The organism is Demequina maris (genome assembly GCF_000971155.1).
GTDB lineage: Bacteria > Actinomycetota > Actinomycetes > Actinomycetales > Demequinaceae > Demequina > Demequina maris.
Genome location: NZ_BBLX01000005.1, coordinates 55,689 through 109,831, shown reverse-complemented (window position 1 = coordinate 109,831; position 54,143 = coordinate 55,689). Strand labels below are relative to the sequence as shown.

General features: G+C 70.5%; 65 protein-coding genes and 1 pseudogene (2 of these 66 cut by a window edge). 7 read left to right on the top strand and 59 right to left on the bottom strand.

Going from position 1 to position 54,143, the window contains the following annotated elements; translation table 11 throughout:
- Positions 1-119, bottom strand: the start of a protein-coding gene (locus tag AOM02_RS07570; RefSeq protein WP_062298380.1) for a TSUP family transporter. The gene continues 631 nt to the left of window position 1, outside the view; only the first 119 of its 750 coding nucleotides appear in the window; it begins with the start codon at positions 117-119; its stop codon lies beyond the left edge, outside the window.
- A gap of 18 nt (positions 120-137) precedes the next feature.
- On the bottom strand, positions 138-1,649 hold the full coding sequence (gene guaB, locus AOM02_RS07565; RefSeq protein ID WP_062298378.1) for an IMP dehydrogenase: 1,512 nt from the start codon (positions 1,647-1,649) through the stop codon (positions 138-140).
- A 210-nt stretch (positions 1,650-1,859) separates the two neighbouring features.
- On the opposite strand from guaB, the gene AOM02_RS07560 reads away from it, so the two are divergent.
- Entirely contained in the window at positions 1,860-2,150 is a 291-nt protein-coding gene (locus tag AOM02_RS07560) for a WhiB family transcriptional regulator (protein ID WP_062298375.1), read from the top strand.
- A gap of 140 nt (positions 2,151-2,290) precedes the next feature.
- Here AOM02_RS07560 and groES read toward each other — a convergent pair whose 3' ends face one another.
- Positions 2,291-2,584, bottom strand: a complete 294-nt coding sequence (groES, locus tag AOM02_RS07555) for a co-chaperone GroES (protein ID WP_062298372.1) — start codon at positions 2,582-2,584, stop codon at positions 2,291-2,293.
- Between the two features lie 171 nt (positions 2,585-2,755).
- Here groES and AOM02_RS07550 point away from each other — a divergent pair, with 171 nt between their 5' ends.
- Positions 2,756-3,928: a THUMP-like domain-containing protein gene (locus AOM02_RS07550; RefSeq protein WP_062298370.1), complete on the top strand. Its 1,173-nt coding sequence runs from the start codon at positions 2,756-2,758 to the stop codon at positions 3,926-3,928.
- Here AOM02_RS07550 and AOM02_RS07545 read toward each other — a convergent pair.
- The gene (locus tag AOM02_RS07545; protein ID WP_062298368.1) at positions 3,925-4,221 is read right to left on the bottom strand and encodes a hypothetical protein; all 297 of its coding nucleotides are present in this window, start codon (positions 4,219-4,221) and stop codon (positions 3,925-3,927) included. The genes AOM02_RS07550 and AOM02_RS07545 overlap by 4 nt on opposite strands.
- 278 nt (positions 4,222-4,499) lie before the next feature.
- Between AOM02_RS07545 and AOM02_RS07540 the strand changes: the two genes are divergently transcribed.
- The gene (locus AOM02_RS07540; protein WP_062298367.1) at positions 4,500-6,059 is read left to right on the top strand and encodes a sulfatase family protein; all 1,560 of its coding nucleotides are present in this window, start codon (positions 4,500-4,502) and stop codon (positions 6,057-6,059) included.
- A gap of 110 nt (positions 6,060-6,169) precedes the next feature.
- Complete coding sequence (locus tag AOM02_RS07535) at positions 6,170-7,441, top strand: anaerobic sulfatase maturase (protein WP_228373797.1); 1,272 nt, start codon at positions 6,170-6,172, stop codon at positions 7,439-7,441.
- A 12-nt stretch (positions 7,442-7,453) separates the two neighbouring features.
- On the opposite strand, the gene AOM02_RS07530 is transcribed toward AOM02_RS07535, so the two are convergent.
- The gene (locus AOM02_RS07530) at positions 7,454-8,092 is read right to left on the bottom strand and encodes a LysE/ArgO family amino acid transporter (RefSeq protein WP_062298365.1); all 639 of its coding nucleotides are present in this window, start codon (positions 8,090-8,092) and stop codon (positions 7,454-7,456) included.
- Between the two features lie 70 nt (positions 8,093-8,162).
- Between AOM02_RS07530 and AOM02_RS07525 the strand changes: the two genes are divergently transcribed.
- Entirely contained in the window at positions 8,163-9,038 is an 876-nt protein-coding gene (locus AOM02_RS07525) for an ArgP/LysG family DNA-binding transcriptional regulator (protein ID WP_062298362.1), read from the top strand.
- A gap of 110 nt (positions 9,039-9,148) precedes the next feature.
- Here AOM02_RS07525 and AOM02_RS07520 read toward each other — a convergent pair whose 3' ends face one another.
- Both AOM02_RS07520 and tsaD read right to left on the bottom strand, forming a co-directional pair.
- A complete protein-coding gene (locus AOM02_RS07520; protein WP_062298360.1) occupies positions 9,149-10,777 on the bottom strand; it encodes a glycoside hydrolase family 3 N-terminal domain-containing protein in 1,629 nt (542 codons plus the stop codon).
- On the bottom strand, positions 10,777-11,814 hold the full coding sequence (gene tsaD, locus AOM02_RS07515; protein WP_062298356.1) for a tRNA (adenosine(37)-N6)-threonylcarbamoyltransferase complex transferase subunit TsaD: 1,038 nt from the start codon (positions 11,812-11,814) through the stop codon (positions 10,777-10,779). The genes AOM02_RS07520 and tsaD overlap by 1 nt, the downstream gene beginning before the upstream one ends.
- A 91-nt stretch (positions 11,815-11,905) precedes the next feature.
- Here tsaD and AOM02_RS07510 point away from each other — a divergent pair, with 91 nt between their 5' ends.
- Positions 11,906-12,535, top strand: coding sequence for a malonic semialdehyde reductase (locus tag AOM02_RS07510; RefSeq protein WP_062298354.1), 630 nt, complete (start codon positions 11,906-11,908; stop codon positions 12,533-12,535).
- Between the two features lie 26 nt (positions 12,536-12,561).
- Here AOM02_RS07510 and AOM02_RS07505 read toward each other — a convergent pair whose 3' ends face one another.
- From AOM02_RS07505 to glmS, 7 genes are all read right to left on the bottom strand, one after another.
- Positions 12,562-14,841: a family 65 glycosyl hydrolase domain-containing protein gene (locus AOM02_RS07505; protein WP_062298350.1), complete on the bottom strand. Its 2,280-nt coding sequence runs from the start codon at positions 14,839-14,841 to the stop codon at positions 12,562-12,564.
- A 71-nt stretch (positions 14,842-14,912) separates the two neighbouring features.
- Entirely contained in the window at positions 14,913-15,413 is a 501-nt protein-coding gene (rimI, locus tag AOM02_RS07500; protein WP_062298347.1) for a ribosomal protein S18-alanine N-acetyltransferase, read from the bottom strand.
- On the bottom strand, positions 15,410-16,018 hold the full coding sequence (gene tsaB / locus AOM02_RS07495; RefSeq protein ID WP_062298345.1) for a tRNA (adenosine(37)-N6)-threonylcarbamoyltransferase complex dimerization subunit type 1 TsaB: 609 nt from the start codon (positions 16,016-16,018) through the stop codon (positions 15,410-15,412). Before tsaB ends, rimI begins: the two co-directional genes overlap by 4 nt.
- 4 nt (positions 16,019-16,022) lie before the next feature.
- The gene (tsaE, locus tag AOM02_RS07490) at positions 16,023-16,526 is read right to left on the bottom strand and encodes a tRNA (adenosine(37)-N6)-threonylcarbamoyltransferase complex ATPase subunit type 1 TsaE (RefSeq protein ID WP_062298342.1); all 504 of its coding nucleotides are present in this window, start codon (positions 16,524-16,526) and stop codon (positions 16,023-16,025) included.
- Positions 16,523-17,629, bottom strand: coding sequence for an alanine racemase (alr, locus tag AOM02_RS07485; protein WP_062298340.1), 1,107 nt, complete (start codon positions 17,627-17,629; stop codon positions 16,523-16,525). Before alr ends, tsaE begins: the two co-directional genes overlap by 4 nt.
- Entirely contained in the window at positions 17,630-17,983 is a 354-nt protein-coding gene (locus AOM02_RS07480) for a holo-ACP synthase (RefSeq protein ID WP_062298338.1), read from the bottom strand.
- 2 nt (positions 17,984-17,985) lie between these two features.
- Positions 17,986-19,851 carry a glutamine--fructose-6-phosphate transaminase (isomerizing) gene (gene glmS / locus AOM02_RS07475; RefSeq protein ID WP_062298335.1) on the bottom strand — a complete coding sequence of 622 codons (1,866 nt, stop codon included), beginning with the start codon at positions 19,849-19,851 and terminating at the stop codon, positions 17,986-17,988.
- A 73-nt stretch (positions 19,852-19,924) separates the two neighbouring features.
- Between glmS and coaA the strand changes: the two genes are divergently transcribed.
- Positions 19,925-20,899: a type I pantothenate kinase gene (coaA, locus tag AOM02_RS07470; protein ID WP_062298332.1), complete on the top strand. Its 975-nt coding sequence runs from the start codon at positions 19,925-19,927 to the stop codon at positions 20,897-20,899.
- A 6-nt stretch (positions 20,900-20,905) separates the two neighbouring features.
- Here coaA and AOM02_RS07465 read toward each other — a convergent pair whose 3' ends face one another.
- The 45 genes and pseudogenes from AOM02_RS07465 to rpoB all read right to left on the bottom strand — a co-directional run.
- Entirely contained in the window at positions 20,906-21,784 is an 879-nt protein-coding gene (locus AOM02_RS07465) for a class I SAM-dependent methyltransferase (protein ID WP_062298330.1), read from the bottom strand.
- A complete protein-coding gene (locus tag AOM02_RS07460; protein WP_062298327.1) occupies positions 21,774-22,517 on the bottom strand; it encodes a DedA family protein in 744 nt (247 codons plus the stop codon). Before AOM02_RS07460 ends, AOM02_RS07465 begins: the two co-directional genes overlap by 11 nt.
- A gap of 196 nt (positions 22,518-22,713) precedes the next feature.
- Complete coding sequence (glmM, locus tag AOM02_RS07455) at positions 22,714-24,075, bottom strand: phosphoglucosamine mutase (RefSeq protein WP_062298325.1); 1,362 nt, start codon at positions 24,073-24,075, stop codon at positions 22,714-22,716.
- A gap of 10 nt (positions 24,076-24,085) precedes the next feature.
- A complete protein-coding gene (gene rpsI, locus AOM02_RS07450; protein ID WP_062298323.1) occupies positions 24,086-24,571 on the bottom strand; it encodes a 30S ribosomal protein S9 in 486 nt (161 codons plus the stop codon).
- 22 nt (positions 24,572-24,593) lie between these two features.
- A complete protein-coding gene (gene rplM, locus AOM02_RS07445) occupies positions 24,594-25,037 on the bottom strand; it encodes a 50S ribosomal protein L13 (RefSeq protein ID WP_062298320.1) in 444 nt (147 codons plus the stop codon).
- 183 nt (positions 25,038-25,220) lie between these two features.
- Positions 25,221-26,075: a tRNA pseudouridine(38-40) synthase TruA gene (truA, locus tag AOM02_RS07440; protein WP_062298318.1), complete on the bottom strand. Its 855-nt coding sequence runs from the start codon at positions 26,073-26,075 to the stop codon at positions 25,221-25,223.
- A gap of 40 nt (positions 26,076-26,115) precedes the next feature.
- Positions 26,116-26,649: a 50S ribosomal protein L17 gene (rplQ, locus tag AOM02_RS07435; RefSeq protein WP_062298314.1), complete on the bottom strand. Its 534-nt coding sequence runs from the start codon at positions 26,647-26,649 to the stop codon at positions 26,116-26,118.
- 18 nt (positions 26,650-26,667) lie between these two features.
- The gene (locus AOM02_RS07430) at positions 26,668-27,654 is read right to left on the bottom strand and encodes a DNA-directed RNA polymerase subunit alpha (protein ID WP_062298312.1); all 987 of its coding nucleotides are present in this window, start codon (positions 27,652-27,654) and stop codon (positions 26,668-26,670) included.
- Between the two features lie 156 nt (positions 27,655-27,810).
- Positions 27,811-28,200, bottom strand: coding sequence for a 30S ribosomal protein S11 (rpsK, locus tag AOM02_RS07425; protein WP_061963598.1), 390 nt, complete (start codon positions 28,198-28,200; stop codon positions 27,811-27,813).
- A 3-nt stretch (positions 28,201-28,203) separates the two neighbouring features.
- A complete protein-coding gene (gene rpsM, locus AOM02_RS07420; protein ID WP_062298309.1) occupies positions 28,204-28,572 on the bottom strand; it encodes a 30S ribosomal protein S13 in 369 nt (122 codons plus the stop codon).
- A gap of 127 nt (positions 28,573-28,699) precedes the next feature.
- Entirely contained in the window at positions 28,700-28,813 is a 114-nt protein-coding gene (gene rpmJ / locus AOM02_RS14080; RefSeq protein WP_062069916.1) for a 50S ribosomal protein L36, read from the bottom strand.
- Positions 28,814-28,861: 48 nt separating this feature from the next.
- Positions 28,862-29,083 (bottom strand): translation initiation factor IF-1, encoded by a 222-nt coding sequence (gene infA, locus AOM02_RS07415; RefSeq protein ID WP_042213122.1) that lies wholly within the window; start codon positions 29,081-29,083, stop codon positions 28,862-28,864.
- A gap of 136 nt (positions 29,084-29,219) precedes the next feature.
- Positions 29,220-29,522, bottom strand: a complete 303-nt coding sequence (locus AOM02_RS07410) for a hypothetical protein (RefSeq protein ID WP_169746610.1) — start codon at positions 29,520-29,522, stop codon at positions 29,220-29,222.
- Positions 29,523-29,664: 142 nt separating this feature from the next.
- Positions 29,665-30,258: a hypothetical protein gene (locus AOM02_RS07405; RefSeq protein WP_156156138.1), complete on the bottom strand. Its 594-nt coding sequence runs from the start codon at positions 30,256-30,258 to the stop codon at positions 29,665-29,667.
- Positions 30,259-30,368: 110 nt separating this feature from the next.
- Positions 30,369-30,986, bottom strand: a complete 618-nt coding sequence (locus AOM02_RS07400) for a hypothetical protein (protein WP_062298303.1) — start codon at positions 30,984-30,986, stop codon at positions 30,369-30,371.
- 143 nt (positions 30,987-31,129) lie between these two features.
- A complete protein-coding gene (map, locus tag AOM02_RS07395) occupies positions 31,130-31,939 on the bottom strand; it encodes a type I methionyl aminopeptidase (RefSeq protein ID WP_062298300.1) in 810 nt (269 codons plus the stop codon).
- Between the two features lie 5 nt (positions 31,940-31,944).
- Positions 31,945-32,508 carry an adenylate kinase gene (locus tag AOM02_RS07390; protein ID WP_062298298.1) on the bottom strand — a complete coding sequence of 188 codons (564 nt, stop codon included), beginning with the start codon at positions 32,506-32,508 and terminating at the stop codon, positions 31,945-31,947.
- The gene (secY, locus tag AOM02_RS07385) at positions 32,508-33,806 is read right to left on the bottom strand and encodes a preprotein translocase subunit SecY (RefSeq protein ID WP_062298296.1); all 1,299 of its coding nucleotides are present in this window, start codon (positions 33,804-33,806) and stop codon (positions 32,508-32,510) included. The genes AOM02_RS07390 and secY overlap by 1 nt, the downstream gene beginning before the upstream one ends.
- Positions 33,807-33,886: 80 nt before the next feature.
- Complete coding sequence (gene rplO / locus AOM02_RS07380) at positions 33,887-34,552, bottom strand: 50S ribosomal protein L15 (RefSeq protein ID WP_082104946.1); 666 nt, start codon at positions 34,550-34,552, stop codon at positions 33,887-33,889.
- Positions 34,552-34,734: a 50S ribosomal protein L30 gene (gene rpmD, locus AOM02_RS07375; RefSeq protein WP_062293932.1), complete on the bottom strand. Its 183-nt coding sequence runs from the start codon at positions 34,732-34,734 to the stop codon at positions 34,552-34,554. The genes rplO and rpmD overlap by 1 nt, the downstream gene beginning before the upstream one ends.
- 2 nt (positions 34,735-34,736) lie before the next feature.
- Positions 34,737-35,306: a 30S ribosomal protein S5 gene (rpsE, locus tag AOM02_RS07370; protein ID WP_042213137.1), complete on the bottom strand. Its 570-nt coding sequence runs from the start codon at positions 35,304-35,306 to the stop codon at positions 34,737-34,739.
- Positions 35,307-35,329: 23 nt separating this feature from the next.
- Complete coding sequence (gene rplR / locus AOM02_RS07365) at positions 35,330-35,701, bottom strand: 50S ribosomal protein L18 (RefSeq protein WP_062298293.1); 372 nt, start codon at positions 35,699-35,701, stop codon at positions 35,330-35,332.
- A 3-nt stretch (positions 35,702-35,704) separates the two neighbouring features.
- A complete protein-coding gene (rplF, locus tag AOM02_RS07360; RefSeq protein ID WP_062298291.1) occupies positions 35,705-36,241 on the bottom strand; it encodes a 50S ribosomal protein L6 in 537 nt (178 codons plus the stop codon).
- Between the two features lie 21 nt (positions 36,242-36,262).
- Entirely contained in the window at positions 36,263-36,661 is a 399-nt protein-coding gene (gene rpsH, locus AOM02_RS07355; protein ID WP_062298289.1) for a 30S ribosomal protein S8, read from the bottom strand.
- Between the two features lie 55 nt (positions 36,662-36,716).
- A complete protein-coding gene (locus tag AOM02_RS07350) occupies positions 36,717-36,902 on the bottom strand; it encodes a type Z 30S ribosomal protein S14 (RefSeq protein WP_042213145.1) in 186 nt (61 codons plus the stop codon).
- 3 nt (positions 36,903-36,905) lie between these two features.
- A complete protein-coding gene (rplE, locus tag AOM02_RS07345) occupies positions 36,906-37,466 on the bottom strand; it encodes a 50S ribosomal protein L5 (RefSeq protein WP_062298287.1) in 561 nt (186 codons plus the stop codon).
- On the bottom strand, positions 37,466-37,804 hold the full coding sequence (rplX, locus tag AOM02_RS07340; protein WP_062298284.1) for a 50S ribosomal protein L24: 339 nt from the start codon (positions 37,802-37,804) through the stop codon (positions 37,466-37,468). Before rplX ends, rplE begins: the two co-directional genes overlap by 1 nt.
- Complete coding sequence (rplN, locus tag AOM02_RS07335) at positions 37,804-38,175, bottom strand: 50S ribosomal protein L14 (protein ID WP_062293953.1); 372 nt, start codon at positions 38,173-38,175, stop codon at positions 37,804-37,806. The genes rplX and rplN overlap by 1 nt, the downstream gene beginning before the upstream one ends.
- A 58-nt stretch (positions 38,176-38,233) precedes the next feature.
- Entirely contained in the window at positions 38,234-38,521 is a 288-nt protein-coding gene (rpsQ, locus tag AOM02_RS07330) for a 30S ribosomal protein S17 (protein WP_042213157.1), read from the bottom strand.
- 18 nt (positions 38,522-38,539) lie between these two features.
- Positions 38,540-38,770: pseudogene (gene rpmC / locus AOM02_RS07325) on the bottom strand (50S ribosomal protein L29); the annotation flags it as partial.
- Positions 38,770-39,189, bottom strand: a complete 420-nt coding sequence (gene rplP / locus AOM02_RS07320; protein WP_042213163.1) for a 50S ribosomal protein L16 — start codon at positions 39,187-39,189, stop codon at positions 38,770-38,772. The pseudogene rpmC and the gene rplP, both read right to left, overlap by 1 nt.
- 2 nt (positions 39,190-39,191) lie before the next feature.
- A complete protein-coding gene (gene rpsC / locus AOM02_RS07315) occupies positions 39,192-40,007 on the bottom strand; it encodes a 30S ribosomal protein S3 (RefSeq protein ID WP_062298281.1) in 816 nt (271 codons plus the stop codon).
- An 11-nt stretch (positions 40,008-40,018) separates the two neighbouring features.
- Positions 40,019-40,378, bottom strand: a complete 360-nt coding sequence (gene rplV, locus AOM02_RS07310) for a 50S ribosomal protein L22 (protein ID WP_062298279.1) — start codon at positions 40,376-40,378, stop codon at positions 40,019-40,021.
- A gap of 31 nt (positions 40,379-40,409) precedes the next feature.
- On the bottom strand, positions 40,410-40,688 hold the full coding sequence (gene rpsS, locus AOM02_RS07305; protein WP_062293970.1) for a 30S ribosomal protein S19: 279 nt from the start codon (positions 40,686-40,688) through the stop codon (positions 40,410-40,412).
- A 12-nt stretch (positions 40,689-40,700) separates the two neighbouring features.
- Complete coding sequence (gene rplB, locus AOM02_RS07300) at positions 40,701-41,540, bottom strand: 50S ribosomal protein L2 (protein WP_062298278.1); 840 nt, start codon at positions 41,538-41,540, stop codon at positions 40,701-40,703.
- A gap of 18 nt (positions 41,541-41,558) precedes the next feature.
- Entirely contained in the window at positions 41,559-41,864 is a 306-nt protein-coding gene (gene rplW, locus AOM02_RS07295; RefSeq protein ID WP_062298276.1) for a 50S ribosomal protein L23, read from the bottom strand.
- Position 41,865: 1 nt separating this feature from the next.
- On the bottom strand, positions 41,866-42,513 hold the full coding sequence (gene rplD, locus AOM02_RS07290) for a 50S ribosomal protein L4 (protein WP_062298673.1): 648 nt from the start codon (positions 42,511-42,513) through the stop codon (positions 41,866-41,868).
- A 5-nt stretch (positions 42,514-42,518) separates the two neighbouring features.
- Positions 42,519-43,181, bottom strand: a complete 663-nt coding sequence (gene rplC / locus AOM02_RS07285) for a 50S ribosomal protein L3 (protein ID WP_062298274.1) — start codon at positions 43,179-43,181, stop codon at positions 42,519-42,521.
- A 38-nt stretch (positions 43,182-43,219) separates the two neighbouring features.
- Positions 43,220-43,528 carry a 30S ribosomal protein S10 gene (gene rpsJ, locus AOM02_RS07280; RefSeq protein WP_042213186.1) on the bottom strand — a complete coding sequence of 103 codons (309 nt, stop codon included), beginning with the start codon at positions 43,526-43,528 and terminating at the stop codon, positions 43,220-43,222.
- A 240-nt stretch (positions 43,529-43,768) separates the two neighbouring features.
- A complete protein-coding gene (gene tuf / locus AOM02_RS07275) occupies positions 43,769-44,959 on the bottom strand; it encodes an elongation factor Tu (RefSeq protein WP_062298271.1) in 1,191 nt (396 codons plus the stop codon).
- 120 nt (positions 44,960-45,079) lie between these two features.
- The gene (gene fusA / locus AOM02_RS07270; protein ID WP_062298269.1) at positions 45,080-47,194 is read right to left on the bottom strand and encodes an elongation factor G; all 2,115 of its coding nucleotides are present in this window, start codon (positions 47,192-47,194) and stop codon (positions 45,080-45,082) included.
- Between the two features lie 40 nt (positions 47,195-47,234).
- The gene (gene rpsG / locus AOM02_RS07265) at positions 47,235-47,705 is read right to left on the bottom strand and encodes a 30S ribosomal protein S7 (RefSeq protein ID WP_042213191.1); all 471 of its coding nucleotides are present in this window, start codon (positions 47,703-47,705) and stop codon (positions 47,235-47,237) included.
- Positions 47,705-48,079: a 30S ribosomal protein S12 gene (gene rpsL, locus AOM02_RS07260; protein WP_062293987.1), complete on the bottom strand. Its 375-nt coding sequence runs from the start codon at positions 48,077-48,079 to the stop codon at positions 47,705-47,707. Before rpsL ends, rpsG begins: the two co-directional genes overlap by 1 nt.
- A 201-nt stretch (positions 48,080-48,280) precedes the next feature.
- Positions 48,281-52,150 carry a DNA-directed RNA polymerase subunit beta' gene (locus tag AOM02_RS07255; RefSeq protein ID WP_062298266.1) on the bottom strand — a complete coding sequence of 1,290 codons (3,870 nt, stop codon included), beginning with the start codon at positions 52,148-52,150 and terminating at the stop codon, positions 48,281-48,283.
- Positions 52,151-52,223: 73 nt separating this feature from the next.
- Positions 52,224-54,143 carry the 3' portion of a DNA-directed RNA polymerase subunit beta gene (gene rpoB / locus AOM02_RS07250; RefSeq protein WP_062298264.1) on the bottom strand. It continues 1,554 nt past the right edge of the window, so the window shows 1,920 of its 3,474 coding nt (coding positions 1,555-3,474); its start codon lies beyond the right edge, outside the window; the stop codon is at positions 52,224-52,226.

The window sequence follows — 54,143 nt, the reverse complement described above, 5'->3', positions numbered from 1 at the left end:
CCGGCGAGCAGCAGCGCGGGCAGCGTCAGCAGCCCGCCCCCGCCCGCGAGGGTGTCGAGGAAGCCCGCGACAAGGGCGACGACCGCGAGGATCGCGAGCGTCTGCCAGGCGAGCTCCACGCGCGGGCCGGGCCGCGGTTAGTTGCGGCCGGCGTAGTTCGGGGCCTCGACCGTGATCTGCACGTCGTGCGGGTGCGACTCCTTGAGCCCCGCCGGCGTGATGCGCACGAACTTGCCCTTGGCCTGCAGCTCGGGGATCGACCGTGCGCCCACGTAGAACATCGACTGGCCGAGGCCGCCGACGAGCTGGCGGACCACCGACGACAGCGGGCCCTTGTAGGGCACGCGCCCCTCGATGCCCTCGGGGATGAGGTCGTCGTCGCTCGGGGCGTCCGCCTGGAAGTAGCGGTCCTTCGAGTAGGACACGCGGCCGCGGGACGCCATCGCGCCCATCGAGCCCATGCCGCGGTAGCTCTTGAACTGCTTGCCGTTGACGAGCACCAGGTCGCCGGGGGTCTCTGCGCAGCCGGCGAAGAGCGAGCCGAGCATGACGGACGAGGCGCCGGCCACGAGGGCCTTGGCGATGTCGCCCGAGTACTGGAGGCCGCCGTCGGCGATCACGGGCACGCCGGAGGGGTGCGCCGCCTTCCACGCCTCGTGCACCGCGGTGATCTGCGGCACGCCGACGCCGGCGACGACGCGGGTGGTGCAGATCGAGCCCGGGCCGACGCCCACCTTGACGGCGTCGACGCCCGCGTCGACGAGCGCCTGCGCGCCCTCGCGGGTCGCGACGTTGCCGCCGATGACCTGCACGTGACGCGTCGCCGGGTCGGACTTGAGGCGCTGGATCATCTCGATCATCTTGCGGGCGTGGCCGTGCGCGGTGTCGACGACGAGCGCGTCCACGTCGGCGTCGACCAGCGCGGTCGCGCGCTCCCACGCGTCGCCGTAGAAGCCGACGGCGGCGGCCACGCGGAGGCGGCCCTCGTCGTCCTTCGAGGCGAGCGGGTACTTCTCGGTCTTGACGAAGTCCTTGACGGTGATGAGGCCGGTGAGGCGGCCGTCGCCGTCGACCAGCGGGAGCTTCTCGACGCGGTGCTTCGCGAGCAGCTCGGCGGCCTCGGCGTTCGAGACGCCCTCGCGCGCCGTGATCAGCGGCATCGGCGTCATCTGGTCCTTGACCAGGCGGGACGCGAACTCGCTGGGGTTGACGAAGCGCAGGTCGCGGTTGGTGATGATGCCGACCAGGCGGTTGTCCTCATCGACGACGGGGAGGCCCGAGACGCGGTACTTGGCGCACAGCGCATCGAGCTGCTCGAGCGTGGCGTCGGGACCGACGGTGACGGGGTCCGTGATCATGCCGGACTCGGAGCGCTTGACGATCTCGACCTGGTGGGCCTGGTCCTCGATCGAGAGGTTGCGGTGCAGCACGCCGATGCCGCCCAGGCGCGCGAGCGCGATCGCGAGGCGCGCCTCCGTGACGGTGTCCATCGCCGCGGACAGCAGGGGCACGGCGACCTTGATGCCCTTGGTCAGCTGGGTGGCGGTGTCCACCTCGGAGGGGATGACGTCCGACTCGCCCGGGAGCAGGAGCACGTCGTCGTAGGTGAGGCCGGTGAAGCCGAAGGGATCGTGATCGAGCGATGCCATTGGCACATTCTAGGCTCTCGCACCGAGGGGAGAAACCAGGCAAATCGGGCCTTCCCAAGGCTGTCTCACAGTGTTATGAATGGCAGTGAGGGAGCGAGCGAACGGGGGGCCACAAGCCCCCCGCGAGCACATGACCAGCACCGATAGACGGTCTGGATGGCAATGGGGCCATCTGGGGGCAGGCCGGCGACGAACCCATAGGGGGGCGTGATGGAGGCCGTGGCGAAACTGCCCGCACCGACTCAGGATCAGTGGGAGTGGCAATACGAAGGCGCGTGCCGCGCCGCCGATCCGGACCTGTTCTTCCATCCGGAGGGCGAGCGCGGCGCTGCGCGTCGCCGCCGGGCGGAGGCGGCCAAGGAGTTCTGCTCCGGCTGCCCCGTGCTCGACACCTGCCGGGAGCGCTCGCTCCAGGCGCGCGAGCCGTTCGGCGTGTGGGGCGGACTGAGCGAGGACGAGCGTCACGCCATCCTCGCCGGCCGGCTCAAGAAGGCGAGCTAGGCGCCGGGCCTGCGGCGCATCGTCCGGCGGGACGATGCGCCTCCTGGGCGATCGCGCACGCGCAGCCGTACGCCGCACCCGCCCGGGAACGCGGACGGGCCCCGGGGCTGACGCCCCGGGGCCCGTGCTGCTGCGGCTGCTTAGCCGACGATGGCGAGCAGGTCGCGCGCCGAGAGGATGAGGTACTCCTCACCGGCGTACTTGACCTCGGTGCCGCCGTACTTGCTGTAGATGACCTTGTCGCCGACGGTGACGTCGATCGGGACGCGGTTGCCGTTGTCGTCGATGCGACCCGGGCCGACCGCCACGACCTCGCCCTCCTGGGGCTTCTCCTTGGCGGTGTCAGGGATCACGAGGCCGGACGCCGTCGTGGTCTCGGCCGCGGCGGCCTTGACGACGACCTTGTCCTCCAGGGGCTTGATGGAGACCGACACTGCGGACCTCACCTTCCGTTCTCGAAGTTCGGGGTGCGGATCTGCGGGACCGCCGTCGCGGGGGTCGGTCCCAGGGGATCCATGCTCTTGCGAGCGACATCAATCTAGCACTCACACCCCGCGAGTGCTAACGAGCGGTGCGGTGTTCGCCGCGCGTGAAAGGATCCGGGCATGGACCCCGTCACCGCGCGCCTCACGGTGAGCGACGCGTGCCTCGCGCTCGCGGGCTCCCTGCGCGACACGTCGCCGAAGGACGCGCTCGCCGTCGCGGGCCGGCTCCGGCGCGAGGGACACGAGCCCGCCCTGGTGGCCGCGGCGATGTCGCTCGCGGAGCTGCGGCGCGAGGCGCGCCCGCGCCTGGGCGACGCCGTCGACGGCATGGTGTTCCACCGCGCGGGCCTCGAGCAGGCGTCGCGCGCGGTCGTGTCCGCGCTGCACGCCGAGCGCTTCGCGGACGCGGGCTGCCGCGCGGTCGCCGACCTCACCGCGGGACTGGGCGCCGACGCGATGGCGTTCGCCGCGCGCGGGCTCGCCGTGGTCGCGTTCGAGGCCGACGAGGCCACCGCGATCCTGGCGGCGCACAACCTGTCCCCGTGGCCCCACGCCCGGGTGGTCCATGGCGACTCGCTCGCGCTGCTCGACGAGGCGGACGTCGACGGCGTGTTCGCCGACCCCGCGCGGCGCAACGCGCGCGGACGCCGCCACGACCCCTCCGACTACTCGCCTCCGCTCGACGCCGTGCTCGACCTGAGCCGCCGCTTCCGCGCGCTCGGCGTCAAGGCCGGCCCGGGCCTGCCGCACGAGGCCGTGCCCCCGGGCTTCGAGGCGCAGTGGGTGAGCGTCGACGGCGACGTGGTCGAGGTGGGCCTGTGGGCGGGCGCCGCCGCGCGCCACGAGGGCCACGCGGCCCTGGTGATCCGCGGCGGCGAGCGGCACGACATCGCCGGGCCCACCGACCGCGCGCCCGCGGGGCCCCTCGGCGGCTGGCTCCTCGAGCCCGACGGCGCCGTCATCCGCGCGGGCCTGGTCGGGGTGCTCGCGGACGAGCTCGGCGCGCACCTCGTCGACCCGTCGATCGCCTACCTGACGATGGACGCGCCGCCCCCGGCGACGCCGTTCGCCCGCGCCTACCGCGTGCTCGAGCGGCTGCCGCTCGACGTCAAGGCGCTCGCGCGCGAGCTGCGGGCGCGCGGCGTGGGGACGGTCGACATCAAGAAGCGCGGCGTCGACCTGACCCCGGAGCAGCTGCGCCCGCGCCTCAAGCTGAAGGGCTCCGCGCGCGCGACGCTCGTGCTCACGCGCCTCGAGGGGCGCCACGCGGCGCTGCTGGTGGAGCCCGCCTAGCCCTCGCCCTCGCGGGCCGCCTTCAGGGTCTTGCTCACCATCTGCTGGCTCGTCCCCACCTCGCGCGCGATCGCGCTCTGCGACATCCCCGTCTCGCCGAGCGCGCGGATCGCGTCCAGCTGGCCGGCGGTGAGCGCCCCGGCCCGCTTCGACGGCCCGCCGCGCCGCCCGGTCATGATCGAGTCGACGCTCGCCTTCGAGATCCCGACCGCCTCCGCGACCGCCACGCGCGCCTCGCCCGCCTCGACGCGGCGGCGCACCTCCGCGACCTGGGCCTCCGTGATCCGTGCCATGCGCCCAGCCTAGGCACGCGCGGGCCGCGCGCCCCACGTGCGCCCCGCGTGGGCCCCACGCGGGCCGCTCGCGGCAATGTCCACCACTCGGTTGATATTCGTCTACGATGGTCGCCACGGATCCACTCGCCCGTACGCCCGCGGGGCACGCGAAGCGGCGGATCCGGCGAAGGAACGCACTGCACCAGAAGGCGCGACGGAGCGACGCACCCCTCACCCGGCCGGCAGGCCGGGCACGGGCGAGGACCGCCGTCACGCCCCGTCTCAGGAGGACAACGTTGTCGTCAGAACTGCCCCCGGAGCCCCAGGACACCGCACCGGACGCGGCCACCGAGGCCTCCGCGCCGGAGGAGACCACCGTCGAGCCGCGCGCGAAGAGCGGCCGCGGCAAGCGGATCCTCAAGGCGACCGGCCTCACCCTGGCGCTCCCCGGCGCCGCCGTCGTCGCCGGCGGCGGCTACGTCGCGGTCAAGTCGCTCACCTCCAGCCCCGACAACTCCCCCGAGCACGAGGCGTCGAAGGACGAGTACCTCGACGCGATCCAGGGCTCGACCGCGTCGGGCGAGGCGCCGAACGTGCTCCTGGTCTACTACGACGACCTCGGCTACGAGGACCTCGGGTTCATGGGCGACACGCCCATCAAGACTCCGCACCTCGACTCGCTCGCCGAGGACGGCGCGGTGCTCACCAACTACCACTCGCCCTCGGCCGTGTGCACGCCCTCGCGTGCGGCGATGCTCACCGGCCGCCTCGCGCCGCGCGCGGCCGTCCCCGACGTGCTCTTCCCCACCGGCTCCCCGCTCGGAATCATGAATACGCTGGGCGACTCGTTCGGGCTGACCCAGGCCGAGATCACCATCCCCGACGTGCTGCAGGCCTCCGGGTACCGCACGGGCATGATCGGCAAGTGGCACATCGGCGACACCGAGGGCTCGCTGCCGAACGACTTCGGCTTCGACAGCTTCCTCGGCTCGCGGTACTCGAACGACATGACGCCCTTCAAGATCTACCGCGACAACGATGTGCTGATCGACGAGGTCGACCAGACCGAGCTCGACGCGCTGTACACGGACGCGGCGGTCGACTTCATCGGTGACGCCGCGGAGAGCGACGACCCGTTCTTCCTCTACTTCGCGCACAACTTCCCCCACGAGCCGCTGTTCGCGGCGGAGGAGAACGAGGGCCGCTCGGACGCCGGGCTGTACGGCGACATCGTCGAGGGTCTCGACGACGGCATCGGGCGGATCGTCGACCAGCTCGAGGCGACCGGCCAGCTCGACAACACGATCATCCTGGTGACCAGCGACAACGGGCCCTGGTTCCAGGGCGACGCCGGCGACCACCGCGGACGCAAGGGCCTCATCAACGAGGGCGGCATGCTCGTGCCGTTCATGGTCCACTGGCCCGCCGGCATCGAGGGCGGGCAGGTCATCGACACGATGACGATGGGCACCGACATCATGCCGACCCTGCTCGACTGGCTCGACATCGAGGCGCCCGCCGACCGCATGCTCGACGGCTCCTCCATGGCCCCGCTGCTCGCGGGCGAGAGCGACCAGGTGAGCGACTTCTACTACTACTACGCGGGCGAGCAGCTCATCGCGGTGAGCGACGGCCGGTACAAGTACTACGCGAAGCACCCCTACCTCTACGGGACCAGCGACGCCGGCTTCTCGGTGGCCCAGCAGAAGGGCCCGTGGCTGTTCGACCTCGAGACCGACCCGAGCGAGGCCTACGACGTGAGCGGCAAGCACCCCGATGTCGTGGCCGAGCTGAAGGCCGAGCTCGAGCGCCGCGACGCCGAGATGGCGGAGAACCCGCGCGGCTGGGTCTCCTGATCCGAGCGTGACCGATGCGGTCGCCCGCGGCGACGTGGGCGGCCGCATCGTGCGTCCAGGACCTCCCGCCCCACCTCCTCCCGCCCCGTCCCCCGTAGAATTGTCACCGTATGTCTGATTCACCGGCCCCCTCCCGCCCGGTCGTCGTCGCCGTCCCCGGGCTCGACCCGCTGACGAGGGGCGGACGCCGCCGGCTGCCGTTCACCGTCCTGGCCAAGCCGACGGGCGCGGCGTGCAACCTCGACTGCACGTACTGCTTCTTCCTGTCCAAGGAGCTGCTGTACGACAGCGACGGCCAGCGCATGTCGGAGGCCGGCCTCGAGTCGTACCTGGCGAACCTGCTGCGCTCGCAGCCGGATGGCGACGTCGAGATCGCGTGGCAGGGCGGCGAGCCCACGATGCGCGGCATCCCGTTCTTCCGACGCGCGGTCGAGCTCGCGGAGCAGCTGCGCCGGCCCCAGCAGAACGTCCGGCACACCCTGCAGACCAACGGCACCCTGCTGGACGATGCGTGGGGCGAGTTCCTCGCGCAGCACGGCTTCCTCATCGGCCTCAGCGTCGACGGCCCGGCGCACCTCCACGACGCCTACCGCGTCAACAAGGCGGGCCGCGCCACGCACGCGCAGGTGATGCGCGGGCACGAGGTGCTCAAGCGCCACGGCGTCGACTACAACATCCTGTGCACCGTGCACGCCGCCAACCAGGACCACGGGCTCGAGGTCTACCGGTACTTCCGCGACACCTTGGGCGCACGGCACGTGCAGTTCATCCCCATCGTCGAGCGCGTCACGCGAGAGCAGCTGCCCATCGCCGAGCAGGGGTGGAAGGACGGCAACGGCACGCGCATCCTCTACCGCCAGCAGGGCGACGCCGTGACCAGCCGCAGCGTCGACCCCGCGGCATGGGGCGAGTTCCTCGCCACGATCTTCGACGAGTGGGCCGCGCACGACGTCGGCACGATGTTCGTCCAGCACTTCGACGTCATGCTGGGCAACGCCCTCGGGCAGTACTCGATGTGCGTCCACGCCCCGGAGTGCGGCGGCGCGCTCGCGGTCGAGCACACCGGCGACGTGTACGCGTGCGACCACTACGTCGAGCCCGGCTTCCAGCGGGGCAACGTCGCCGAGCGGTCGCTGCAGTCGATCCTGCAGTCGCCCGAGCAGCGCGAGTTCGGGAAGGCGAAGCTCACGAGCCTGCCCTCGCAGTGCCGGGAGTGCCCGGTGCGGTGGGCCTGCCACGGCGGGTGCCCCAAGGACCGCTTCGACACCACCGCCGACGGCGAGCCCGGCCTCAACCACCTGTGCCCGGGGTACTTCCGGTTCTTCTCGCACGCCGCGCCGACCATCCGCCGCATGGCCGAGCTCGTCGGCCCGACGCTCTGACGGACGGCCCGGTCAGGCGCCGGCCGCGAGCGACACCGCGATGACCGCCATCACGACGGCGATCGCGCCGTCGAGCACGCGCCACGCCCCCGGCCTGGCCAGCACCCCGGACAGCAGCCGCGCGCCGTAGCCCAGCGCCGTGAACCACACCGCGCTCGCCGTCGCGGCGCCGGCGGCGAACAGCCAGCGTGCGTCATGGGTCGATCCGACCGTGCCCATCAGCACCACGGTGTCGAGGTAGACGTGGGGGTTGAGCCACGTGAGGGCGAGGCACGTCACCACGACGGTGCGGGTGGACGTCGCCACCGCGGTGCGGGCGGACGATGCGGGACGCGCCGCCGCATCGTCCGCGGACGCCTCCAGCCGCTCCCCTCCCGGCGCCAGCGCGCGCCGTGCCGCGAGGATCGCGTAGGCGAGGAGGAAGGCGGCACCGGCCCAGCGCACCACGGAGACCAGCAGCGGCGCCGCCGTGGCCGCCGCGCCCATGCCCGCCACGCCGACCGCGACGAGCACGGCGTCCGACGCCGCGCAGATGAGCACCACGATGCCGACGTGCTCGCGCCGCAGCCCCTGGCGCAGCACGAACACGTTCTGCGCGCCGATGGCGACGATCAGCGAGAAGGCGAGGCCGAGCCCGGCGAGGTAGGTCATGGCGACACGGTAGGCCCCGGTTATCCACAGCACCACTAACAATTGTGAATACTGCATTAGCGTTACTTATATGAAGATCCCCGCCGACCTCGCGCAGACGCTGGCTGCCGTCGTCGACGAGGGATCGCTCGACGCGGCGGCGAGGGCCCTGCACGTCACGCAGTCGGCGGTCAGCCAGCGCATGGCGACGCTCGAGCGGCTGACCGGGCAGGTGCTGCTCGTGCGCTCGCGACCCGTCCGGCCGACCCCGGCCGGCGAGGCCGTGGTCCGCTACGCGCGGCAGGTGACGCTGCTCGAGGCCGAGGCCGCCGCCGCCCTCGGCATCGCGGACGACCGGCCCGCGCCGCTGCGCATCGCGGTGAACGCGGACTCGCTCGCGACGTGGCTGCTGCCGCCGCTCGCCGCGGCGCTGCCGGGCCTGGGCGCGACGGTCCACCTGCACCGCGAGGACGAGCAGTACACCGCGGACCTCCTCCAGCGCGGCGAGGTGGTCGCCGCCGTCACCACGCGGGCGGCGGCCGTGCCGGGATGCTCCGTGGTCCGGCTGGGCCGCATGCGGTATCGCGCGGTCGCGGCGCCGGCCTTCGCGGAGCGCTGGTTCGCCGCGGGCGTCGCACCGGAGTCGCTCGCGGTGGCGCCGGTCGTCGACTTCGACCGCCGCGACACGATCCAGACGCGGTGGCTCGAGGCGAGGGGCGCGGACCCGGACGCGCCGCCGCGGCACCGCGTCCCGTCGTCGCCCGAGTTCGCGCGGGCGATCGCCCTGGGGATGGGGTGGGGGCTGCTGCCCGCGGTGCAGCGCGAGGGGCTCGAGCTGGTCGACCTCGGCGGTCCGGTCGAGGACATGGCCCTGTACTGGCAGCAGTGGCGGACGCAGTCGGCCGCGCTGGACACCGTCGCGGAGGCCATCCGCGAGGCCGCGCACGGCGCCCTGGAGCCGGCCTAGGCGGCCGGGGCGTCGCTCAGCTCCCCGTAGGAGTCACGAACCTTCCAGAACCGTCGCCGGCTCCCCCGCAGGGCGGTCGAGGTGGCGGGGCGGGCGAGCGGGGGTGAGGCTCAGGCCGCGCAGGCCGGCAGCGCGCCCTCGAGCGCGACCGGCCACTCGCCGCCGGGCTCCACGTCGCCGACCAGCACGTCCGCGAGCGCGCCGATCGACGCGGCCGAGTCGCCGTACGTGGCGACGTACGCATCGGCCGTCGAGTCGGACAGGCCCCACGGGCCCCCGAGGGTGACCACGACATCGGCAGCGGCCCGGTAGCCGCCGGACGACAGCAGCGCGATCGAGGTGCCGCCGTCGCCGGTCTCGACCCCGCGCGCCTCGAGCGCTCGGGTGAGGGCGGCCGCCGCATCGTCCGGGCCCGCGACCACGGTCGCCCGGCGGCGCACCAGCGGGCGCGTGCAGTCCTCGGCGGCGACGGTGGTGCCGGCCGCCGCGAAGGTGCGCGCGTACGCCGGCGACGGCTCGCCGCCGCCGAGCCCGTCCGCCCATCGCATCAGCAGGATCGACCGCGCGGCGGCCTCGTCGAGACGATCGCGCGACAGCCGGCCGTCCTTCACGGCGGAGGCGACGGCGTCGATCACGTCGCCGGCGTCGCCGGGCATGAGGAGGACGTCGGCGCCGGCGCGGAGCGCGCGCACCGCGACCTGGCCCGTCGTGCGGCCGTCCGCGACGGCGGCCATGTTGAGCGCGTCGGTGATCGCGACGCCCGTGAAGCCGAGCTCGTCGCGCAGGTAGCCGTACGCCTTCCGCTCGAGCGTCGCGGGCCCGTCCCCCCACGCGGGCACGGCGATGTGGCCCATCATCACCGCGGGGGCGCCCGCCTCGATCGCGCGCGCGAAGGGCACCAGGTCGGTGCGGGCGAGGCGGGCCACGGACCGCTCCTGCACCGGCAGCCCGGCGTGGGAGTCGACGGTGACCGAGCCGTGGCCCGGGAAGTGCTTGATCACGGGCACCACGCCGCCGTCGACGAAGCCCGCGACCGCGGCGGTGACCGTCGCCGCGACCCCGTCCGGGTCGTCGCCGGCGCTGCGCGTGCGGATGATGGGGTCGGCGGGGCCGAGGGTGACGTCCGCGACGGGCGCGTAGTCGACGAGCACGCCGAGCGCCCGCATGTCCGCCGCGGAGGACCGGTACGCCTCGGTCACCGCCGCATCGTCCGTCGCGGCGCCGGCGGCCATGAAGGACGGCAGGCTCGGGACGGCCGCGGACAGGCGCGACACGATGCCGCCCTCCTCGTCGGCGGAGACCAGGACGGGCCAGTCGCGGTCGTCGGCCCGCTGGACGCGGTCCGCGAGCGCGGCGACGGCCTCGGCGGACGGCGCGGCCCCGCCCATGAGGATCACGCCGCCGACGTGGTGCTCGCTCACGAGGGCGGCCGCGGCGGCCGGGTCGGGCGAGTACACGTCGGCCACGATCACCTGGCCCGCGGCGCGCCGCAGGGGCAGTGCGCGCGCGGTCGCGAGCGCGTCGTCCCAGTCGGCGACGGTGGGGCCCCACGCGAGGGTCTCGACGGTCGGGGTGGGGCTCGGGGTGGACGATGCGGCGGGCGCCGGCGCGCTGACGGTCGCCACCGGCTCCGCGACGAGCGCCGACGGGGTCGGCGACGGCGACGGATCGCCGCCGGTGCACGCGGCGAGCACGGTCACGGCCGCGAGCAGCGCGGCGGCGCCTGCGCTGCGGCGCATCAGACCGTGATGGTCGACAGCGGCATCGAGGAGTCGACGCCGATGCCGAGCGTGCTGGGCTTCACGCCCGCCTCGACGACGGCGGAGCCGAGCGCGGCGATCATCGCCCCGTTGTCGGTGCAGTAGCGCAGCGGCGGGATGCGCACGTCGATGCCGGCGGCCTCGCCGCGGGCCTGCGCGAGCTCGCGCAGCTGGCTGTTGGCGGAGAAGCCGCCGCCGATGACGAGGGTCTCGACGTCGTGCTCGCGGCACGCGTTGAGGGTCTTGGTGACGAGCACGTCGGCGACGGCCGCGGCGAAGCTCGCGCACACGTCCTCGATGGGCACCTCCTGGCCGGAGGCGCGACGGGCCTCGACCCAGCGCGCGACCGCGGTCTTGAGCCCGGAGAACGAGAAGTCGTAGGCGTGGTTGACCATGTCCTTGGGGCGCGACAGGCCGCGCGGGAACGGGATCGCCTCGGGGTCGCCCTCGCGCGCGAGGCGGTCGACGTGCGGGCCGCCCGGGTAGGGCAGGCCGAGCAGGCGGCCGACCTTGTCGAAGGCCTCGCCCGCCGCATCGTCCAGCGTGTGGCCGAGCTCGGTGACCCGGGTCGCGATGTCGTCGACCATGAGCAGCGACGTGTGCCCGCCGGACACCACGAGCGCCATGGTGCGGTCCGGGAAGCGGCCGTGGACCAGCTGGTCGACGGCGGCGTGGCCGATGACGTGGTTGACGCCGTAGAGCGGGCGGCCGAGGCCGAGCGACAGCGCCTTGGCGGCGGACACGCCCACGGTGAGCGAGCCGACGAGGCCGGGGCCCGAGGCGACGGCGACCGCGTCGACGTCCGACAGCGTGCGGCCGGCGCGGCTCAGCGCCTCGTCGAGCGTCGGCAGGACGGCCTCGAGGTGGGCGCGCGAGGCGACCTCGGGGACGATGCCGCCGAAGCGCGCGTGCTCGTCCATCGACGATGCGACGACGTCGGCGAGCAGCTCGCCGTCCTCCACGAGCGCGACGCCCGTCTCGTCGCAGGTGCTCTCGAGTCCCAGTACCAATGCCACGGGTCAACTGTAGTCGGGCGCACCGGCGACGCAGGAGCCCGGGACCTCCGCCCGTCGCGGGCACCCGCCTCGAGGGCGCATCATGGTTGATATGACAACCCCGAACCTTTCCGAGTCGACCCTTGCCCCGTTCGCCCTCGACGAGGACGCCCGCGCCGCGCTGTTCACCTCCGCGCGCTCCGCGATCGCCTTCGACGAGCGCCCGGTGGACGCCGCGCTCGTGACGCGCGCCTGGGACCTCGCCAAGTTCGGCCCGTCGAGCATGAACACCCAGCCGCTGCGCCTCGTCGTGGCGCGCTCCGAGGCCGCCCGCGCCGCCGTCATCGATGCCGCGATGCCCGGCAACCGCCCGAAGCTCGCGCAGGCGCCGCTGCTGCTGGTCGCCGCGCACGACGACCGCTTCCACGACCACCACGAGGTCACCGCGCCCGGCATGGCCGGCTTCCACGAGCGCTTCGAGGCCAACCCCGAGATGCGCGCGGGGCTCGCCCACTCGGGCGCGATGCTCCAGCTGGGCTACCTCATCGTCGCGCTGCGCGCCGAGGGCCTCGCGCTGCGGCCGTACGGCGGCTTCGACAAGGCCGCCCTCGACGCCGCGCTGCTGCCCGAGGGGTGGCGCTCCGAGGTCATCCTCGGCGTCGGGCACCCGACCGTCGGCGACGACCTGTCGGGCGAGCGCCGCGGCCGGATCGCCGCCGAGGTCGGCGTCCGCGAGCTCTGAGCCTCCGCGGCGGTCGGGGGCGCGGCTCAGGCCCGGTTCGCGACCGTCGCCGGTGCGTCCGCCGCCACGGTGACGAGGCCGTCGCCGACCTCGATCTCGAGCGGCTCGCCCTCGACCAGCGTGAACTCGGTGGACGAGGCTCCGACCGCCACCCGCAGCAGCCGCCCGCGGTACCGGATCATGAAGCTGTAGCCCTGCCAGCCCTCGGGGCAGAACGGCGCGAAGCGCAGCCTCTCCCCCAGCCCGCGCATGCCTCCGAAGCCCTGCACGATCGCGAGCCAGGCGCCGCTCATCGACGTGATGTGCAGGCCGTCCTCGGTGTCGTTGTTGTAGTTGTCGAGGTCGAGCCGCGCGGTACGGCCGTAGAGCTCGACGGCCTTCTCCGGCATGCCGATCGCCGCGGCGAGCACGGAGTGGATCGACGCCGACAGCGAGGACTCGTGGACGGTCATCGGCTCGTAGAACGCGAAGTTACGGCGGATCTCCTCCGTCGTGAAGTCCTCGGTGAAGGTGTACATGCCCTGGAGCACGTCCGCCTGCTTGATGTACGGCGAGCGCAGGATGCGGTCCCACGACCACGTCTGGTTGAGCGGCAGGTCGCCCTCGCCCAGCGCGGACACCGGCGCGAGCGCCTTGTCGAGGAAGCCGTCGTGCTGGACGTTGACGCCGAGCTCGTCGTCATGCGGCAGGTACATCCGCGCGACGATGTCGCGCCACCGCTCCCGCTCGGCGTCGTCGACGCCGAGCGCAGCCGCTCGCTCGGGCAGGCCGGCGAGCGCCTCGTCCGTGTAGCGCAGCACCCATCGGGCCAGGTAGTTCGTGTACCAGTTGTTGTTGATGTTGTTCTCGTACTCGTTCGGCCCGGTGACGCCGTGGATCATGTACGCGGCGGCCCGCGCGGACCAGTGGACGCGGCCCGCCCAGAAGCGCGCGATCTCGGTGAGCACCTCGACGCCCTCGGCCTCGAGGTACGAGCGGTCGCCCGTGTAGTCCGTGTAGTAGCGGATCGCGTGCGCGATGGCGCCGTTGCGGTGGATCTCCTCGAAGGTGATCTCCCACTCGTTGTGGCACTCCACGCCGTCGAACGTGACCATCGGGTACAGCGCGCCCGGCAGGCCCTGCTGGCGGGCGTTGTGCTGGGCCTGCGGGAGCTGGCGGTGGCGGTAGTGCAGCAGCGCGAGCGCCACGTCCGGGTCCGCGATCGACATGTACATGGGCAGCAGGAAGGCCTCGGTGTCCCAGTACGTGGCGCCGCCGTACTTCTCGCCCGTGAACCCCTTGGGGCCGATGTTGAGGCGCTCGTCCTCGCCGCGGTACGTGGACAGCAGCTGGAAGATGTTGAACCGGATGCCCTGCTGCGCGGGCGGGTCGCCCTCGATGGCGACGTCCGCCTGGGCCCAGCGCGCCGCCCACGCCTCCTCCTGGTCCGCCCGGTGGGCGGCATGGGGACGGGACGATGCGGCCTCCAGCAGCGCCGCCGCGACCGCCGGGTGCGCGCGCGGCTCGTGGTCGCGCGAGGTGACGAAGGCGACGACCTTGTCGAGCGCGACGCGGTCGCCCGCGCGCACCGTGGCGTCGAAGGCCCGCCCGGTGGACAGCGCATCGTCCCAGGCGTCGCCGGGCTCGAGGCCCTCGGCGCGGGCGTCCATGGCCGCCGTCACGGTGAAGCGCGGTGTGCCGAACGGGTTGGGCCGCGTCGTCATGGACAGCATCCCGGGGCGGCGCTCGACGCCCGGCTCGGGCTCCCAGAACTGCTCCGCGTAGTTCGCGTCGAGGTTGTGCACGTCCCCGTCGAGCAGGGGCGTCACCTCAAGCGTCCCCTCGCCCGCCTCGACCTCGATCTCGACCCGCTGGAACGACAGCTCCGGCGTGACGATGCTGAGGAAGCGGTCGAAGCGCACGCGCAGCGCGAGCCCCCCGGCCTCGCAGCGGAACTCCCGCGTCAGGCACCCGCGGCGCAGGTCCAGAGCGACCCGGAAGCCGGTGAACGGCACGGCGAACAGGTCGACCGGCTCGCCGCCGGCGCGGATGCGGATCGCGCCGATGTCGACCGCGTTGATGACCTTGCCGAAGTACTCGGGGTAGCCGTTCTTCCACCAGCCCACCCGCGTGCGGTCGGGGAACCACACGCCGGCGACGTAGGTGCCCAGGTGGCGGTCGCCGCCGTAGCCCTCCTCGAAGTTGCCCCGCGCGCCCATGTGGCCGTTGCCCAGCGACATGAGGCTCTCGACGAGGCGGATCCGCGCGGGGTCGAGCGTCGTGACCGACACCTCCCACGGATCGATCTCGACCATCCGTGACGCCATGGGTCCACCGCCTTCGCTCGACCCTTCTTCGCACCCTACGCGGGGCGCGGGGCCGCGTCGCGCGGACGGCCTCAGGCGTCGGGCTCGTAGCCGTTCAGCTGGACGCGCATCACGAGGGCGTCGAGGCCCTCCGGCTGGTAGTACTTCCGGCGGACCCGCACGTCCTCGAAGCCGTACGCGCGGTACAGCGCCAGGGCGACCTCGTTGTCGACGGCGACCTCGAGCCACGCGTCGGGCGCGCCCTCGTGCCGTGCCTCCGCCATGAAGTCGTCCATGAGCGCGCGCCCCAGGCCGCGCCCGCGCGCCTCGGGCGCGACGGCGAGGTTGAGCAGGTGGAACGCGTCGCCGTCGTAGCCGTAGACGGCGTAGCCGACGAGCTCACCGTCGAGCGCGATCCCCCGGTAGCGGGTGAGACCGTAGAGGTAGTCGTGGGTGATGAGCTCGCGCGACCAGGCGGAGGCGCCGAACATGCGGACCTCCTGGTCGGCCATCCAGGGCAGGTCCTCCTCGCCCAGGTCGCGGATGGTCCACGCGGGCGCGGCACCGGCGTCGGCGCCGGTCTCGGAGGTCACGCCCCCGGCACGCCGTGCACGTCGGGACGGCGCAGGTACAGCGGCTCGGTGGGCATCTCCTCGCCGGCCTCGCGCAGGCGGTCCGCCACGGCGACGAGGAGCGCCGGGTCGGGGTCGCCCGCGACCGCGTCGGGGAAGGCGTCGGGGTACAGCAGCGCGCCGCGGCCCACCACGGAGCCGCTCGCCGGGACGTCGCCGGGGGCGCTCACCGTCGGGCCGTCGACGCGCACGCCGTCGCGGTAGGCGGCCCAGTAGACCTCCTTGCGCCGCGCATCGGCCACCACGGTCGCCTCGCCGGGGAGCGCGGCGCCGAGCGCGTCGAGCGAGCACACGCCCTCGACCGGGATGCCCCACACGTGGCCGAGGGTGCGGGCCGTCATGAGCCCGACGCGCAGGCCGGTGAACGGCGCAGGCCCGGTGCCGACGACGATGCGCGTGAGGTCCGCGCGCGCGGCCCCGGCCTCGGTCAGCGCCTCCTCGATGAGGCCCGACAGCAGCTCGGCGTGGCCGCGGGGGTTGAACGCGGAGCGGCTCGCGAGGGTCTCGCCCGACGGGGAGACGAGCGCGACGGCGATGGCGGACGAGGTGTCGAGGGCGAGGATCACGGCTCTAGCCTACGAGCGCGACGCCGGCCCAGCGGTCGCCGTGGGTGGTGAACGTGACGGTGCGCAGGCCCTCGTCGGGGCGCTCCATGTCGACCTCGCCGCCGTGCTCGCGCGCGATGCTCACGTGCACGCGGTCCTGGGAGAGCTGCTCCGCCTTGTCCTCGCCCCACTCGACCACGGTGATCGAGCTGTCGACGGTGGCGTCGAGGTCGAGGTCGTCGAGCTCGGCGAGCGAGTTGAGCCGGTACGCGTCGACGTGGATGAGGGCGGGACCGCCCACCTCGGACGGGTGCGTGCGCGCGATGATGAACGTGGGGCTCGCGACGGGGCCGCGCACGCCGATCGCGTCGCCCAGGCCCTGCGTGAACGTGGTCTTGCCGGCGCCCAGGTCGCCGCTGAGGATGACGACGTCGCCCGCGCGCAGGTGCGGCGCGAGCACGTCGCGGGCGAGGGCCCGCATCGCGTCGCCGTCGGCGACGTCGAAGGTGGCGGACGATGCGCTGGTCATGCCGGGTGCTTCTCCTTCAGGCCGCCGAAGCGGCAGACGATCTCGTAGTCGATGGTGCCCGCCGCATCGGCCCATTCGCGAGCCGAGGGCCCGTCGACGCCGATGAGGACCACCTCGTCGCCGGGACGCTCGGTGGCGTCGGGGCCGAGGTCGAGGACCACCTGGTCCATGCAGACCCGGCCCGCGATGACGTGGCGGCGACCGCCGATGGCGACGGGGCCGCGGCCCTTGCCGGCGGAGCGGAAGATGCCGTCGGAGTAGCCCGCGGTGACCAGCCCGAGCCGGGTGTCGCGCGGCGTCGTGTACTCGTGGCCGTAGCTCACGCCCTCCCCCGCCGGCACGTCCTTGACGAGCGCGAGCGACGCGGTGACGCGCATCGCGGGCTCGAGCCCGAAGCCCTCGCCCGACGGGTCCTCGACCGGCGGCAGGCCGTACACGGCGATGCCGGGGCGGACCAGGTCGAAGTGCAGGTCGGGACGGGTGAGCGTCGCCGCGGAGTTCGCGAGGTGGCGCACCTCGAGCGCGATGCCGCGCGCCTCGATGGTCGCGACGGCCGCGCGGAACACGTCCGCCTGACGGTCGATCGTGGGATGGCCCGGCTGGTCCGCCCACGCGAGGTGGGACCACACGCCGACCACCTCGACCGCATCGTCCGCCGCGAGCGCGGCGTCGAGCAGGGCGGGCAGCACCTCGGGACGCACGCCCTCGCGGGACAGGCCGGTGTCGATGCACAGGTGGACGCGGGCGCGCAGGCCGTCCATGCGGGCGGCGGCGACGAGCGTGTCGAGCACCTCGAGCGAGGACGCGCTGACGTCCACGCCGCCGCGGATGAGCGCACGCGCGGGCAGCTCGGGGCCGTACAGCCAGCACAGCACGCGGCCCGTGTCGCCGGCGGCGCGGAGCGCGAGCGCCTCGTCCGGCTGCGCGACGCCGAGCCACGCGGCCCCGCCCTCGCGCGCGGCGCGGGAGGCGCCGACGAGGCCGTGGCCGTACGCATCGGCCTTGACCACGGCCATCACCGCGGCGGTGGGCGCGTGGGCGCGCAGCCGCTCGACGTTGCGCGCGATCGCGCCGTGGTCGATGCTCACCTGCAAGCGGGTCATTCAGCCCTCCCCGATGACGACGGCGGAGGCGATCCCCGCGTCGTGCGACAGCGACACGTGCAGCGACGTCATGCCGAGCGCGGCGACGCGCGCGGCGACCGTGCCCGTGACGAGGAGACGCGGCTGGCCGCCGTCCTCGCGGGTCACCTCGCAGTCCTGCCACGACAGGCCCGCGGGCGCGCCGAGCGCCTTCGCGAGCGCCTCCTTCGCAGCCCAGCGGGCGGCGAGGCTCGCGTGGCCCATGGTGCGCTCGGCGGGCGTGAAGACCCGCTCGAGGAAGCCGGGCGAGCGCTCGAGGGCGTCCTCGAACCGCGCGATCTCGACGACGTCGATGCCGAGCCCCAGGATCGCCACCGTCACTCCACCGTGACGGACTTCGCGAGGTTGCGCGGCTGGTCGACGTCGTAGCCCTTGGCCGCGGCCAGCTCGAGCGCGAACAGCTGGAGCGGCACCACGGACAGCAGCGGCGTCATGAGCACCGGCGCGGAGGGCACGTAGAACACCTGCTCGGCGTAGTTCTCCGCCTCCTTGTCGCCCTCCTCCGCGATGACGAACGTGCGGGCGCCGCGGGCGCGGACCTCCTGCACGTTCGAGATCACCTTGGAGTGCAGCGACTCGCGGCCGCGCGGGCTGGGCAGCACGATGAACACCGGCTGGCCCTCCTCGACGAGCGCGATGGGGCCGTGCTTGAGCTCGCCGGCGGCGAAGCCCTCGGCGTGGATATACGCGAGCTCCTTGAGCTTGAGCGCGCCCTCGAGGGCCACCGGGCAGCCCACGTGCCGGCCCAGGAACAGCACGGTGCGCTCGTTCGCCATGGTGCGCGCGAGCTCGCGGATCGGCTCCGACGTGTCGAGCACGCGCTGGATCTTCGCGGGGATCGCGTCGAGCTGGTCGAGCAGCGACTCGATCTCGTCGGGGAACTTGTTGCCGCGCAGCTCGGCGAGGTAGATGCCGAGCAGGTACACGGCGGTGATCTGCGCGAGGAACGCCTTGGTGGACGCGACCGCGATCTCGGGGCCGGCGCGCGTGTAGAGCACCGCGTCGGCCTCGCGCGCGATGGTCGAGCCCTGCGAGTTGACGATCGCGATGACCGGGGCGCCCTGCTGCTGCGCGTGGCGCACCGCCATGATCGTGTCCATCGTCTCGCCGGACTGGCTGATGGCGACCACCAGGGTGCGCACGCTCACCACGGGGTCGCGGTAGCGGAACTCGTGCGCGAGCTCGACCTCGACCGGGATGCGGCACCAGTGCTCGATCGCGTAGCGGCCCACCAGGCCCGCGTAGGCGGCGGTGCCGCACGCGACCACGATGATCTTGTCGATCGAGTTGAGGATCGTCTCGTGGATCATGCCGCCGTCGAGCTGGAGGCGGCCGTGCTCGTCGATGCGCCCGCGGAGGGTGTCCGCGACCGCCGTCGGCTGGTCGTGGATCTCCTTCTCCATGAAGGTAGCGAAGCCGCCCTTCTGCGCCGCCGAGGCGTCCCAATCGACGTGGTACGGCTCGCGCTCGACCACGAGTCCGCGGATGTCGGTGATGGTGACGCCGTCCGGGGTGATCTCGACGACCTCGTCCTGGTGCAGCTCGAGGGCGTCGCGCGTGTGCTCGATGAACGCGACCACGTCCGAGCCGAGGAAGTTCTCCCCCTCGCCCAGGCCGATGACGAGCGGGCTGTTGCGGCGCGCACCGACGACGGAGCGCGGCTCGCGCGCGTCGACGGCGAGCAGCGTGAAGGCGCCCTCGAGGCGGCGCGTGATCGCGCGCATCGCGTCCGCGAGCGACAGCCCGCGGTCGACCTCGCGTGCGAGCAGGTGGCCCGCGACCTCGGTGTCGGTCTCGGACAGGAACTCGACGCCCTCGTCGAGCAGCTCGGCCCGCAGCGCGGCGAAGTTCTCGATGATGCCGTTGTGGATGATCGCGATCCGCCCGCCGGCCGCGAGGTGCGGGTGCGCGTTGGCGTCCGTGGGGGCGCCGTGCGTCGCCCACCGCGTGTGGCCGATCGCCGCCGTGCCCGGCGCGAGCGGGCGCTCGGCGAGCTCCTTCTCGAGGTTGACGAGCTTGCCCGCCTTCTTCGACATCGCGACCCGCTCCGTGTCCTCGGTGACCACGGCGATGCCGGCGGAGTCGTATCCGCGGTACTCCAGCCGCGCCAGCCCCGACATCACGACGCCCTGCGGGCGGCCGCCGGGCGCGCCCGACCCCACATATCCGACGATTCCGCACATGCCCCCGAGTCTAGAGGCCGCCCCCGGGCGCTCGGCGCAGGCCGGCGCGCGCGCATCGTCCGACGGTCGGACGATGCGCCACAATGGTCGGGTGAACGAGGCGCGACGGTCCGACGCGGGCACCCCGTACGTCACCCTGACCCGCGACGAGTGGGCGGCCCTCGCGGATGCGACGCCGCTGCCGCTCACCGCGGACGACGTGGCGCGGGTGCGCGGCCTCGGCGACCCCATCGACATCGCGGAGGTCGACCGCATCTACCGGCCGCTGTCGCGGCTGCTCGACCTGTACTCCGGCGCGACGGGCGCGCTGCACGGCGCGACCAGCAGCTTCCTGGGCGAGCGCGCGTCGCGGACGCCGTTCGTCATCGGGGTCGCGGGCTCGGTCGCGGTCGGCAAGTCCACGACCGCGCGCCTGCTGCGCGAGCTCATGGCGCGGTGGCCGTCCTCGCCGCACGTCGAGCTGGTCACCACCGACGGCTTCCTCTACCCGAACGCGATCCTCAACGAGCGCGGGCTGATGGCGCGCAAGGGCTTCCCCGAGTCGTTCGACCGGCGCTCGCTGCGCGACTTCATCCTCCAGGTGAAGTCGGGCGCGGCCGAGGTGCGCGCGCCCGTGTACTCGCACCAGGTCTACGACATCGTGCCGGGCCAGGAGGTCGTGGTCCGCCAGCCCGACATCCTCATCGTCGAGGGGCTCAACGTGCTGCAGACCGCGCAGCCGCGCGAGCCCGGGGCCTCGCAGCTCGCGGTGAGCGACTTCTTCGACGTGTCGATCTACGTGGACGCGCACCCCGAGGACATCCGCCGCTGGTACATCGAGCGCTTCCTCGCGCTGCGGGGGTCCGCGTTCGCGAAGCCGGACTCGTACTTCCACTCGTACTCGACGCTGACCGACGAGCAGGCACGCTCCGTCGCCGGCCAGATCTGGGACACGGTCAACGCGCCGAACCTGGCACGCAACATCGCGCCGACCCGCTCGCGCGCGACGATCATCCTCAACAAGGGCCCGGACCACCGCGTCGAGTCCGTGCGCATGCGCAAGCTGTAGGCGCGGCTACCGCTTCCTCGCGACCACCGTCAGCGTGCAGGGCACGCGCGCGGCGTCCTCGCCGGGCCACTCGAAGTCGCCGTCGGGACGCTCCACCATGCGGGGGCTGAAGCGCCACGGGAGGGTGCGGCCCTCGTCCATCGCCTCGATCGTGAGGCCGGCGTCCAGCAGCGCCGTGACGATCTCGGAGACGGGGTGCGCCCACTCGTAGGTGACGGTCGACTCCACCGTCCCGTCCCCCACGTACGTCGCGTCGTCGTCCCAGCGGAGCGCGCGGCCGTCCGCGAAGTACCGGTAGCGGGCCACGAGCTCGTCGCGGTCCTCGTCGATGGTGCCCAGCATCGGGTGGCCGTCGCGGAAGTACAGCACGCCGCCCGGGGCGAGCAGCGCGGCGATCTGCCGCGCCCAGGCCGTCAGGTCGGACAGCCAGCCGATGGTGCCGATGCTCGTGTAGACGACGTCGAACGTGCGGTCCGCGCCCAGCGCCGCGTCGACGAGCGCCCGCGCGTCCAGCACGTCGCCCTCGACCCAGCGGGCGTCGATCCCGAGCCCCTCGGCGAGCCGCGCCGCGGCCTCGAGGGCGGGCGCGGAGAAGTCCACGCCGACCACCCGCGCGCCGGCGCGGGCGAGCGAGACCGTGTCGGTGCCGATGTGGCACTGGAGGTGGCACAGGTCGAGCCCGGCCAGCGAGCCGCCGTCCAGATGACGCTCGAGGACCGGGAGGTCGTGGCGGACCACGCTGGAGAGGTGGGTCGGATCCGCCGCGTAGGCGTCGAGGCCGTAGGCCTCGACGTGGAGCGGCACGCGGTCGTCCCAGTTGGCCAGGTTCGCGGCGCGCGCGTCCTCCCAGCCGACCTCGACGCCGTCGACGGCGTCAGGCGCCATCGTCGGCGCTCCCCTCCGCCTGGCGACGCTCGCGACGCGGCGGCCGCACCTGCAGCTCGCCCGTGAGCATCCGCTCCTCGATCTCCTCGGACAGGTTCGGCATCTCCGGCTCGGCGAAGCCCAGACGCGCGAGGATCTTGTCGATCACGATGCCGATCACGACGCCGCCGATCACGCCCACCGTGATCGACACGAGGATGTTCTCGAAGATCGAGCCCGCCCAGATCCCCAGCGCGGTGCCGTAGGTCGCCCAGATCGCGACCGCGACCGCGTCCACGACCATGAACCACTGGCGCGGGTAGCGCAGCGCGCCCGCGGTGAGGTTGACGGCGACGCGGCCCATCGGGATGAACCGGGCCGCGATGATGAAGGTCGTGCCGCGGCGCTCGAGCGTCGACTCGGCCCAGTCGAGCGTCTTGCGCATGCCGGCGCGCGCGAACAAGGGGTGCTTGCGCACGTCGAGCTTGGACCCGATGAGGTACGCGAGCTGGTCGCCGCACCACGCGCCGGTCGCGGCGGCGACCCAGATGATCCCGATCCACGGCGAGCCCGACTGGGCCCAGCTGGTCGCGGTGGCGATGACGACGGACTCGCTCGGGAGCACCGGGAAGACGCCGTCGAGCAGCGACAGCAGCCACACCGCCGGGTAGATCCACAGCGACTCCATGAGGGACTCGACCCAGACCTCGACGGTCCCGATCCAGTCGGTCAGGAGGTGCCACAGCTCGTTCACGTGGCCAAGTCTGTCAGGTGCACGGGCGCCCGGCGATCGGGGGATGCCCTGATCTGGCGCTCATCCTCGCGGCGCCCCGATGCGCCTCTCCACACGGGCGCGACGATGTGAACGTCACCACGGGCATCTCCCGTAGCGTCGCGGGAGTGGAGCGGTCCCGGTTGCAGCGCCGGTGTGGAGGGGCGCAGCGCGGGGCCTACAGCGACAGCCGGTCGCGCACGACGGCCGCGAGGGCCTCACCGTGGCGCTGCGCCTCCTCGGCAGTGGCGGCCTCGACCATGACGCGCACGAGCGGCTCGGTGCCCGACGGGCGCAGCAGCACGCGGCCGGTGTCGCCCAGCTCGCGGCGGGCGGCGCTGACGGCGGCCTGAAGCTCGCGGTCCGTGTGGACCCGCGAGCGGTCGGCGCCGCGCACGTTGATGAGCACCTGCGGCAGCGTCTCGATCCCGGCGCACTGCTCGCGCAGCGAGCCGCGGGCGGCCACCCGCGCCGCGACGAGCAGCGCCGACAGGACGCCGTCGCCGGTCGTGGCGTAGTCCGACACGATGATGTGGCCGGACTGCTCGCCGCCCAGCGTGTAGCCGGCGTCGCGCATCGCCTCGAGCACGTAGCGGTCGCCCACCGCGGTCTCGACGATGTCGATGCCCTCGCGGCGCATGGCCTGGTGCAGGCCGAGGTTGCTCATCACCGTCGCGACGAGGGTCGAGCGGTACAGGGTGCCGGTGTCCCGCATCGCGACCGCGAGCAGGCCCATGATCTGGTCGCCGTTGACGACCGCGCCGGTGTGGTCGACCGCGAGGCAGCGGTCGGCGTCGCCGTCGAAGGCCACGCCCAGGTCGCCGCCGTGCTCGACCACGGCCGCCTGCAGCGGGCCGAGGTGGGTCGAGCCGACCCCGTCGTTGATGTTGAGGCCGTCCGGCGACGCGTTGATGGTGGTGACGCGGGCGCCGGCCGCGGCGAGCGCGGCGGGACCCACGCTCGAGGCGGCGCCGTGCGCGGCGTCGACGACGATGTGGATGCCGTCGAGCGGCTCGTCGGAGCCCGCGAACGAGCGGACGGCCGAGACCACGTGCTCGACGTACTCGCCGGCGAGGGCGGCCGAGGGGACGATGCGCCCGACGGCCGCGCCGAGCGGCCGCTCCCAGGCCTCGCCCACGCGCGCCTCGATGGCCTCCTCGACGGAGTCGTCGAGCTTGTGGCCGCCGCGCGCAAAGAACTTGATGCCGTTGTCCGGCATGGGGTTGTGGGACGCGGAGATCACCACGCCCAGGTCCGCCTCGGTGGAGGCGGTGAGGTAGGCGACCGCGGGCGTGGGCACGACGCCCACGTCGAGCACGTCGACGCCCGCGGAAGCAAGACCGGCCGCGACAGCCGCGCTCAGGAACTCGCCTGAGACGCGGGTGTCGCGGCCGATGACGGCACGAGGACGGTGGCCGGAGAACTCGCCCCGCTCCCCCAGGACGTGAGCCGCGGCGACCGCGAGGTCGACCGCGAGCTCCGCCGTGAGGTCCCGGTTGGCAAGGCCCCGGACACCGTCCGTGCCGAAGAGTCGCGCCATGCGCGAGAGATTAGCGCTTCGAGTACTGCGGCGCGCGGCGGGCCTTCTTGAGACCGGCCTTCTTGCGCTCCACGATGCGGGCATCGCGGGTGAGGAAGCCGGCCTTCTTGAGCGCCGGGCGGTTGTTCTCCTCGTCGATCTCGTTGAGCGCGCGGGACACGCCGAGACGCAGCGCGCCGGCCTGACCCGACGGGCCGCCACCCTGGATGCGGGCGTGCACGTCGAACTTGCCCTCGATGTCGAGGAGCGCGAACGGCGAGTTCACCAGCTGCTGGTGGACCTTGTTCGGGAAGTAGTTCTCGAGCTCGCGGCCGTTGATGACCCACTTGCCGGTGCCGGGCACCAGGCGCACGCGGGCGACGGCCTCCTTGCGACGGCCGAGGCCGGCGCCGGGGGCGAGGTTGGTGACACCCTTGCCGCGCTCGGCAACGGTCTCGGTGGTGTACTCGGACGGGGTCTCGTTCTCGACCTCGGTGGTCACATCTGCCACTTTCATCAATCCTTAACTGCTGCGGCGCTTACTGCGCGACCTGGGAGATCTCGAAGACCTGCGGCTGCTGCGCGGCGTGCGGGTGCTCCGCGCCGGCGTAGACCTTGAGGTGCTTGAGCTGGGCGGCGCCGAGCTTGGTCTTGGGCAGCATGCCCTTGACCGCGTTCTCGATCACGCGACGGGGGTTCTTCTCGAGGAGCTCGCCGATCGGGACGGCCGAGAGACCACCCGGGAAGCCCGAGTGACGGTAGACCATCTTGTCGGTGAGCTTGTTGCCCGAGAGGGCCACCTTCTCAGCGTTGATGACGATGACGAAGTCACCGCCGTCGACGTGGGGCGCAAAGGTCGCCTTGTGCTTGCCGCGGAGCAGCGAAGCGGCCTGGGAGGCCAGACGACCGAGGACCACGTCAGTAGCGTCGATGACGTACCAGTTCTTGGTGACGTCACCCGGCTTGGGAGAAAACGTACGCACTGTGAAGCCTTACTTCTACTCGTTCTGGTGGACGATGCCGTGGAGGCATCGCGAAGCAATCGGTCGGCGGGTCCTGCGGCGGCGAGTGGGAGGCACCGTCCACGAGGGAACGCACAACGACGCACCATCATACGCGCACACGCCCGGAATCTCAATCCGGGAGCGCCAGGGCGCGCGCGTCGGTCACGGCAGCGTGCGACGCCCTCGGGTAGCCTCGGCGCGCGCCGCGAGCAGCGCATCGTCCGGATAGGACACCTGCTCGAGCGTGAGCCCGTGCGCGGGGGCGACCGCGATGGCCTGGGAGCGCGTCTCCGTGGCCGCGACGACGGCGAGCCAGTCGAGGTCGCGCCGGCCCTCCCCCACGGTCAGCAGCGCGCCCACGAGCGAGCGCACCATCGAGTGGCAGAACGCGTCGGCGCGCACGGTCGCCACCACCAGCCCCTGGTCGGGGCCGTCGGTCGCGCGGCACCACGACAGCTCCGTGAGGTCGCGGATGGTGGTCGCGCCCTCGCGGCCGCGGCAGAACGCGGCGAAGTCGCGCAGCCCCAGCAGGGTGGACGATGCGCGGTTGAGGGCGTCGACGTCGAGCGGGCGGCTCACGCGCACGACATGGCGCCGGCGCAGGACGTCGGGGACGCCGTCGGTCACGCGGTAGGCGTAGCGCCGCTCGGTGGCCGAGAAGCGCGCGTCGAAGCCCGCGGGGGCGACGGTCACGTCGCGGATCACGACGTCGTCGGGCAGCACGCCGTCGAGGCGGCTCATGAGCCCCTGGGCGGGGGTGCGCTCCGCCCGGCCGGGCATGCGCGCCCAGGCGTCGGCCGCGAGGTCGACGTGGGCGACCTGGCCGCGGGCGTGGACGCCCGCATCGGTCCGGCCCGCGACGGTCACCCGCGGGTACGCCTCCTGCCGGACGATGCGCACGAGGGCGTCCTCGAGGACGCCCTGAACGGTCCGCAGCCCGGGCTGGGTGGCCCACCCGGAGAAGTCGGTGCCGTCGTAGGAAAGGTCGAGGCGGGCCCGCACAGTCTCAGGGAGCATGTGCGGACCCGCCTCGGGTTGCCTTGATGGAAGGCGAGGGTTACTTGGTCTCGGCGGCCTCGTCGGCGGCGGGGGCCTCGGCGGCCTCGGCCTCGACGGCGGTCTCCTCGACGGTCTCCTCGGCGACGGGCGCCTCCTCGACCTTCTCGGCCTTCTTCGGCGCAGCCTTCTTGGTGGCCTTCTCGGCCTCCTTGGCGACGGCCTTCTTGGCGGGCGCGCCGAACTCGACGAGCTCGATCACGGCCATGGGGGCGTTGTCGCCCTTGCGGTAGCCGGTCTTGGTGATGCGGGTGTAGCCGCCGTCACGCTCGGCGAAGCCGGGGCCGATCTCGCTGAAGAGCTTGTGGACGACGCCCTTGTCCGAGAGGATCCCGAGCACCTTGCGGCGCGAGGCGAGGTCGCCGCGCTTCGCGAAGGTGATGAGACGCTCGGCGTGCGGGCGCAGGCGCTTGGCCTTGGTCACGGTGGTGGTGATGCGGCCGTGCTCGAAGAGGCTCTGCGAAAGGTTCGCGAGCATCTGACGCTCGTGCGCGGGACCGCCGCCCAGGCGGGCACCCTTGGTGGGGGTAGGCATGATTGAGAATTCTCCTTGTTACTCGTCGCTGCCCGAGAAGTAGACGGACGAGCCGCTGTCGTACTCGACGGCGCTGTCCTTGAGGGAGAAGCCCAGCTCGGCGAGCTTCTCCTTCACCTCGGTGATCGACTTCTGGCCGAAGTTGCGGATGTCCATGAGGTCCGCCTCGGAGCGCGCCGTGAGCTCGCCAACCGTGTGGATGCCCTCGCGCTTGAGGCAGTTGTACGACCGCTGCGTGAGGTTGAGCTCCTCGATCGGCTGGTTGTAGTCCTCCTCGAGCGACTCGTCCGTGTCCGACGGGCCGATCTCGATGCCCTCGGCGGCCTCGTTGAGGCCACGCGCGAGCGAGAACAGCTCGACGAGCGTCGCGCCGGCGGACGCGACGGCGTCGCGCGGCGAGATCGAGGACTTCGTCTCGACGTCGATGACCAGCTCGTCGAAGTCCGTGCGCTGCGCGACACGGGTGGCCTCGACCTTGTAGGTCACCTTGAGGACGGGCGAGTAGATCGAGTCGACGGGGATCTGACCGATCTCCGCGTCGTAGCTCTTGTTCATCGCCGCGGGCACGTAGCCGCGACCGCGCTCGACCGTGAGCTCCACCTCGAACTTCGCCTTCGCGTTGAGGGTCGCGATGTGGAGGTCCGGGTTGTGGATCTCGACGCCGGCCGGGGGCTGGATGTCAGCACCGGTGACGACGCCCGCGCCCGACTTGCGCAGGTACATCACGACGGGCTCGTCGTTCTCCGACGAGACCACGAGGTTCTTGAGGTTGAGCAGGATCTCGGTCACGTCCTCCTTCACCCCGTCGATGGTGGTGAACTCGTGGAGGACGCCCTCGAAGCGCACCGACGTCACGGCCGCGCCCGGGATGGACGACAGCAGCGTGCGGCGGAGCGAGTTGCCGAGCGTGTAGCCGAAGCCCGGCTCGAGCGGCTTGAGCGAGAACTGCGAACGGTTCTCCGAGATGACCTTCTCGGTCAGCGTGGGACGCTGTGCGATCAGCACGGTTGTTTCCTTTCCGAGCACCCGCTATCTGATGCTCGAGAGTTCCCGGCCGGGATAGGTCCGGCAGGGGCCAGAAGCTGGAAATGGGGGCGGCCACGGGCCGATGCGAAGCACCGACCCGCGACCGGGTGCGCGGGCTGGACCCGCGCGGGCGTGCTAGTTGCGGCGGCGCTTCGGCGGACGGCAGCCGTTGTGGGCCTGCGGGGTGACGTCCTTGATGGAGGTCACCTCGAGGCCGGCGGCCGTGAGCGAGCGGATCGCGGTGTCGCGGCCCGAGCCCGGGCCCTTGACGAACACGTCGACCTTGCTCATGCCGGCGTCCTGCGCACGGCGAGCGGCGGCCTCGGCGGCCATCTGCGCGGCGTAGGGGGTCGACTTGCGCGAACCCTTGAAGCCCACCTGGCCGGAGGACGACCACGACACCACGGCGCCCGAGGGGTCCGTGATCGAGATGATCGTGTTGTTGAAGGTGGACTTGATGTGCGCCTGACCGTGCGCGACGGTCTTCTTGATCTTCTTGCGCGGCTTGCGAGTAGGAGCGGCCATGTCTTACTTCTTCTTTCCGGCGACGGTCTTCTTGCGGCCCTTGCGGGTGCGGGCGTTGGTCTTGGTGCGCTGACCACGGACGGGCATGCCGCGGCGGTGGCGGAGACCCTGGTAGTTGCCGATCTCGACCTTGCGGCGGATGTCGGCGGTCACCTCGCGGCGCAGGTCGCCCTCGACGGTGAAGTTGGCCTCGATGTAGTCACGGATCGCGACGAGCTGGTCGTCGTTCGCGTCCTTGACGCGCAGGTCCGGGCTGATGCCGGTGGCTGCGAGGATCTGCTCGGCGCGGGTGCGGCCGACGCCGTAGATGTAGGTAAGTGCGATCACCATGCGCTTGTCGCGCGGGATGTCGACACCGACGATGCGTGCCATTGCTGGTTCTACTCCATCAGTAGTCGGAGGTCTGACGCTCGACCGCCCCGCAGTTGTCTGGTGCGGGCCCCGGCCTCCGAGCCGGGGGTTTGATGCATATGGTCGAACGAGGATGAGACGGGGGTGTCTAGCCCTGACGCTGCTTGTGGCGCAGGTTCTCGCAGATGACCATCACACGGCCATTGCGTCGGATCACCTTGCACTTGTCGCAGATGGGCTTGACGCTGGGCTTAACCTTCATGGTTCTTTCCTGCGTCGTCGTCGCGCACGGGTGCGCTCGGACGGCGGCTCACTTGTAGCGGTAGACGATGCGGCCGCGGGACAGGTCATAGGGGCTGAGCTCCACCACCACGCGGTCCTCGGGGAGGATCCTGATGTAGTGCTGGCGCATCTTGCCGGAGATGTGAGCGAGCACCAGGTGCCCGTTCGTCAGCTCCACTCGGAACGATGCGTTCGGCAGTGCTTCCACCACCACGCCCTCGACCTCGATGACTCCGTCTTTCTTGGCCATTACTCCGCTAACGTTGGTTGACAGGGAATGAGGGCGCGCAAAAACGCCCAACGGAAAACTATACGGCAATCTGCCGCGCGTCTCAAGCCGGCCCGCGCACCATCGCGCGGCGGGGACGCCGCTGCCTGCCCCGAGCCTACCGGAAGGCGTTGCGGAGACGCTGGACCGCGATCCCCGAGATGCGCGGGTCGCGGTGGTCGGCGAGCCGGCGCACCACCGAGGACGGCGTGCGCGCGTTGCCGAGCAGGGCGCTCAGCACATCGAGGTTCGCGTCGTGCCCGAGCGACACGAGCGCACCCATCGGGCAGTCGCTGCGGGCGGCGACGGCGGCCCGCACCTGCGGGTCGCGATGCACCGCGAGCGGCAGGAGCGCGGAGCCGGAGATCTCAGGGTCGAGCGCGCGCGCCACGTCCTCGGACGCCCCACTGGCCGGAACCACCACTGCGTACCTCCCACCGGTCATCGTTTTGCCAAGTATCTTCCGGAGGTGCGGCGCAGCGGGTCAAATCTCTGTGAGGAATCAGACATCACGTCATCTTCGTGACACACGGGACGCGCATTCCCCGGGGCTGCCAGGGATGTCAGCGTGCCGGTCCGGCGCCGTCGCGAGGCGGCACGGACGGCCTCGGCGCGAGCACCCGGTCCACCCTGTCCCCCACCGGCGAACGCTCCTCCGTGGCGCCGTCCCGGGCCCGCGGGCGGTCCTCGAGCTCCGCGACCTGCGCGCGTGAGGCCGTCAGCACGACGCCGTCCAGCGAGCGCTGCGCGAGCCGGGCGACGTCCTCGCGACGATGCGCCGCGAGCCGCTCCAGCACGTGGCGCGGGGTCGCGGAGTTGCGCGCCAGGGCCTTCAGGACCGAGAGCTCGCGGTCCTTGGCGAGCACGCCGGCGATCGCCCCGGCCAGGCCGGGCCCGGCGGCGAGCGCGACCCGCACGGAGGTGCGGCGGTCGTGCGCGAGCGAGGCCTGCATGCCCAGCGGGCAGTCGGGGCGGGAGGCCACCGCCTCCCGGACGGCGGGCTCGCGGTGCTGCGCGAGCTCGAGGATGCGGGAGCGCGGCAGCCCGTCGGCGCGGGCCTCCATGACGACCGCCCGGAGGCCGTCGTCGCGGGCCTCGCCCGCGACCGGCACCCCGGATGCCGCCATCAACGCGCGCGACCAGCCGTCGTCGGCCACCGCCACCTCCCCGTCTCGATTCCCGCGAGGCTAGGGGGTCGCGGTGAGCAACCGCTGACGCGCAGGTGACGGGCGGGTGAAGGTCCGACGAATGTCGGGTGGCGACCGCGCTAGACGTCGACGGGAGGCCGGAACCCGCGCACGGGCGCGCTGCGCGTGGGGCGGGACGGCAGCGGCTCGGCGGCATCGGCGGCGGGGTCGGCCGCCTCCATGGCCTCGTCCGCCGCGGCCTCGAGGCTGCTCTCGGCGGCCTGCGCGAGCATCGCCTCGCGGCGCGCCTGCGACTCCTCGAAGACACGGTCGCGCAGCTCGGGGGTGTGGTCGGCGACGTCGGTGCGTGCGGCGCGCGCGTCCAGCGCCGCCGCGGCAGCACCGCGCACCTCGCCCTTGCGGTGGGCGGCCAGCGCCTCGAGGATGTCCTGCCCGGCCGAGGGGTTGCCCGCGACGGCGCAGAGCACGGCGACCTGCCGGTCGTGCGACAGGTAGTCGAGGATCGAGTGCAGGACCTTGGGGTTCGCCGCCATGGCGGCACGGACCGGCACGACGTGGTCGTGCGCCAGGGTGACCATGAGGCCGAACGGGCAGTCCTCGCGCGCGGCGACCGCCTCGCGCACGAGCGCGTTGCGGGACCCGCCCAGCTCCTGGATCCGTTCCTTGGTCAGGCCGGGCGCGGAGGCCTCGTCGACGTCCGCGCTCGCCCCCGGTGCATAGGAAAACCCTCGCGCCATGGCGCCCCTCCTCAGCGTGCCGGCGTCCGGAGCGCCGGCTGAGGCGACGCTAACCCGTGGGTTTTGCGCCGGAATGCCGGTGAGGTAACGACTGCGTGAACAGGTGTGGAGTGGACCACACCAGGGGTGATGTCGTGCGGCGACTACGGCGCGACGGGCGTGACGCCGAGCGGCGCGAGCTTGGCGGCGCCGCCGTCCTCCGACGTGAGCACCCAGATGCCGTCCTCGTGCACCGCGACGGAGTGCTCCCAGTGCGCGGCGCGCGAGCCGTCGAGGGACACGACGGTCCACTCGTCGTTGAGGATGGCGGAGTCCGGGGTGCCGATCACGAGCATCGGCTCGAGCGCGAGGCACATCCCCGGGCGCACCCGCGGGCTGCGCCCGCGCACGCGGTAGTTGGGGACGTCCGGCTCCATGTGCATGGCGGTGCCGATGCCGTGGCCCACGTAGCCCTCGAGCGGGTGGAGGCCCGCCTCGTCGGCGACGTCCTCGATCGCCGCGGAGACGTCCGACACGCGGTCGGCCGTGGCGAGGGCGGCGATGCCGGCCCACAGCGCCTTCTCCGTGGTCCGCACCAGCGCGACGTCGGCCCGCGAGGCGGGCTCGCCCACGATGAAGGACACCGCGCTGTCGCCGTGCCAGCCGTCGACGATCGCGCCGCAGTCGATCGAGACGAGGTCGCCCTCGGCGATCACGCGGTGGCCCGGGATGCCGTGGACGACCTCCTCGTTGACGGACACGCACGCGGTCGCCGGGAAGCCCTGGTAGCCGAGGAAGTTCGACGTCGCACCGGCCTCCGCGATCACGCGGGCGGCCGCCGTGTCGGCGTCCGCGGTGGTCGCGCCGGGCACGCACGCGGCACGGGCGGCGGCGAGCGCGCGCTGCACGATCACGCCGGCCTGCGCCATGACCCGCATCTCCTCGCGGGTCTTGAGCTCGATGCGCCCGGCCATGCGGGTCAGCGCGCGACGGCGGCGACGAGGCGCTCGGTGACCTCGTCGATCTCACCCAGGCCGTCGACCTGGACCAGCAGGCCGCGGCCCGCGTAGAACGCGGTCAGCGGCGCCGTCGAGGTCGCGTAGACCTCGAGGCGCTTGCGGATCACCGGCTCGGTGTCGTCGGCGCGGCCCTCGATCTCGGCGCGCTTGAGGAGGCGCACGGTGACCTCGTCGAAGTCCGCGGTGATCTCGATCGCCACGTCGAGCTCGACGCCCAGGTCGGCCAGCATCGAGTCGAGCTCGACCGCCTGCTCGGGGTTGCGCGGGTAGCCGTCGAGCAGGAAGCCCTGCGCCGCATCGTCCTCCGCGAGGCGGGCACGCACCATGGCGTTGGTCACCTCGTCGGGGACCAGCTGGCCCGCGTTCATGTACTCCTGCGCCTTGACGCCGAGCGGGGTGCCGCCCTTGACGTTCGCGCGGAAGATGTCGCCGGTCGAGATCGCGGGGACGCCGAAGCGCTCCGTGAGACGGGCGGCCTGGGTGCCCTTGCCAGCACCGGGAGGACCGAGGAGTACTGCACGCATTACTTGAGGAACCCTTCGTAGTGGTGCTGCTCGAGCTGGGACTGGATCCGCTTGACGGTGTCGAGGCCGACGCCGACGAGGATCAGGATCGAGGTGCCGCCGAACGGGATCGAGGACGACAGGCCGAGCGCGACGAACAGCAGGGTCGGCACGAGCGCGACGATCGCGAGGTACAGCGAGCCGGCGGCCGTGATGCGGGACAGCACGTAGTCCAGGAACTCCGCGGTGGGCGTGCCGGGACGGATGCCGGGGATGAAGCCGCCGTACTTCTTCATGTCGTCGGCGACCTCGGTGGGGTTGAACGTGATCGCGGTGTAGAAGTACGCGAAGAACACGATCAGCAGGATGTACAGCGCGATGTGGAGCGGGGCGCTCGACTGCGCGACGTTGTTGTTGAGCCACACGACCCAGCCGGACGGGTCGTCGCCCTGGAACTGGATGATCACCTGCGGGATGGTCAGCAGCGACGACGCGAAGATCACGGGGATGATGCCCGCCATGTTGATCTTCAGCGGGATGTAGGTCGAGGAGCCGCCGAGCATCTTGCGGCCCACCATGCGCTTGGCGTACTGGACCGGGATGCGGCGCTGCGACTGCTCGACGAACACGACCGCGGCGATGACGATGAACAGCACGATCGCGGTGAAGAACAGGTTGCGCGCGCCGTTCGAGGAGTTCCAGATCGACGACACGATACCGGGGAAGCCCGCCGCCACCGAGGTGAAGATGAGGAGCGACATGCCGTTGCCGACGCCGCGCTCGGTGATGCGCTCGCCGAGCCACATGATGAGCACCGTGCCGGCCGTCATGGTCAGCACCATGCTGAGGATGACGTTCCACGAGTCGTTGGGGATGACCGGGACGGAGCAGCCGGGGAAGAAGATGTCGTTGCGCGCCATCGTGATGTACGAGGCGGACTGGATCGCGGCGAAGCCGACGGTGATGTAGCGCGTGTACTGCGTGAGCTTGGCCTGGCCCTCGGCGCCCTCCTTGTGGAGGGTCTCGAAGCGAGGGATGAGCACACGCAGGAGCTGCACGATGATCGACGCCGTGATGTACGGCATGATGCCGAGCGCGAAGATCGAGAGCTGCAGGAGCGCCCCACCCGAGAACAGGTTGAGGATCGCGAAGCCCGCGTTGGTGCTGGTCTGCGCGAGGCAGAGCTCGACGTTGCCGTAGTCGACGCCCGGGGTCGGGATCGCGACGCCCAGGCGGTAGACGGCGATGATGCCGATGGTGAAGAGGAGCTTCCTCCGAAGATCCGGGGTGCGGAACGCACTCATGAAGCCACTCAGCATTGATCCTCCATGGAAAATAGAACAGGTAGAGGATACGCGACCGGGCCCGTCCGTTCGGACGGGCCCGGTGCGATCATCTTCTAGCCCTCGTTGACCGAGCCGCCAGCGGCCTCGATCTTGGTCTTCGCGGACTGCGAGACCTTGTCGGCGTCGACGAGCGTCACCTTGACGGAGATCTCGCCCTCACCCAGGACCTTCACGGGCTGGTTGCGGCGGACCGCACCCTTCGCCACGAGGTCGGCCTTGGTGACCTCGCCGCCCTTGGGGAACAGCTCGGAGAGCTGGCCCACGTTGACGACCTGGTAGTACACCTTGAACGGGCTCTTGAAGCCGCGCAGCTTCGGGATGCGCATGTGGATGGGCGTCTGGCCACCCTCGAAGCGCTCCGGAACCTGGTAGCGGGCACCCGTGCCCTTGGTGCCGCGACCCGCGGTCTTGCCCTTGGACGCCTCACCACGACCCACGCGGGTCTTCTTGGTGTGCGAGCCGGGGGCCGGACGGAGGTGGTGGACCTTGAGGGTCGCCACCTTCTCCGCGGGCTCCTCCACCTTGGGCTCGGCCTTCTTGGCGGCCGGCTTCTTGGCGGCCGGCTTGGCCTCGTCGGTCGCAGCCTTCTTGGCGGCGGGCTTCTTCGCGGCAGCGGGCTTGTCGGCCGCAGCCTTCGCCGGAGCCTTCTTGGCGGCCGGCTTCTTGGCGGGAGCAGCCTTCTCGGCGGTCTCGTCCGCCGACTTCTTGGCCTCAGCCATCAGTCAACCTCCTCAACGGTGACCAGGTGGTCCACCGCCTTGACCATCCCGCGGATCTCGGGACGGTCCTCCTTGACGACGATGTCGCCGATGCGCTTGAGGCCGAGCGACCGCAGGGTCTCGCGGTGCTGCGGCTTCGTGCCGATCGCCGACTTCTTCTGAACGACCTTCAGTCGTGCCATGACTACTTCACCCCCGCTGCCTGGGCGCGGAGCATCGCGGCCGGGGCCACGTCCTCCACGGCCTTGCCGCGACGGGCCGCGACGGCCTCGGGGCGCTCGAGGCGCTTGAGGGCGTCGACGGTCGCGTGCACGATGTTGATCGCGTTGGACGAGCCGAGCGACTTGCTCAGCACGTCGTGGATGCCGGCGCACTCGAGCACGGCGCGCACCGGACCACCGGCGATCACACCGGTACCCGGCGACGCGGGGCGCAGGAACACGACGCCCGCGGCGGCCTCACCCTGCACGGCGTGCGGGATGGTGCCCTGGATGCGCGGGACGCGGAAGAAGTTGCGCTTGGCCTCCTCGACACCCTTCGAGATCGCGGCCGGCACCTCCTTCGCCTTGCCGTAGCCGATGCCGACGTTGCCCTCGCCGTCACCGACGACCACGAGCGCGGTGAAGCTGAAGCGACGACCGCCCTTCACGACCTTGGCGACGCGGTTGATGGTGACGACGCGCTCGACGAACTTGTTCTCCGGCTCGTTGTCGCGGCGGTTACCGCCCCGACGGCCGCTGTTGTTGTCAGCCATAATTCCTCACTCCTGGCCGCGCCCTAGAGGGCGAGGCCCGCCTCTCGGGCACCGTCGGCCACGGCCGCGACACGGCCGTGGTACTTGTTGCCGCCACGGTCGAAGACCACGGCCTCGATGCCCGCGGCCTTGGCGCGCTCGGCGACCAGCTGGCCGACCTTCGACGCCTTCGCGGTCTTGTCGCCCTCCATGGCGCGGACGTCGGCCTCGAGGGTCGACGCGGACGCCAGGGTCTTGCCGAGGGTGTCGTCCACGATCTGCGCGACCATGTGGCGCGACGACCGGCTGACGACGAGGCGGGGACGAGCAGCGGTGCCGGAGATCTTCTTGCGCAGGCGGAAGTGGCGACGCTTGCGCGAGATCGCCTTGCCCTTGCCCTTGATTGCGATACCCATGTCTTACTTACCCGTCTTTCCTGCCTTGCGGCGAACCTGCTCGCCGGCGTAGCGGACACCCTTGCCCTTGTACGGCTCGGGCTTGCGAATCTTGCGGATGTTCGCCGCAACCTCGCCGACCTGCTGCTTGCTGATGCCGGCAACGGTGAACTTGGTGGGGCCCTCGACCGTGAAGGTGATGCCCTCCGGCGGGGTCACCACGACGGGGTGCGAGAAGCCGAGCGCGAACTCGAGGTCCGAGCCCTTGAGCGCGACGCGGTAACCCGTGCCGACGATCTCGAGCTTCTTCTCGTAACCCGAGGTGACGCCCGTCACCATGTTCGCGATGAGCGTGCGGGTGAGGCCGTGGAGCGACTTCGAGACGCGCTCGTCGTTCGGGCGCTTGACCTCGAGGCCCTCGTCACCCTTCTCCACGGTGATGGGAGCGGCGACCGTGTGGGTGAGCGAGCCCTTGGGGCCCTTCACGATCACGTCGGCGCCTTCGATGGTCACATCCACTCCGGCGGGAACCGGAACGGGGATCTTGCCAATGCGGGACATTGCTCTCGTTCTCCTTTCCGGTTACCAGACGAACGCGACGACCTCGCCGCCGACGCCCTTCTTCTCGGCCTCGCGGTCCGTCAGCAGACCGGAGGAGGTGGACAGGATGGCCACGCCGAGGCCGCCGAGAACCTTGGGGAGGTTCGTGGACTTCGCGTAGACGCGAAGGCCGGGCTTCGACACACGGCGCACGCCGGCGAGCGAGCGCTCGCGGTTCGGGCCGTACTTCAGCGTGAGGGTGAGGGTCTTGCCGACCTCGGCGTCCGCCGTGGCGGAGCCGGAGATGTAGCCCTCGGCCTCCAGGATCTTGGCGATGTTCGCCTTGAGCTTGGAGTGCGGCATCGACACGGTCTCGTGGTACGCCGCGTTCGCGTTGCGCAGACGCGTCAGCATGTCTGCGATGGGGTCAGTCATCGTCATGAGTCTTGAACTCTTCCTCGCCGTGGTTTCCCTAGGGGACCTGTGGCGTAGTGGTTTACCAGCTGCTCTTGGTGATACCGGGCAGCTCACCGCGGTGAGCCATCTCACGGAAGCACACGCGGCAGAGGCCGAACTTGCGGTACACGGAGTGCGGACGGCCGCACTTCTGGCACCGGGTGTAGGCGCGGACGGCGAACTTCTGCTTGCCGGCGGCCTTGTTCTTCAGCGCAGTCTTGGCCATGTCCTACTTCTCCTTGAACGGGAAGCCCAGCTGCTTGAGCAGCGAGCGGCCCTCGTCGTCGGTGGTGGCGGACGTCACGATGGTGATGTCCATGCCGCGCACGCGGTCGATCTTGTCCTGGTTGATCTCGTGGAACATCGACTGCTCGGTGAGACCGAAGGTGTAGTTGCCGTTGCCGTCGAACTGCTTGGGGCTGAGGCCGCGGAAGTCGCGGATGCGGGGCAGCGCGATCGAGATCAGGCGGTCCAGGAACTCCCACATGCGGTCGCCGCGCAGCGTGACGTGCGCGCCGATCGGCTGGCCCTCACGCAGCTTGAACTGCGCGATGGACTTGCGGGCCTTGGTGACCTGCGGCTTCTGGCCGGTGATCGCGGTGAGGTCGGCGATGGCACCCTCGATGAGCTTCGAGTCCTTCGCCGCGTCACCGACACCCATGTTGACGACGACCTTCACGAGGCCGCCGACCTGGTTCACGTTCGCGTGGTCGAACTCCTCGCGGAGCTGCGCGACGATCTCGTTGCGGTACTTGTCCTTGAGGCGCGGAGCGGTGGTCGCGGTGGCCATCAGACGTCCTTACCCGAGCGCTTGGCGACACGCACGCGCACAGTGCGCTTGCGGCCGTCACGCTCGACCTCTTCCGTGCGGTAGCCCACACGGGTGCCCTTCTTGGTCTCCGGGTCCACGAGCATCACGTTCGAGATGTGGATCGCGGCCTCGACGGTCACGAGGCCACCCTCGGCGTTGTCGCGGCGGGTACCCGGCTTGATGTGCTTGGTGACACGCTGGATGCCCTCGACGACCACGCGCTCGCGCTCGGGGTCGACCGACAGCACGCGGCCCTGCTGACCGCGGTCACGGCCGGCGATGACGACGACGAGGTCGTCCTTCTTGATCTTCGCCATCAGATGACCTCCGGTGCCAGCGAGATGATCTTCATGAACTTCTTGTCGCGCAGCTCGCGGCCCACGGGGCCGAAGATGCGGGTGCCACGCGGGTCACCATCGAGGTTCTTGAGGATCACCGCAGCGTTCTCATCGAAACGGATGTACGAACCGTCGGGACGGCGGCGCTCCTTGGTGGTGCGCACGACGACCGCCTTGACGACATCGCCCTTCTTGACGTTGCCGCCGGGGATCGCGTCCTTGACGGTGGCGACGATGATGTCGCCGATGCCGGCGTAGCGACGGTGCGAGCCACCGAGCACGCGGATGCAGAGGACTTCCTTCGCACCCGTGTTGTCGGCGACGCGAAGTCGCGACTCCTGCTGAATCATGTCTTGTCTCCTGTCGTCTGGTTCTCGCCGATTCCTCAGCGAGCCTGGTCGAACCTAGTTACTTGGCCTTCTCGACGATCTCGACCAGGCGCCACCGCTTGGAAGCGGAAAGCGGGCGGGTCTCCATCACGACGACGAGGTCGCCGATGCCGGCGGTGTTGGCCTCGTCGTGGGCCTTGATCTTGCTGGTGCGGCGCATGACCTTGCCGTAGAGCGGGTGCTTGACGCGGTCCTCGATCTCCACGGTGATGGTCTTGTCCATCTTGTCCGACGTGACGTAGCCGCGGCGCGTCTTGCGGTAGGCGCGGTGCTCCTCGGTCGCCGTCGTGTGCTTCTTGGTCGACATATCTGTTCCTTAAGCCTTCGCGGAGGGCGCGGTGCGGATCCCGAGCTCACGCTCACGCAGGATCGTGTAGATGCGAGCGATGTCGCGCTTGACGGCCTTGAGACGACCGTGGTTCTCGAGCTGACCGGTGGCCGACTGGAAGCGCAGGTTGAACAGCTCCTCCTTGGCCTTCTTCAGCTCCTCGACGAGGCGCTCGTTCTCCATGGCGTCCAGCTCGGACGGCATGAGGTCCTTGGTACCGATGGCCATTAGATGTCACCACCCTCACGGGAAACGAAACGGGTCTTCATGGGCAGCTTGTGCTGCGCGCGGCGCATGGCCTCGCGAGCGAGCTCCTCCGGCACGCCGGCGAGCTCGAACATCACGCGACCCGGCTTGACGTTGGCGACCCACCACTCGGGCGAGCCCTTACCGGAGCCCATGCGGACCTCGGCGGGCTTCTTGGTCAGGGGACGGTCCGGGTAGATGTTGATCCAGACCTTTCCGCCACGCTTGATGTGGCGGGTCATCGCGATACGGGCCGCCTCGATCTGGCGGTTGGTGACGTAGGCGGGCTCGAGAGCCTGGATGCCGAAGTCACCGAAGGCGATGGTCGTGCCACCGGTCGCGGCGCCCGAACGCTTCGGGTGGTGCTGCTTGCGGTGCTTCACTCGACGGGGGATAAGCATGGTCAGCTCTCCTTACCGGCCTCGGCCGCGGGGGCCTCGGCAGCGGGGGCCTCGGCCGCGGGGGCCTCGGACTGGCGGGGGGCGGAGTCACGACGCGGACCACGGTCACCGCGGTCGCCGCGGCCACCACGGCCACGCTGGGGACGGGGGGCCTTCGCCTGCTCGGCGGCCCACTCCTTCTCCGTCATGTCGCCCTTGTAGATCCACACCTTCACGCCGATCTGGCCGAAGGTCGTGCGGGCCTCGAAGAAGCCGTAGTCGATGTTCGCGCGGAGGGTGTGCAGCGGCACGCGGCCCTCGCGGTAGAACTCCGAGCGCGACATCTCGGCGCCGCCGAGACGGCCCGAGCACTGCACGCGGATGCCCTTGGCACCGGCGCGGAGCGCGGACTGGATGCCCTTGCGCATGGCGCGACGGAACGACACGCGCGAGGCGAGCTGCTCCGCGATGCCCTGCGCGACGAGCTGGGCGTCGATCTCGGCGTTCTTGACCTCGAGGATGTTGAGCTGGACCTGCTTGCCCGTCAGCTTCTCGAGGTTGGCGCGAAGCTTGTCGGCCTCGGCGCCGCGGCGGCCGATGACGATGCCCGGACGCGCGGTGTGCAGGTCGACGCGAACGCGCTCACGGGTGCGCTCGATCTCGACCTTCGACACGCCGGCGCGCTCGAGGCCCTCCGACATCATCTTGCGGATCTTGACGTCCTCGTTCACGTAGTCGCGGTACCGCTCGCCCTTCTTGGTCGAGTCGGCGAACCAGCGCGAACGGTGGTCGGTCGTGATGCCCAGGCGGTAGCCGTGGGGGTTGACCTTCTGTCCCATTACTTGGCCCCTTACTTGGCAGCGACCGGGGTCGCGACGGTGACGGTGATGTGGCAGGAGCGCTTGAGGATGCGGTTGGCACGACCCTGAGCGCGCGGCTGGATGCGCTTCATGGTCGGACCCTCGTCCACGTAGATCTCCTTGATGACGAGCTCACGCTCGTCGAAGCGCTCGCCGGCCTGGTCGGCCTTCACACGCGCGTTGGCGATCGCCGAGTCGATGAGCTTGCGCACATCGGTCGCGACGGCCTGCGGCTGGAACTTCAGCGAGGCCGAGGCCTCCACGGCGTTCTGACCACGGACCAGGTTCACGACGCGGCGAGCCTTCTGGGCGGTCACGCGGATGTACCGCGTCTGCGCCTTGGCTTCCATGTTCTAACTCCTCTTACTTCGCTCGGGCGCCTTAGCGGCGGCCCTTGCGGTCGTCCTTGACGTGGCCCTTGAACGTGCGCGTGGGGGCGAACTCGCCCAGCTTGTGGCCGACCATCGACTCGGTGACGAACACCGGGACGTGCTTGCGGCCGTCGTGCACGGCAAAGGTGTGACCCAGGAAGTCCGGCGTGATGACCGAACGACGCGACCAGGTCTTGATGACGTTCTTGGTACCCGCATCGTTCTGGGCGTCCACCTTCTTCTGAAGGTGGTCGTCGACGAAGGGGCCCTTCTTGAGGCTACGAGGCATGTCCAGGCTCCCTTATCGCTTGTTCTTGCCGGTCTTGCGGCGACGCACGATGAGCTTGTCGCTTTCCTTGTTGGGCTTGCGGGTACGGCCCTCGGGCTTGCCCCACGGCGAGACCGGGTGGCGACCACCGGAGGTCTTGCCCTCACCACCACCGTGCGGGTGGTCCACCGGGTTCATGACGACACCGCGGACGGTCGGGCGCTTGCCCTTCCAGCGCATACGGCCGGCCTTGCCCCAGTTGATGTTCGACTGCTCGGCGTTGCCCACCTCGCCGACGGTCGCGCGGCAGCGCGCGTCGACGTTGCGGATCTCGCCGGACGGCATGCGCAGCTGCGCGTACGGGCCATCCTTCGCCACGAGCTGGACCGAGGCACCGGCCGAGCGCGCGATCTTGGCGCCGCCACCGGGCTTGAGCTCGATGGCGTGGATGACCGTACCGACGGGGATGTTGCGCAGCGGGAGGTTGTTGCCGGGCTTGATGTCAGCGCCGGCGCCGGCCTCCACACGGTCGCCCTGACCGAGCTTCTCGGGGGCGATGATGTAGCGCTTCTCGCCGTCCGCGTAGTGCAGGAGCGCGATGCGGGCGGTGCGGTTGGGGTCGTACTCGATGTGCGCGACGGTCGCGGGCACGCCGTCCTTGTCGTGACGACGGAAGTCGATCACGCGGTAGGCGCGCTTGTGACCGCCACCCTGGTGACGGGTGGTGATGCGACCGGTGTTGTTACGGCCGCCCTTCTTGTGCAGCGGGCGGACGAGCGACTTCTCGGGCTCCGAACGGGTGACCTCGACGAAGTCGGCGACGGACGAGCCACGGCGGCCCGGCGTCGTCGGCTTGTACTTGCGAATAGCCATGAGTGCTTACCTGTCCTTCTAGCCGGCCTGGCCGCTGAAGATGTCGATGCCCGCGTCGCCGGCGATGGTGACGATCGCGCGCTTGACGTCCTTGCGCTTGCCCAGGCCGAAGCGGGTGCGGCGCGTCTTGCCCTTGCGGTTGATGGTGTTCACGGACGCGACCTTGACACCGAAGATCTGCTCGATGGCGATCTTGATCTCGGTCTTGTTCGAGCGGGGGTCCACCTCGAAGGTGTACTTGCCCTCGTCCATGAGGCCGTACGTCTTCTCGGAGACGATCGGGCGGACGATGATGTCGCGGGGGTCCTTGTTCAGCGTGGTCACGTTACTTCTCCTCCGCCTCGGACTCCGACGCGACGGCCTTCACGGACTTGCCGGTGGCAGGGCCCGCGACGAACGCGTCGAGCGCGGCGCGCGTGAAGACCGTGTCGTCGTTCACGAGCACGTCGTAGGTGTTGAGCTGGTCGACCGCGATGAGGTGCACGTCGGCAGCGTTGCGCAGCGAGAGCCAGGTGAGCTCGTCGGTGCGGTCCGTGACGACGAGCGCGCTGCGGCCCGAGGTGAGGGCGGTCAGCGCCTCGAGGGCGGCCTTGGTCGAGGGGGCGTCGCCGGACACGAGGCCGTCGACGACGTGCACGCGGCCGGCGCGAGCGCGGTCCGAGAGGGCACCGCGGAGGGCGGCGACCTTCATCTTCTTGGGGGTGCGCTGCGAGTAGTCGCGCGGCTGCGGGCCGTGGACGGTGCCACCGCCGGCGAACTGCGGCGCGCGGGTCGAACCCTGGCGGGCGCGACCGGTGCCCTTCTGCTTGTACGGCTTGCGGCCACCACCGCGGACCTCGCCGCGGGTCTTGGTGGCGTGCGTGCCCTGACGAGCGGCAGCCAGCTGCGCCACGACCACCTGGTGGATGAGCGGCACGTTGGTGTCGACGTCGAAGATCTCTGCGGGCAGCTCGACGGTCTTGGAGTTAGCCATGGTGATCACGCGCCCTTCACGGCGGAGCGGATGAGAACGACGCCGCCCTTGTTGCCGGGAACCGCGCCCTTGACGAGCACGAGACCCTTCGCGGCGTCCACCGAGTGGACGCGCAGGTTCTGGACGGTCTTGCGGGCGTTGCCCATGCGGCCGGCCATCTTGAGGCCGCGGAAGACGCGCGAAGGCGTCGACGCGCCACCGATGGAGCCCGGCTTGCGGTGGTTGCGGTGCGCACCGTGCGAGGCGCCCACGCCGGAGAAGCCGTGGCGCTTCATGACACCGGCGGTGCCCTTGCCCTTGGTGGTGCCCGTCACGTCGACGAGCTGGCCGGCCTCGAACACCTCGGCGGTGATCTCCTGGCCGAGCGCGTACTCGGACGCGTTCGAGGTACGGACCTCGGCGACGTGGCGGCGCGGCGTGACGCCGGCGGCCTCGAAGTGGCCCTTGAGCGGGTTGGTGACGCGGCGCGGGTCGACGGCGCCGAAGGCGAGCTGGACAGCCTCGTAGCCGTCGCGCTCGGCGTCCCGCACCTGGGTGATGACGTTGGTGTCGACCTGGATCACCGTGACGGGCACAACGCGGCCCTCGGCGTCCCACACCTGCGTCATGCCCAGCTTCGTACCGAGCAGCGCGGTGACCGCGCGCTGGGCATTGGAAGTCGTAGTCATGATTCGGGAAGTCCTAACTTCTCTGTACTGATTGCTCGTTAGAGCTTGATCTCGATGTTGACGTCGGCGGGCAGGTCGAGACGCATGAGCGAGTCGACGGCCTTCGGCGTCGGGTCCACGATGTCGATGAGGCGCTTGTGCGTGCGCATCTCGAAGTGCTCGCGGGAGTCCTTGTACTTGTGGGGCGAACGGATCACACAGAACACGTTCTTCTCGGTCGGCAGCGGCACGGGGCCCACCACCGACGCACCGGCGCGCGTGACCGTCTCGACGATCTTGCGGGCCGAAGAGTCGATGACCTCGTGGTCGTAGCTCTTCAGCCGAATGCGGATCTTCTGTCCCGCCATGGCGTGGTCTGCCTTATCTCTCGTTACAACTATGGTCATCACCCCGACCCCCGCGCTCGGGCGTGTCGCTCATCTGCGACACACGTGCGCCTGGACATTTCTGTCGGGCCGTGGGTGAAGGTGCGGCTGCCCGCGATAGGCAACCTGAATATTGTGCCATATTCCGGACGGCTGCGCCAGCCGGAGGCACGCGCGGACGCGGGGCCCGGCCCGAAGGCCGAGCCCCGCGTCGCGTGGGGACTACTTGATGATCTTGGTGACGGTGCCGGAACCGACGGTACGGCCACCCTCGCGGATCGCGAAGCCCTGACCCTCCTCGAGGGCGATCGGCTGGATGAGCTCGACCGACATCTCGGTGGTGTCACCCGGCATGACCATCTCGGTGCCCTCGGGCAGCGAGATGACGCCGGTCACATCCGTGGTGCGGATGTAGAACTGCGGGCGGTAGTTCGTGTAGAAGGGGTTGTGGCGGCCACCCTCATCCTTGTTGAGGATGTAGACCTTGCCCTCGAACTGGGTGTGCGGCGTGGTGGTGCCGGGGGCGACCACGACCTGGCCGCGCTCGACGTCCTCGCGCTTGGTGCCGCGGAGCAGCAGACCGCAGTTCTCGCCGGCCCACGCCTCGTCCATCTGCTTGTGGAACATCTCGATGCCGGTGACGGTGGTCTTCTGCGGCTCGCGGATGCCGAGGATCTCGACCTCCGAGTTGATCTTGAGCTTGCCGCGCTCCACCTTGCCGGTGACGACGGTGCCACGACCGGTGATCGTGAAGACGTCCTCGATCGGCATGAGGAAGGGCTTGTCCATGTCGCGGACCGGCTCCGGGACGTTCTCGTCCACGGCGTCCATGAGGTCCTGGACCGACTTGACCCACTCCGGGTCGCCCTCGAGCGCCTTGAGCGCCGAGACGCGGATGACCGGGGCGTTGTCGCCGTCGAAGCCCTGCGAGGAGAGGAGCTCGCGCACCTCGACCTCGACGAGCTCGAGGATCTCCTCGTCGTCGACCATGTCCGACTTGTTCAGCGCGACGAGCAGGTAGGGGACACCCACCTGGCGCGCGAGCAGGACGTGCTCACGGGTCTGGGCCATCGGACCGTCGGTCGCCGCGACCACGAGGATCGCGCCGTCCATCTGGGCCGCACCGGTGATCATGTTCTTGATGTAGTCAGCGTGACCCGGGGCGTCGACGTGCGCGTAGTGGCGCTTCTCGGTCTGGTACTCGATGTGCGCGATGTTGATCGTGATACCGCGCTCGCGCTCCTCGGGAGCCTTGTCGATGTCCTCGAACGGCGTGAACGGGTTGAGCTCGGGGTACTTGTCGTGCAGCACCTTCGAGATCGCAGCGGTCAGCGTCGTCTTACCGTGGTCGACGTGACCGATGGTGCCGACGTTCACGTGCGGCTTGGACCGCTCGAACTTGGCCTTAGCCATGGTGGCTTCCTCCTGATTGGGTTGTGAGACTCGGGTAGAGGATCCGACTGCCGATGGCCGCTGCCATCGTGGGGCGTATCCCTACTGGTCGTTATTGTTCCTGATTTTCAACCGGTGGGACTACTCGCCCCGGGTCTTTGCGATGATCTCCTCGGCAACGTTGCGAGGAACCTCGGCGTAGCTGTCGAAGGTCATCGAGTACACCGCGCGGCCCTGCGTCTTGGAACGCAGGTCGCCGACGTAGCCGAACATCTCCGACAGCGGGACCAGAGCGTTGATGACCTTGACGCCGGCGGCGTCGGACATCTCACGGATCTGGCCACGGCGGGAGTTGAGGTCGCCGATGACGTCGCCCATGTAGTCCTCGGGCGTACGGACCTCGACGGCCATCACGGGCTCGAGCAGGACCGGGTTGGCCTTGCGCGCGGCCTCCTTGAAGGCCATCGAGCCGGCGATCTTGAACGCCATCTCCGACGAGTCGACGTCGTGGTAGGCGCCGTCGACCAGGGTCGCCTTGACGCCGACCATGGAGAAGCCGGCGAGGATGCCCACGTTCATGGCGTCCTGGATACCGGCGTCGACCGACGGGATGTACTCGCGCGGCACGCGACCACCGGTCACGGCGTTGTCGAACTCGTACATGACCTCGGAGTCGGCGTCGAGCGGCTCGATCGTGATCTGGACCTTCGCGAACTGGCCCGAGCCACCCGTCTGCTTCTTGTGGGTGTAGTCGTACTTCTCGACCTTGCCACGGATGGTCTCGCGGTACGCGACCTGCGGCTTGCCCACGTTGGCGTCGACCTTGAACTCACGACGCATGCGGTCGATGATGATGTCGAGGTGCAGCTCGCCCATGCCCGAGATGACGGTCTGGCCGGTCTCCTCGTCGAGGCGGACGCGGAAGGTCGGGTCCTCCTCGGCGAGCTTCTGGATCGCGACCGACATCTTCTCCTGGTCGCCCTTGGTCTTGGGCTCGACCGCCACGTGGATCACGGGCTCGGGGAAGGTCATCGACTCGAGGACGACCTGGTCGTTCGAGTCGCACAGGGTGTCACCGGTGGTGGTGTCCTTGAGGCCGATCACCGCGTAGATGTGGCCCGCGGTCACGCCGTCGACCGGGTTCTCCTTGTTGGCGTGCATCTGGAAGATCTTCCCGATGCGCTCCTTCTTGCCCTTGGTCGAGTTGATGATCTGCGCACCCGACTCGAGCTTGCCCGAGTACACGCGGATGTAGGTGAGGCGACCGAAGAACGGGTGCGCGACGACCTTGAACGCGAGGGCCGAGAAGGGCTCGTCGGCGTCGGCGTGACGCTCCACGATCTTCTCCTCGTCACGGACGTCGTGGCCCTGGATGGCGGGGACGTCGAGCGGGCCCGGGAGGTAGTCCACGACCGCGTCGAGCATGGGCTGCACGCCGCGGTTCTTGAACGCCGAGCCGCAGAGCACCGGGTAGAGCTCCGAGTTGATCGTCATCTTGCGGATGGCGGCCTTGATCTCGTCGACGGTGAGGTCCTCGCCGCCGAGGTACTTCTCGAGCAGCGTCTCGTCGGACTCCGCGACGGTCTCGAGCAGCTCCGCGCGGTACTCCTCGGCCTTGTCGGCCAGGTCCGCGGGGATCTCCTCGATCTCGTACTTGGCGCCCATGGTCACGTCGCCCTTGGCGTCGCCGGGCCACACGAGGGCCTTCATCTGCACCAGGTCGATGACGCCCAGGAAGTCGTTCTCCGCGCCGATGGGCAGCTGGATGACGAGCGGCTTCGCACCGAGGCGCGACTTGATGGTGTCGACGGTGAAGTAGAAGTCCGCACCGAGCTTGTCCATCTTGTTGACGAAGCAGATGCGCGGGACGTCGTACTTGTCCGCCTGGCGCCACACGGTCTCCGACTGGGGCTCCACGCCCTCCTTGCCGTCGAACACCGCGACCGCGCCGTCGAGCACGCGGAGCGAGCGCTCCACCTCGACGGTGAAGTCGACGTGACCCGGGGTGTCGATGATGTTGATCTGGTTGTCGTTCCAGAAGCAGGTCACCGCGGCGGAGGTGATGGTGATGCCGCGCTCCTGCTCCTGCTCCATCCAGTCGGTCGTCGACGCGCCGTCGTGGGTCTCACCGATCTTGTAGTTGACACCCGTGTAGAACAGGATGCGCTCGGTGGTGGTCGTCTTGCCGGCATCGATGTGAGCCATGATGCCGATGTTGCGGACCTTCTTCAGGTCCGTGAGCACGTCCTGTGCCACGTGAGGATCTCCTTGAGTTTCCGTCGAGAGGGGCCTGCGACTACCAGCGGTAGTGCGCGAAGGCCTTGTTCGACTCGGCCATCTTGTGCATGTCCTCGCGGCGCTTGACCGCGGCGCCGAGGCCGTTGGACGCGTCGAGGATCTCGTTCATGAGGCGCTCGGTCATGGTCTTCTCGCGACGCTGGCGCGAGAAGTCGACCAGCCAGCGCAGGCCGAGCGTGGTCTGACGCACGGGGCGCACGTCGACGGGGACCTGGTAGGTCGCGCCACCGACGCGGCGGCTGCGGACCTCGAGGGCCGGGCGGATGTTGTCCAGCGCGCGCTTGAGCACGACGACCGGGTCCTGACCCGACTTCTCACGGACGCCCTCGAGCGCGCCGTACACGATGGCCTCGGCCGTCGACTTCTTGCCGTCGAGGAGGACCTTGTTGATGAGCTGCGTGACGACCGGCGCGCCGTAGACGGGGTCGTTGATGATCGGCCGCTTGGGGGCCGGTCCCTTGCGAGGCATTACTTCTTCTCCATCTTCGCGCCGTAGCGGCTGCGAGCCTGCTTGCGGTTCTTGACACCCTGGGTGTCGAGCGAGCCACGGATGATCTTGTAACGGACACCGGGGAGGTCCTTCACACGGCCGCCGCGCACGAGCACGATCGAGTGCTCCTGGAGGTTGTGGCCCTCACCGGGGATGTACGCGGTGACCTCGATGCCGGTGGACAGACGGACACGGGCCACCTTGCGGAGCGCCGAGTTCGGCTTCTTGGGGGTGGTCGTGTAGACGCGCGTGCACACGCCGCGACGCTGGGGGCTCGACTGAAGAGCCGGGGTCTTGGTCTTCGAGGCCTTGGGGTGGCGGCCCTTCCTGACCAGCTGCTGAATCGTAGGCACTACTTCTCCGTGTCTCTGTGGTTCTGCGGGAACGTTTTATTCGTGTCGGCCCGACCCCCGCGCCCGGGCGTGTCGTTCCATCGGGTGTCGCACCGCAGGCGCGACTCGGGGGCCCGGCGACGCGGGCACAAGCATCTAAGATACCTGTGCTCCGCGCCGCCGTCAAAAGCGGACATCACGCCCGCCCGGCCCCGTCGGTTGTCAGTCTCGGATGTCGAACTCCTCGAGCGGCACGGCCTCGCCGGTGCCCTCGCCGAAGAACTGGCCGTCCCACTCCTCGTAACCGAAGGTCGGGAACAGGTTGGCCTTGGCCTCCTCCGTCGGCTCGACCGTCGCCGTGCGGTACTGGGCGAGGCCCGTACCGGCGGGGATGAGCTTTCCGAGGATGACGTTCTCCTTGAGGCCGAGCAGCGGGTCCGACTTGCCGGACATCGCCGCCTCGGTGAGGACGCGGGTGGTCTCCTGGAAGGAGGCCGCCGAGAGCCACGACTCCGTCGCGAGCGACGCCTTCGTGATGCCCATGAGCTCGGGACGCGCCGAGGCGGGCTTGCCGCCGGCGGTCACGGTCTCACGGTTCGCCTGCTCGAAGCGGCTGCGCTCGACTAGCTCGCCGGGGAGCAGGTTGGTCTCTCCCGAGTCCAGCACGGTCACGCGACGCAGCATCTGCCGCACGATGACCTCGATGTGCTTGTCGTGGATCTCCACACCCTGCGAGCGGTACACGTTCTGGACCTCGTCCACCAGGTGCTTCTGGGTGGCGCGGGGACCGAGGATGCGGAGCACGTTCTTGGGGTCGACCGCACCGGCGACGAGCTGCTGGCCCACCTCGACGCGCTCGCCGTCCTGGACCAGGAGGCGGGCACGCTTGGTGACCGGGTACTCGACCGGCTCGTCCCCGTTGTCCGGGGTGACCACGAGGCGACGGGTCGCCTCGGAGTCGTCGACCTTGAGGGTGCCGCTGACCTCGGAGATCGGGGCCTCACCCTTGGGGGTGCGGGCCTCGAAGAGCTCCTGGACACGCGGCAGACCCTGGGTGATGTCGTCCGCCGAGGCCACACCACCGGTGTGGAACGTACGCATCGTCAGCTGGGTGCCGGGCTCACCGATCGACTGGGCCGCGATGATGCCGACGGCCTCGCCGATGTCGACGAGCTCACGGGTCGCGAGCGAGCGGCCGTAGCAGCGCGCGCACGTGCCCACGGCGGACTCGCAGGTGAGGACCGAGCGGACCTTCACCGTGTCGACGCCCGCGGCGATCAGGGTCTCGATGAGCGCGTCGCCCACGTCGGAGCCGGCGGTCGCGATGACCTCGCCGTCGAGCTCGACGTCGGTGGCCAGCGTGCGGGCGAACACCGAGGTGGCGACGCGGTCGTGCATGACGCGCTCGCCGCCGGCGAGGACCTCCGCGATCGGCATGGCGAGGCCACGCTCGGTGCCGCAGTCGTCCTCGCGGACGATGACGTCCTGCGACACGTCGACCAGACGACGCGTGAGGTAGCCCGAGTCCGCGGTACGCAGCGCGGTGTCCGCGAGGCCCTTGCGGGCACCGTGGGTCGCGATGAAGTACTCGAGGACGGACAGGCCCTCACGGTAGTTCGACTTGATCGGACGCGGGATGATCTCACCCTTCGGGTTCGCCACGAGGCCGCGCATACCGGCGATCTGACGGACCTGCATCCAGTTGCCTCGCGCACCCGAGCCGACCATCGTGTGGACGGTGTTGTGCTTCGGGAACGACTCGCGCATCGCCTTGTCGACCTCGTTGGTCGCCTGGGTCCAGATCTCGATGAGCTCCTGACGGCGCTCGTCGTCGGTGATGAGACCGGTGTCGAACTGGTCCTGCACCTTCGCGGCCTGGGCCTCGTAGCGCTCGAGGATCTCCTGCTTGTTCGAGGGGGTCGCGACGTCGCCGATGGCGATGGTCACGCCCGAACGGGTGGCCCAGTGGAAGCCCGCCGCCTTGAGGGCGTCGAGCGAGGCGGCCACCTCGACCTTCGGGTAGCGCTCGGCGAGCGTGTTGACGATGTCGCCGAGGACCTTCTTGTCGACGTTGCGGTTGACGTACGGGTACGACACCGGCAGGAGGTCGTTGAACAGCGAGCGACCGAGGGTGGTGGTGAGCATGAACGGCTCGCCTGCCACGTGGCCCTCGGGCAGCTCGAAGTCGACCGGCGGGACGGTGTCGCCGTCGACGCGCAGCCGGATCTCCGAGTTGAGCGAGATGGTGCCGGCGTCGAACGCCATGAGCGCCTCGGACTGCGTGCCGAAGACCAGGCCCTCGCCCTTCTCGCCCTCCTTGAGGAGCGAGAGGTGGTAGAGGCCGATGATCATGTCCTGCGAGGGCATGGTCACCGGGCGGCCGTCGGACGGCTTGAGGATGTTGTTGCTCGAGAGCATCAGCACGCGGGCCTCGGCCTGCGCCTCCGCCGACAGGGGCAGGTGCACGGCCATCTGGTCACCGTCGAAGTCGGCGTTGAACGCGCCGCAGACGAGCGGGTGCAGGTGGATGGCCTTGCCCTCGACCAGCTGCGGCTCGAACGCCTGGATGCCCAGACGGTGCAGCGTGGGCGCACGGTTCAGCAGCACCGGGTGCTCGCGGATGACCTCCTCGAGGACGTCCCACACCTCGGAGCGGCTGCGCTCGACCATGCGCTTCGCGGACTTGATGTTCTGCGCGTGGTTGAGCTCGACCAGGCGCTTCATGACGAAGGGCTTGAAGAGCTCGAGCGCCATCTGCTTGGGCAGGCCGCACTGGTGCAGCTTCAGGGTCGGGCCGACCACGATGACCGAGCGGCCCGAGTAGTCGACGCGCTTGCCGAGCAGGTTCTGACGGAAGCGGCCCTGCTTGCCCTTGAGCATGTCCGAGATGGACTTGAGGGGGCGGTTGCCGGGGCCCGTGACCGGGCGGCCGCGACGGCCGTTGTCGAACAGCGAGTCGACGGCCTCCTGCAGCATGCGCTTCTCGTTGTTCACGATGATCTCGGGCGCACCGAGGTCGAGCAGGCGCTTGAGGCGGTTGTTGCGGTTGATAACGCGGCGGTACAGGTCGTTGAGGTCGGAGGTCGCGAAGCGGCCACCGTCGAGCTGCACCATCGGACGCAGGTCCGGCGGGATGACCGGCACGCAGTCGAGCACCATGCCCTCGGGCGAGTTGGTGGTCGTGAGGAACGCGTTGACCACCTTGAGGCGCTTGAGGGCGCGGGTCTTGCGCTGGCCCTTGCCGGTCGCGATGATCTCGCGGAGCTTCTCGGCCTCGGCCTCGAGGTCGAAGGTCTGGAGGCGCTTCTGGATCGCCTCCGCACCCATCGAGCCCTTGAAGTACGAGCCGTAGCGGCGCGACATCTCGCGGTAGAGCATCTCGTCGCCCTCGAGGTCCTGGACCTTGAGGTTGGCGAAGCGGTCGAAGATGGCCTCGAGGCGCTCGATCTCGGCGTCCGCGCGCTTGCGGATGTTCGCCATCTCGCGCTCGGCGCCGTCCTTGACCTTGCGCTTGACGTCGGACTTGGCGCCCTCCGCCTCGAGCTCCGCCAGGTCCTTCTCGAGCTTCTCGGCACGCGCGTTGATCTGCACGTCGCGGTCGTTCGCGAGGGCCTTCTTCTCCTTCTCCGTCTCGTTGCGGAGCTGGGGAAGGTCCTCGTGACGGCCGTCCTCGTCGACCTCGGTCACCATGTACGCCGCGAAGTAGATGACCTTCTCCAGGTCCTTCGGGGCGAGGTCGAGCAGGTAGCCGAGGCGCGAGGGCACGCCCTTGAAGTACCAGATGTGGGTCACCGGGGCGGCGAGCTCGATGTGGCCCATCCGCTCACGGCGGACCTTCGAGCGGGTCACCTCGACACCGCAGCGCTCGCAGACGATGCCGCGGTAGCGGACGCGCTTGTACTTGCCGCAGCCGCACTCCCAGTCACGGGTGGGGCCGAAGATCTTCTCGCAGAACAGGCCGTCCTTCTCCGGCTTGAGCGTGCGGTAGTTGATCGTCTCGGGCTTCTTCACCTCTCCATGCGACCAGTTGCGGATCTCCTCCGCGGTCGCAAGGCCGATGCGCAGATCGCCGAACTCGTTCACGTCGAGCAAGGTTCTACTTCCTTACTGCCGGCGGGATGCCGGCACCAAAACTTGTCCTGTATGGAGTTGAGCTCGGGGCTCGTCAGATCTCGTCGACGCTCGAGGCATCGGGTCGGCTGGACAGCGAGATGCCCAGCGACTCGGCGGCCTGGTAGGCGTCGTCGTCGGTCTCGCGCATCTCGATGACGTGGCCCTCGTGGTTGAGGACCTCGACGTTGAGGCAGAGCGACTGCATCTCCTTCATGAGGACGCGGAAGGACTCGGGCAGGCCCGGCTCCGGGATGTTCTGGCCCTTGACGATGGCCTCGTACACCTTCACGCGGCCGGTGACGTCGTCCGACTTGATGGTGAGGAGCTCCTGCAGGGCGTAGGCCGCGCCGTACGCCTCGAGGGCCCACACCTCCATCTCGCCGAAGCGCTGGCCACCGAACTGGGCCTTACCGCCCAGCGGCTGCTGCGTGATCATCGAGTACGGACCCGTCGAGCGGGCGTGGATCTTGTCGTCGACCAGGTGGTGGAGCTTGAGGATGTACTTGTAGCCCACCGCGATCGGCTCCGGGAACGGCTCGCCGGTACGACCGTCGAACAGGCGGGCCTTGCCCTCCTGGTTGACGAGGCGCACGCCGTCGCGGTTCGGGTTGACGACCGTGCGGAGACCGCCCAGGACGTCCTCGCGCAGACCGTCGAACACCGGGGTCGCAACCGGGGTGCCCGGCTCCGACATCACGGCGTTCGCGGGGAGGTTCTTGGTCCACTCCCCCTCGGCGCCCGTGGCGTCCCAGCCGTGCTTGGCGATCCAGCCCGTGTGCGTCTCGAGGACCTGGCCGACGTTCATACGGCCGGGGACACCGAGCGGGTTGAGGATGACGTCGACCGGCGTGCCGTCCTCGAGGAACGGCATGTCCTCGACCGGCAGGATCGTCGAGATGACGCCCTTGTTGCCGTGGCGGCCGGCGAGCTTGTCGCCCTCCTGGATCTTGCGGCGCTGCGCGATGTAGACGCGGACCAGCTGGTTGACGCCGGCGGGGAGGTCGTCGCCGTCCTCCTCCGTGAAGACGCGCACGCCGATGACCGTGCCCGACTCGCCGTGGGGCACCTTGAGCGACGTGTCGCGCACCTCGCGGGCCTTCTCGCCGAAGATCGCGCGCAGCAGGCGCTCCTCCGGGGTCAGCTCGGTCTCGCCCTTCGGGGTGACCTTGCCGACGAGGATGTCGCCCGCACGCACCTCGGCGCCGATGCGGATGATGCCGCGCTCGTCGAGGTCGGCGAGCGCCTCCTCCGAGGCGTTCGGGATGTCGCGGGTGATCTCCTCGGGGCCGAGCTTCGTGTCGCGGGCGTCGACCTCGTGCTCCTCGATGTGGATCGAGGAGAGGACGTCGTCCTGCACGAGGCGCTGCGACAGGATGATCGCGTCCTCGTAGTTGTGGCCCTCCCAGCACATGAACGCCACGAGGAGGTTCTTGCCGAGCGCCAGGTCGCCCTGGTCGGTCGCGGGGCCGTCGGCGATGACCGAGCCGACGACGACGCGGTCACCCTCCTCGACCACGACGCGCTGGTTGTACGAGGTGCCCTGGTTCGAGCGCTGGAACTTCGCGATGCGGTACGAGCCGGTGGTGCCGTCGTCGTTCGCCACGGTGACGAGGTCCGAGCTCACCTCGGTGACCACGCCCTCCTTCGACGCGATGACCACGTCGCCGGCGTCGATCGCGGCGCGACGCTCCATGCCGGTGCCGACGAGCGGCGCCTCGGAGCGGACGAGCGGCACCGCCTGGCGCTGCATGTTCGCGCCCATGAGCGCGCGGTTCGCGTCGTCGTGCTCGAGGAACGGGATCAGGGCCGTGCCGACCGACACCATCTGGCGCGGCGAGACGTCCATGTAGTCGACGGCCTCGCGGGCGACGAACTCGACCTCGCCGCCCTTGCCACGGACGAGCACGCGCTCCTCCGTGAAGCGGCCGTCGTCGTCGATGCCGGCGTTCGCCTGCGCGATGACGTAGTGGTC

Coding starts and splice junctions, on each gene's coding strand:
- rplR (WP_062298293.1), bottom strand. CDS start 35,701: ATGGGTATCGCAATCAAGGGCAAGGGCAAGGCGATCTCGCGCAAGCGT.
- AOM02_RS07520 (WP_062298360.1), bottom strand. CDS start 10,777: ATGCGCCGCAGCGCAGGCGCCGCCGCGCTGCTCGCGGCCGTGACCGTG.
- rplB (WP_062298278.1), bottom strand. CDS start 41,540: ATGGCTATTCGCAAGTACAAGCCGACGACGCCGGGCCGCCGTGGCTCG.
- glmS (WP_062298335.1), bottom strand. CDS start 19,851: ATGTGCGGAATCGTCGGATATGTGGGGTCGGGCGCGCCCGGCGGCCGC.
- rplX (WP_062298284.1), bottom strand. CDS start 37,804: ATGGCGAAGATCAAGAAGGACGACCTCGTCGTCGTCATCGCCGGCCGT.
- tuf (WP_062298271.1), bottom strand. CDS start 44,959: ATGGCTAAGGCCAAGTTCGAGCGGTCCAAGCCGCACGTGAACGTCGGC.
- rpsK (WP_061963598.1), bottom strand. CDS start 28,200: ATGGCCGCTCCTACTCGCAAGCCGCGCAAGAAGATCAAGAAGACCGTC.
- AOM02_RS07390 (WP_062298298.1), bottom strand. CDS start 32,508: ATGCGTGCAGTACTCCTCGGTCCTCCCGGTGCTGGCAAGGGCACCCAG.
- AOM02_RS07400 (WP_062298303.1), bottom strand. CDS start 30,986: ATGGCGCGAGGGTTTTCCTATGCACCGGGGGCGAGCGCGGACGTCGAC.
- AOM02_RS07545 (WP_062298368.1), bottom strand. CDS start 4,221: ATGGCACGGATCACGGAGGCCCAGGTCGCGGAGGTGCGCCGCCGCGTC.
- guaB (WP_062298378.1), bottom strand. CDS start 1,649: ATGGCATCGCTCGATCACGATCCCTTCGGCTTCACCGGCCTCACCTAC.
- AOM02_RS07560 (WP_062298375.1), top strand. CDS start 1,860: ATGGAGGCCGTGGCGAAACTGCCCGCACCGACTCAGGATCAGTGGGAG.
- rpsM (WP_062298309.1), bottom strand. CDS start 28,572: ATGGCACGCATCGTCGGTGTCGACATCCCGCGCGACAAGCGCATGGTG.
- AOM02_RS07350 (WP_042213145.1), bottom strand. CDS start 36,902: ATGGCCAAGACTGCGCTGAAGAACAAGGCCGCCGGCAAGCAGAAGTTC.
- alr (WP_062298340.1), bottom strand. CDS start 17,629: ATGACCCGCTTGCAGGTGAGCATCGACCACGGCGCGATCGCGCGCAAC.
- rpsS (WP_062293970.1), bottom strand. CDS start 40,688: ATGCCTCGTAGCCTCAAGAAGGGCCCCTTCGTCGACGACCACCTTCAG.
- rplE (WP_062298287.1), bottom strand. CDS start 37,466: ATGGCCACCGCGACCACCGCTCCGCGCCTCAAGGACAAGTACCGCAAC.
- rplQ (WP_062298314.1), bottom strand. CDS start 26,649: ATGCCTACCCCCACCAAGGGTGCCCGCCTGGGCGGCGGTCCCGCGCAC.
- AOM02_RS07505 (WP_062298350.1), bottom strand. CDS start 14,841: ATGGCGTCACGGATGGTCGAGATCGATCCGTGGGAGGTGTCGGTCACG.
- rpsC (WP_062298281.1), bottom strand. CDS start 40,007: ATGGGACAGAAGGTCAACCCCCACGGCTACCGCCTGGGCATCACGACC.
- AOM02_RS07465 (WP_062298330.1), bottom strand. CDS start 21,784: ATGGCGCCTGACGCCGTCGACGGCGTCGAGGTCGGCTGGGAGGACGCG.
- map (WP_062298300.1), bottom strand. CDS start 31,939: ATGGCCGGGCGCATCGAGCTCAAGACCCGCGAGGAGATGCGGGTCATG.
- AOM02_RS07550 (WP_062298370.1), top strand. CDS start 2,756: ATGGACCCCGTCACCGCGCGCCTCACGGTGAGCGACGCGTGCCTCGCG.
- rpmD (WP_062293932.1), bottom strand. CDS start 34,734: ATGGCACGACTGAAGGTCGTTCAGAAGAAGTCGGCGATCGGCACGAAG.
- rpmJ (WP_062069916.1), bottom strand. CDS start 28,813: ATGAAGGTTAAGCCCAGCGTCAAGCCCATCTGCGACAAGTGCAAGGTG.
- truA (WP_062298318.1), bottom strand. CDS start 26,075: ATGCTCCCTGAGACTGTGCGGGCCCGCCTCGACCTTTCCTACGACGGC.
- tsaE (WP_062298342.1), bottom strand. CDS start 16,526: ATGACCAGCGCATCGTCCGCCACCTTCGACGTCGCCGACGGCGACGCG.
- AOM02_RS07525 (WP_062298362.1), top strand. CDS start 8,163: ATGAAGATCCCCGCCGACCTCGCGCAGACGCTGGCTGCCGTCGTCGAC.
- AOM02_RS07510 (WP_062298354.1), top strand. CDS start 11,906: ATGACAACCCCGAACCTTTCCGAGTCGACCCTTGCCCCGTTCGCCCTC.
- rplD (WP_062298673.1), bottom strand. CDS start 42,513: ATGGCTAACTCCAAGACCGTCGAGCTGCCCGCAGAGATCTTCGACGTC.
- rplC (WP_062298274.1), bottom strand. CDS start 43,181: ATGACTACGACTTCCAATGCCCAGCGCGCGGTCACCGCGCTGCTCGGT.
- secY (WP_062298296.1), bottom strand. CDS start 33,806: ATGCTGAGTGGCTTCATGAGTGCGTTCCGCACCCCGGATCTTCGGAGG.
- AOM02_RS07530 (WP_062298365.1), bottom strand. CDS start 8,092: ATGACCTACCTCGCCGGGCTCGGCCTCGCCTTCTCGCTGATCGTCGCC.
- rplN (WP_062293953.1), bottom strand. CDS start 38,175: ATGATTCAGCAGGAGTCGCGACTTCGCGTCGCCGACAACACGGGTGCG.
- AOM02_RS07535 (WP_228373797.1), top strand. CDS start 6,170: ATGTCTGATTCACCGGCCCCCTCCCGCCCGGTCGTCGTCGCCGTCCCC.
- rpsJ (WP_042213186.1), bottom strand. CDS start 43,528: ATGGCGGGACAGAAGATCCGCATTCGGCTGAAGAGCTACGACCACGAG.
- rpsI (WP_062298323.1), bottom strand. CDS start 24,571: ATGAAAGTGGCAGATGTGACCACCGAGGTCGAGAACGAGACCCCGTCC.
- rpsG (WP_042213191.1), bottom strand. CDS start 47,705: ATGCCTCGCAAGGGACCGGCCCCCAAGCGGCCGATCATCAACGACCCC.
- rplP (WP_042213163.1), bottom strand. CDS start 39,189: ATGCTTATCCCCCGTCGAGTGAAGCACCGCAAGCAGCACCACCCGAAG.
- rpsE (WP_042213137.1), bottom strand. CDS start 35,306: ATGGCTGACAACAACAGCGGCCGTCGGGGCGGTAACCGCCGCGACAAC.
- glmM (WP_062298325.1), bottom strand. CDS start 24,075: ATGGCGCGACTCTTCGGCACGGACGGTGTCCGGGGCCTTGCCAACCGG.
- rpsQ (WP_042213157.1), bottom strand. CDS start 38,521: ATGTCGACCAAGAAGCACACGACGGCGACCGAGGAGCACCGCGCCTAC.
- rplO (WP_082104946.1), bottom strand. CDS start 34,552: ATGGCTGAGGCCAAGAAGTCGGCGGACGAGACCGCCGAGAAGGCTGCT.
- rplV (WP_062298279.1), bottom strand. CDS start 40,378: ATGGAAGCCAAGGCGCAGACGCGGTACATCCGCGTGACCGCCCAGAAG.
- rplF (WP_062298291.1), bottom strand. CDS start 36,241: ATGTCCCGCATTGGCAAGATCCCCGTTCCGGTTCCCGCCGGAGTGGAT.
- infA (WP_042213122.1), bottom strand. CDS start 29,083: ATGGCCAAGAAAGACGGAGTCATCGAGGTCGAGGGCGTGGTGGTGGAA.
- rpsH (WP_062298289.1), bottom strand. CDS start 36,661: ATGACGATGACTGACCCCATCGCAGACATGCTGACGCGTCTGCGCAAC.
- coaA (WP_062298332.1), top strand. CDS start 19,925: ATGCGCCACAATGGTCGGGTGAACGAGGCGCGACGGTCCGACGCGGGC.